Raw genomic sequence first — 50,098 nt, 5'->3', positions numbered from 1 at the left:
GCTTACTCGTTGGGCGTAACTTGCCGCGTTAACATGCAGCACAACTGCCAATAAAAAATGATCGTAAGTTTCACGATGAGACCTATTTTTGATAACATACAGGATCCAGACCTGCATGGAAATGCATGGAAAAATTTATACATTTGGTTAGAGTTAATTTATAACTGATCGTTTCAAGGGTTATCAATAAGTTGCTCAAGCCTAATTGGCTAAAACCGGCGGCGCGTCAACGCTTCCGGTTTTTTTTCAGCAAGTCTTATCAGGAGCTGATAGAACTATGGCATAACGGTTATCCTCCTTCCATCAATTTTAAAATGAACGGTACCGGTTAATTCAAGCGTAGTCAAGAGTTGGGAAATGTCTTTAAACATGGGTACCGTACCCCCGAAATTTTGACGTTTCAGATTGCCTTTGTAGACGATCTCCACATCATACCAGCGCGCTACCTTGCGCATAATGGTTTCGATATTCTCGTCATCAAATTTGAAAAAACCATTTTTCCAGGCGACAACATTCTCCGTATTTACATTGCGTACCTGAAAATTTGATGCTCCAGTGCTTAAAACACCCTGCTGATTCGGGAGCAGCATCTTGCTATGTCCATCTTTAGTCAGCTTCACCGAGCCCTCAAGCAAGGTTGTCTGGACGGTATTTTCGTTTTCATAAGCCATGATGTTGAAATGAGTTCCCAAAACTTCTACTTTCATACCGTTTACAGCTACACTAAAAGGCCTGTCTTTATTCTTGGCGACCTGAAAATACGCCTCCCCCGTTAATTCCACATTTCGCTCCCTGCCACTGAAGGCGGTAGGATATTTTAAAGTTGAACCAGCATTCAGCCATACCACTGTCCCATCGGCCAATGTCAGTTGATATTGGCCACCCCGGGGTGTTTCAATGGAATTATAAATCACTGCATTTTGATCTGGTGCATCCATACTGTTTCCATAGGTCAATTTTCCATCAGCGGTTTTGCGGACTGTTGAGGCCCCCTCCCTGGATATCATTCCTGTTTGGGTGTCGTCAAGATCTAACTTTTTGCCATTGGCGAGCGTCAAGATGGCCCTATTCCGACCTGGAGGAATGCTATTTTGAGTTGATTTAGACTGAGCAATCTGATGCTGACCGGTCTTATTATCTATTACATATAACCAAAACGATGTACTTGCTGCAAGGAATATCAGTATAGATGCCGCTGCAAGCCAATAACGGGATTTACTGCCGCGCTGTATCCGCTCAGCAGATATTTCTGACCTTATTTTTTCAAGGAGCTGCAATCTAACTTCCTCGGTCTCGCCCATTCCCGCCGACCATGGCTTAACAGTCAGTTCGAAATCATCCTGGTAATTTTCCAGCTGTGCCAACTCATTAGGACTGCAATGTCCGGACGCACACTTCTCGAATAATGCTATAAATTGCTCTTTGGTCATACTTGGTCTCTTCATTACAAGCTAAGCTATTTCACATTCAATCAATCTGCTATTCAAGCTTAGTTAATACTATAGAGACCTTTTTTAGAACCAAACTCACACACTATTCATTTTTTTTTTAATGTGTGAAAGATATTCCGCCAGATGGCTTTATTGTGCCATAGCGTTAAATATTCAACAATATCCCAACTTTGATTAAGCAAGTCGCCGCTGAAATATTAACCGTTGTATTTATTATCAATTATAATAAGCTTATCCAGTCAATAGTGACTTTGTTGCACCCAGGCTATCTGGAAACGTCATCTTGGTGAAAGCATGCAAATTTTATTTAGTAAGCTTACAAAGATTTAATCTTCCGTTGTTTAGCATTAAAAAAGGGTATAAACTTTAATGGAATTTTTTATTAAATTAGCAATACCAAATATGCCTGACAGAAATACCCCCGATGATGAACTATGGGAAGCCATAAGATTTGGAAGTGTCCCTGCTTTCGAATTGCTTTTCAATCGTTACTGGCAAGCAGTTTATACAACGGCTTTTTCATTTTTAAACGATGCGGAATCGGCCGCTGAAATTGCCAACGATACCTTTTTGAATATCTGGAGAAAGAAAGACACGCTGGATATCGTCTCTTTTAGAAATTACCTGACGACCAGCGCTCGCTATCATACCTATAAGGTTCTAAATTTGAAGAAAAAGATACGCCTGACTTATGTGGAAAGTTATGATCAACTCCCTGTCTCCGAAATATTAGTGCAAAATGAAGGCGAGGAAAAACTCCGATATATTAGCTTACAGGAGGAGATGGAGGATGCTTTGATTGACCTACCGAAGCGTTGCCGCGAAATTTTCCTTTTAAGCAGGATAACGAATCTTACTAATGGTGAGATTGCTGAAAGGCTCTCCATATCGAAGCGAACGGTAGAAAACCAAATCTGCATCGCTCAAAAATATCTGGAACATAACATTAAAAACATTGCATTGGTATTGCTTCTTGCTAGTGTTTTGAGATAGGTTCAAGCCATGACATAATCTACCTGACTTGTTTGATCTAATCGCATCACATGATATGACTCCTTCGATCTACATGGATTCATTGTTAGTCGGCAGGAAAATGAAAGAAGTTGGGTGGAATGGGTTAATCCTGTACACGAAGTTCCCGTTTTGATAGCCTTGTATGGTCGACAGTGTTGATAAATTTTATACCGGCTATCCTTTTATCAAATTCTTCCCCTTTGACCAGAGCTTTGGCTTTCACACGGATCTTGTAAGTGTATATTGTACTTACAGAATAGTCCAATATGACAGCAATAGTTTCATCATCTTTTATTCCAAGTCTGATCAAAGCAAATATACGCAGTACTGTAGTCAGAGATTGGTCTTTTTGCGGCCAGATCTGATCTTCTGGTTTTAGCAACTCATTAAACGCAGGTACGAAGTTCGGAAATAACTTCAGAAATATTTGATCCAGGGTATGATATAGATATTCCCGTTCCTTACTAATTTGTATGGACGTCACGGTATCAAGTGCTTCATCAATCCTTTTCGTTTTGATACTATGTGCAATCTTTCTTTTTAGCTTTTCAAGCGAACTGATATTCGCAAAAGATCGTTTGAAAAAGAAGCCGATGTATTCTTCATTTATTCGTGTATGCTCCATAAGCTTCATGTTAATTGAAGCCAGTTGATTGTTTTTCTGGTTGATCAACTGCTCACTGACTCTGATTTTTTTTAGTTGTATATAAACAATGAACAATGCACACAGTACGACTAAAACTACAACAGCTGAGATCAGGGCATACATAATGGATTTGTCCCGTTGCAGTTCAGCTTCCGAAATCGTCTTTCCGGCAATCAGTGGTAATATATTCTGGATGTCGATCTTATGACCTCTGGCGCTATAAAATTCTGCATCAGAAATGGCCTTGTTGATGCAAGTGTAAGCCATATTCACATCGCCAGCCTTATACAGTACTTCTCCCAACTTAAGGATCGCCTGCGTATCTTTGGTTGATGACCGGATGTCACTGATGGCCGATAGCGCCAGAAACATGATCTGGTCAGCACCGGAAAAACAGTAGCTTAATCTCATGGCAACCATCGCAATTTTATGGTCCGACAATCCACTATGTGTGATGAAATGCAGATAAAATTCAGCCGGTCGCCGACGGGATGATGAGCTGCTACTATCCGCAGCAAGGCCTATTACTGCTTCAAATTTATTCGGAGGCAAAACCGAATTCATCTTACTGAACTGAGCCGCGGCCAAAGCCCGATATTGTGCCGCATAAAACGGATCGTTATTATATTTTGCCAAAGACTCGTAAAATCGTGCTTTCAGATTGTGATAATTTCCCATGAGCTCCATGGGCATCGTTTCATGATCCAACTCTGATACAAGTTCGCTGGCCTCTTTAAACATTCCCGAAGGAGTTAAAATCTGAAGCAGCTGCAGTTTGGCTTCCTTCACCCTGAACAGGTCTCCATGTTTTTCACTGAGATCAATAATTTTCCTAACATAGGTATGGGCAGAATCAAATTGATAAAATTTATATTCTTCCAATATCGTGTTATATAAAAGATGTAATCGTTCGTAGCCTGACTTTGAAGTCTCACTTACAGAGCGCTTTAAGCTATTGATCCTTTTTTCTTTCTGACGATCGTAAGAAGGATTGTTAAGTTCAGTTTTGAGAATGTTAAGTAAACTATCTTTACTGGAGCTACCAAATGCCAGAGTTCCATTAACAAAAAACAGCATTAAAATAAATGCCGCCAAGAGGTTAGTTTTATTTAACATTTAAGTAGTATTTGGCTGATAGATAACTTACACAAATTAACCTTTTAACGGGTGTTTTCAAATTAAATATTGAGATATATCCAGTCTAAGGAATATAATTTTAAAACATATTGATCTTGTACCCTGCAATCGAGTTGGTCATTTTAATTAAACATCAAATTTTTCATTAATTTGAGACCATGGAAAAGACTCTTGTCATTCGTTTTTTAAGGGGGCTGAAAAATTGTAATTTTTTAGCTCAGGAAAAAAACTTTCCTGAGCTAAACTAAGATTACCACTGAATCGCTTGATCTTCATCCGGAGTCAACGTATTTTTCTTTCGTTCCATGGTCATTGCGCCTTCAGCCCTGTACCTGATCGGCAGATTCGGAATGGAGGTGATGTCATCATATTTATACCTGATGTTTACCGTACAATACTCACTCACCAGGTAAGGCAATACCGCATCAGGAACCTTTTTAATCTGATAAGTCGGCTGATTCAATACCTCAAAGTTAATTGCAGGATTGTCGGCTTTTAAGATCAGTGTGCCTGTTTTTGTTCCGTCCCCATTGTCAACAGGCGCTCCGAACTGCATTGTGATTTTGTAATCACCGCGCTCCTCCGACCTTTCCTCCACCATCCCTGCATAAAAGAATACCGTATTTTCATCTACCACCCAGGCCGTCTTTGTGCTCATCACCATCGGTGCCGAGTTCTCATTATCAAAATAAATGTTCATTGATGTTGAAGAATAACTTCCTGAGTAGTCATTAAATGGTTTCACATACAGCAATGCTTTTCTCCATCCTTTACGGTAGTTGGCTACGTAGGAAGGATCATCCTTGATGGTAAGTGGCAACACCCAACGCTCCACAAGATCAAGATTTGAAAACTTGAATTTGATCTTATAGTTCGAGGTATGCGTCCCTTTTGAAATTAAACTTGTGGGCGAGGTCAGATCATAGAATTGAGCCGGCAGCTGCTTGTAATACAGGTCCGTCCGATATTGGAACTTCTGCTGGTTAAATATGCTGAGCGTGTCGCCGTCGACGCCAATCTGGACGTTCAGGTCCTTGTCGTTTTCCTGTGAACCACTGACAATTACAGGGAGGTTGTACTCCACCTCACCATCCTTTTTATAACGGAGATACACTTCCGTTACACCCTCATTTCCAACCGGCGCTTTAAACGATACCATCTTGGTATACAGTTCATCTGTCCACTCATCATTACATGCTCCTAAGGAAAACATCAAAGCAAGGGCAACGATACATTTATAAAAATTTCTCATGTTATGTCGGTTATTAAATTAATCAAAAGACGGCCAGCCTGGTGCCTGCGTCATACGTTTGTTCTCACGCAGTTCTTCCCAGTCAATAGGCCAGAAATACATCTTTTTCGAAAACGCCGTCTGCAATAAAGGAACGCGTACAGGCGAGTAGAACAGCGCCGCATTCTGTTTGGTAATCAATGTATTATATCCATAAATTTGCTCAGCATCTTTTACAGGTGCATCTTTCCACCGTCTCAGGTCATAGTAACGCTGGTTTTCACCCAGCAGTTCTATTTGCCGCTCATGTTTGATGCTGTTGCGCAACCTCGTCGGATCCATGTAAACCGACATGTCGTAATCCGGAACCCCTGCACGTATACGAACCGGTGCAATCGCTTTGCTGATCGCGTTGATATCCCTTGCGATGACGTGCTGACTTAAGCCATCCCATGATGGAATCGTATATGATCCGGACAGTTCATTCAGCGACTCCCCATACATTAGCAGGATATCTGCATACCGGATGGTAATCTCTACCTTGGGATAGATCTGGCCACCGTTATTCGCGTTGTCCTTCGGATTGACGTATTTCATCATACCTATGCCTGTTGGCAGCCAACGATCGCCATTGACCCTACCTTCAGACTCACCGCGATAATAAAACACCTGTTTATTAGTGTTGTTGTTTGGGTCATTGCTAGCACTCGACATCGTCCACAATGCACCATTGAAAGCAACAGATGCATAAAACCTCGGTTCACGGTTTGCAAACTCCTTCCAGACATTCGCCTTTAAAGGCTTAAATTGTTCCAGTTCATTGTTTTGCACAAACATATTGCCGCTGTATTTTTCCAAAATCGCTGCTCTGTTGAAGGAGGTGCCATCAGCCATATCGTAAGCATCACTTTGTTTCAAGGTAAGGCCGTGACAATTCCATCCTCCTGCCATCTGAGGCATCTGGTGTCTGGTTAACGAGATCACGCCATGTTCCTGATCCGTTTGGTTTTCCCCACGTGTAAAAATCATTTCAGGATTCTCCGCAGCATATAGATCACCATTGAACAATGCCCGGTAAGACTCAAATGGATCTATGTTGGCCCAGCCATCCGGAAAGTTTCTCTCCGAATATACCGGGTGATGTGGTGGGATGATCGTCACCGGGTAAGATTCCGTACCCTTAATCTTCCTTTCAGCAGTATAGAGCTTATATACATTTAAATCCATCACATCTTTTGCCGCTGCCGCTGCTCTCGCCCACTTCTCTTCACTATATTGTGCCGATATCAAGGCCCTTCCTTTGTCATCCACGAAGTCTGACATCTCCGCATTGCCATTCGCCAACGGACTTGCCAGGAACAACAAAGCTTTTGCCCGGGTCGCCAAGGCCGCGCCACGGGTGGGGCGTGCAATGTTACGGTTGTCTCTTCTCAAGGGCAGATCTTTCGCCGCCAGCACCATTTCCGAAGAAATGAAATCCACCACCTCATCGTAGGTGTTGCGCGGGTAAGACAAGTTGCTGTAGCTCTGGTCATAGTCGACCCCTTTGTCGGGCATCACCGGGACAGGCCCATATTTCCGGAGCAATAACCAATACAAGTAGGCTCTGATGAAACGTGCCTCAGCCTTATACTGTGCTACCTGCTCTGCAGAAAAGGCACCACCTTCAGACAGGGCATTGACCATTACAGAAGCCTGTCTGATCCCTGCGTAAGATTGCGACCAGGACTGCTTGTACCAGTTATAATCGTACTCGCCAAATTTAAATCTCCTGTAATCCGCACCATTCCCCCCTTCGTTATAATACATGTCGTCTGCATAATTGGAGACGGTAAAATTCTTATGCCCGATTTCGAGGTTGTAGTCCAACAGCTGGTTATAACAATTGGCCAGCCACTGCTCCGTATAATCCCTACTATTGAATATCCGGTCTTCACTCTGCCTGTCGGCAAAGTAGTGATCTACACTCAGGTAATCTTTACAGGAGGTAGCAAATATCCCTGTGCAAGTTAACAGGGTGATTAGGATATATTTTGTCTTCATGCGCTTTAAAATTTATAAGGTTGCTGTTAAACCAAGGGTGAAGGTCTTTGCCAGCGGATAAGCCTGACCGTTGGAGCTGTTCATTTCAGGATCCCACAATTTAAACTTCGAGAATGTGAGTAGGTTCGTACCCATAAAAAACAGCCTGAAGTTGTTGATGTGAAACTTATTAATCAGGCTCTTTGGCAGCGTATATCCAGCTTCAATTGTCTTTAGGCGCAGATAGGTGCTTTCCCTTAACCAATACGAGGAAGGTCTGTAGTTGTTGGTGTTGCCACCATAGCTCAGTCTTGGATAAGCCGCATTGACATCTTCATTCTGGCCCAGAACCCAACGGTTGGACTGATCAAAGTCGGTCAGGATGTTACCCCAGTCGCCCTGACTAAAGGGATACACTGTATAACCATCGATAAAAAATGACGATTTGCCAGCGCCCTGAAAATGCACATTGAAGTCAAAACCCTTCCATTGGGTAACCAGTGCAAAACCATAAACAAGATTTGGATAAGCCGTTGCTCCGATCGGCAAGATGTCATTGTCATCTATTTTGCCATCACCATTGATATCCTTGTATTTAATGTCGCCTGGCATCACCGCTCCGTAGGTTTGTATTGGGCTATCCCTGATGTCTTCATAATCCCTAAAAAGTCCAAGAGCAATGAGGCCACGGTTCTGGTTGACCCTAAACCCGGCTTGCGTATTATACTGGTAGTTGCTAAACTGTTCATCCGCTTCCAGGATCTCATTTTTGCTGTAGGTCAATGTACCGCGCATGGTAAAGTTCACATTGCCCACTTTCTGGGCGAGCTTGATCTGTCCGTCAAAACCTTTGGACAATACAGAGCCCACATTCGCTCTTGGATTTGCAGCCTGTAAGCCCACACTTGCAGGCACGAAGTTCCTGGTCATATAAATGCCATCCCTTTGTTCATGGAAGTAATCCAGGGCACCTCCTATTTTATCATTGAAGAAGGAAATATCGAGGCCGAGGTTGTGTTTTGTCGCCACTTCCCAGGTGACTGTGTTTGACGCGATATTTTCATAGGTCAAACCTGGAAATCCGAAGTTACTCTCTATATCCCCCCAATTGTAGCCCTTGTTGGGATCACCTGTGGCATTGTAAGTTTTGAATGAGGCGAGGTAAGGAAAACGGGTCGGCATATAATCATTTCCCACCTTTCCGTAAGAGTAGCGGAGCTTGAACATGTTCATCCAGCTCAGATTTTCCTTGATGAAGGATTCCTCTCCAATGTTCCAGGCTCCGGAAACGGCTGGAAAAAAGTCGAACTGGTGACCACGGGCAAAGTTTTCCGATCCGTTATAGCCAAAACTGAAATCCACAAAATAGCGGGATTTGTAGCCATAGGTGGCTCTACCGGCGAAACGTTGGTTTCTTCGGTCGATGCCCTGGATCAGGTCTCCGCCAAAGTTAGTGGTGTTCACCCTCTTTTCCTGAGTATACTGCAGCACGCCTCCTAAATTATGATTGCCAATATTTGTTGCGTAGTGCATTTCCCCCTGCAGGAATTCCAGGCGCTCGCCATCCGCAGAAGAAGTCTGGGTCAGTAGCTGCTCGGTAATCCGACGTTGGAAGATCAGGTTCCCATTGGAATCCCTTAAACGTTCCGCTTCCCAGCCTTCCGGCCATTTCATCCTTCTGATGTTGTTTCTGTTATTCGTATCGTAACCATATCTCCCGAGAAAACGCAGGCCTTTGGCTACAAAGTCCAGGTTCTGCTCCAGAGTCACATTGGTCTGGATCTTGTTTTCCCAATTTTCAATATATCCCTGCTGGGTGATCAGGGTCCATGGGTTATTCCGACCTGCACCACCGCGGGATGCGACCTTGCCATCCGAATATTTGATGGGGATAGAAATTGGATTCTGACCCATCAGCGAATACCAGATCTCATCATAGGTACCTCCGGGAAGATTCTGCTTACCCAGCGAGCCAGCTACACCAACCCTAACCACGGTAGATTTGGTCAGGTTCATATCTACATTTGTCCTATAGTTCCAGCGTTTGTAATTTGCATTGCTATTGTAACCATTCAACGCATCGTCCACATTGTACATCCCACCCTCGTCAATGTAACTACCCGAAACAAAATAACGTGCCGTAGCACCACCACCGTCAAAGTTCAAGGAACCTCTTTTGGTTGTAGCGCCGTCTTTAAGAAACATTTTCATCCAGTTGATGTCTGGAAAGAGGTCCGGATCCAGACCATCACGTATCAATGCCAGGTCGTCATCGCTGTAAAACGAGGTCTGGTTACGTGTGCTCCGCGCTTCATTCATCAGCTGAGCGTACTTAGGACCGCCGACGAACTCAGGAGTAAATGTTCTGGTATTGTAAGAGGTCTCCACTTTTCCATTGATGGCCACCCGACCATCTTTGCCTCGTTTGGTGTTGATCAGGATCACTCCGTTTGCTCCTCTGGAACCATATATGGCAGTCGCAGAAGCGTCTTTAAGTACTGAGAACGACTGGATATCTTCAATATTGATTTCATTCAGGCTGCGTTCAAAGCCATCTACCAATACCAGGGCGGCTGTACCCGCACCGAAAGTAGAAATACCACGAACCCAAAATTCAGAGGAGTTGCTTCCCGGTTGTCCCGAACGCTGCAACGCCAGCACCCCCGCAACATTTCCTGCCAGTGCATTGGTAATACTGGAACTTGGTGTTTTCAGGGTGCTGACATCTATTGTACTCACAGCACCGGTTACGGTTACCTTTTTCTGAGGCCCCGTTGCGGTCACCACGATTTCATTCAGGGCGCTGGACTTAGATTCTTTCATTACCACATTGATTACCAGGTCGTCTTTGATCAAGACCTCCCTGGTTTCAAACCCAACGAAGGAAAACACCAGCCACCTGTATTTATTCGTTTTGATGGTATACTTGCCCTCCGTATCGGTCGGTACCCCCAGGCCTGGCTGATCTTTGACAACCACCGAAACCCCGGGTATAGGCTCATTATTTTTATCGACTACCCTGCCTCTTACGGTCACAGGCACAGCGTCATTCTGCCCAAATACCTGACAAAAGCATCCACATACCCACAAAAGGATAATAATATATTTTTTCATCTGTTCTTGTTTGTATCCCCCGCCTTGATTCCATGGAAGCGTTCATCCATGGGCAGCAGCGGGAGTTTTTCTGAAAAATCTGTTAAATGACGATGGTATTATTCCACACTTATGGTGCGAATCCGTCTGTTTACCTTTTCTGAGATATAGAGAATTTGCCGCCCTGCATCGTAAGCAATACCACTAGGCTGGTTAAATCGGGCTTCCTTTCTTAAATCGCCATCAATGTAACCTTCCTTTTTACCATCAGACGAAGGACTCCCCTTGCCAGCATAGGTCGATACTTCGCCAGTTGGCGATATGACGCGGACACTGTGGTTATTGACGTCGCATAGATAGAAATCATACTCATCCTCTTGTCCGGCATAGGCTGGATTTTTTACGAATACACCTTGATAGAGGAAAGAAAACCTGGCCGAAGTGCCAATAGCGTCTATATCACCATACACACCCGGCTGCCCGGCAAAAACGATGGGTGAGGTCAATTCTTTGGCCGTCCAGTTGTAAGTGCTCTTGTACACACATCCACCCTCCAGAAAGTAAGCATATTTTCCCGTGGGATGGAAATGAATCGTGGTCTTCATATCGTTATTTCCGCCAACCCTGAACAATTCCCTGGAATTCAAACCACCAAGAACAGGATCGTAAAAAGCTTTCATGACACCACCGCCCCACCAGGTATTGAAGAACATGACATGATCTATCGGGTGATGTGCACAGGCATAGCTGGTGCGGTCGTAGAGGTATGGATGTACTCTTCTGAAATTCTCTGTGCGCAACGTATATGCTATAGCCACAAAGTTCTTGTTGTTCTGCCCATTGTCGTCCACAATAAACAGGGTATCATTATCAAAGCTCATCGTTGCTGTCTGCAGACTTTTAAATGAAGCCTGTCCATTGGTAATTAAAGTGGACACCTGCTTTTCGTTGATGTCGACTTTTCGAACCAGCTGGCCTCTTTCCACCACAAAAAGCGAATTTGTATTAGGTTCAAAAAGCATCCAGGTGGGATCATTGAAACCTGCTTCATCAAAAGTACCGTTAACCACCGCAGAGTTCCCGTATACATCAACCTTTCCTACCAGCGTGCCCACCGTTGTCCTGGTTTCGTAATTAAACTGTTCAGTAAATATATGCTCAGCTACAGGTCTTCCATCATCACCATTGACCACTACTTTTACCTCACCTGAGCTGGTCTGTCGTGGGATCACACAGTAGATTTTGTCGCCAGAGGCTCCTATAACGCTCAATTCACGACCTCCAATGGAGACTTTTATTTTAGAAATGTCATTACCCAAATTTTTGCCGTAGATATAAAACCTTGTACGGACGGCTCCTTCTTTTGGAGAAAAGTCATTGATGACAACCGGCTGACTGGGGTCCCGACCGTTGTTCTTAACTTCATCCTCTTTACATCCGGATAGGAATAACAAGCAGATGAGTAAATGAAATAAATGCTTAGTAAAATGGTTCATACTTGGTTTGTAAGGTTAGTATGCAAACATCTAGAAATTAGTTTTACATTATTGCTGAATGTCCATGCGTCTACATAAAAATCTAAACAATAAAATACACAAAAAACTAACTACCAGATGATTACATTTTAAAAACCTCATCAAAATCTAACCTTTGTCTCAGCAAAATACCCCCAGGTATGATGCTTTTTACGAGTATGATCTGGTGCGAAGACGGTGAACTCCCCCCTGTCGCTCAAAACATTACAGTTTTGCCAGCTGTTCAATATCCTCTACTTCCAGGATCTGCTTTGAATAACCTTTGGTTACGGCATTGATCATTGCCCGACCAACCTGCTTAAGTGACAGCGTTTTCTGAGGAAAAAAGGGCGCTATCAAAGGCGCTAATATTTTATAAACCATTTTAACATTCAGCTGTCCATCCGTTCCTTTCATTAAGGCTGGTCGAAAATTGTACTGACTTTTAAAGGGGAGTTTCATCAATGCATTTTCTGTTCTGCCTTTCACTCTTGCCCACATCACTTTTCCTTTTTCGGTGCTGTCAGTTCTATTGCCAGAAACAAAATTGAAAACCATATTTAGATTCAGATGCAATAATTGCTTTGCAAATGTCAGTGTCATGTCGTAGGTGATGCGGTTATATTCCTCTTCTTTTACGCCAACAGAACTGATGCCAGCGCAGTAAAAGCAAGCGTCATAACCTTTCAGGTCTTTCGAAAAATCGTCAAGATCTGAAAAATCAGACACCAGCAATTCTTTTAATTTGGGATGGCTCATCTCATAATGTTTGCGACTTACGATCAATACTTCCTTTACGTTTGTGTTTTTTAAACACTCAAATAAAACGCCCTCGCCTACCATTCCCGTTGCTCCTGTAATGATTACCTTCATTGTTCTCTATTTTTTGACTAACACTACCTTCAAATATACTTTTATTGATTGCAATTACCGCCCCTCAAACTGGATCCCGCAACTCTGCTCTGGACTTCTTCAACACATAGAAATTCATATTCGTACGAATAGAAAATCCCATTCTTTCGTATAATTCCACCGCCCTTGTATTATCGGCTCTGACATGTAAATAAGCAACATTACCTTCGGAAGTGATTTCCCGTACCACAGTATTGAGGACCCTTCGTGCATAACCCTTTCCATTATGATCGGGATGGGTGCAAACCGCACTGATCTCGGTAAACCCATTAGCCTTTAAGCGATGTCCCCCCATCGCAACTAGGCGTCCTTCCTCAAAAGCACCCCGGTAACCACCAAACTTAATTGTCCGTTCCGCGAATGGTCCGGGCTTGGCAAGCTGAGTCAGATCCAGCATCGCCGGAACTTCTTCGTCGGTCAATGGCAACAGATCACTTCCCATTAAGGCCTCAGGAAGCTCAGCCTCAAAAACCATCTGGTATCCGGGAATCGCATCCATAATATCAAAAGGCAAAGGATCAAGATCCGGCGTAGGGGAAAAAAGTACCACAACACGTTCGTCTTCTACCAAATCGAATAAGGTTTGGAAATTTTCAGGTGTATATGACTCCATACCAGCAAAAGGAGCAATGTCGAAATGAAAAAATCTTACCTGATCCGTTCCGCTCCCAAAAGCAGCATTGTCTGATATTAATGCAGACCATATCGGGTTATCCAAAATTGTATCGCTCATATGTGCAAAGATAACCAGATTTCAACGGTTATCGGAAGCGTTAAATGAGCGCTATCGTCGCGGGCGACTCCCAATATCGCAAAAACCCCCTGGCACTACTGACTTTCTTGACCTAACTAAACAGCTAATTAGGATTGACCTTAAACTCTTCAACCTTTCGAGATAAATATCTTTCTAAGAGAATACTAAAAATTATCACTATCACTAAAGTTGTAAAACCAAAACCAAATATCTTGGGAAAGGAATTAGCCCTGGTAATATTTATAATCAACATCTGAGAAATGTATATTGGATAGGAAAGATTACCAAAATACCGGTCGATCTTGCTATTTCTAGTGAGCATAAAAGTCCCGGGAATGAGCAAGGTAATTAAAGCAAAAAAGATAGCTTGTTTGATATATGTATTCGCAAACAGGTAAGAATATAGTACCAAAGCAATCAACATGAGACCAAAACTACATTTTAATAACAGATCATTTGCCGGGTACTTTTTCATTCGGACATAAAGGTGGTATGATATAAATCCTGCCATAAAAAACATGATCTGTGTTGGAAAGAACATATAGTCCCATGGGTGGCCAGGCATACCATTAGCTGATAAATATATCCTTAAGATGAGACTGCCCGCCAATAAAGCTACAGGAATTATCAGTCTCTTTCTTAATATAAACGGTGCAATTAAGTAAAACAGCATTTCTACACCAACAGTCCATGCAATACTGTTAAACGCGAACTGATACACATTAGGGTCCGAACGAAGAAAATTACCCGTAAAAAATAATTTTCCATTTGTTATACCCAGTAAAAATGTCAGGTCTAATCCTATAATAAAAATATTAGCAAAGATTAAATAAAACCAGGTACCAAAGCCCAGCGGTGATGCATATTCATAAAAATGTATTGTTCCGGGGTGTCCCATAAGATAAACGAAGATGCCCCAGACCACTAACAGGATCAGTATTAGCCAATATACAGGATATATTTTTAAGGCCCTGTTTTTATAAAAGCTAACATTTGATCCTTTGTGGTACTTCTCATTTAATACCAGTGTCATGTAAAAGCCTGATAATACGTAGAAGAATTGAACTGCTAAGTCAGCTGGTATTGGTTGATATCCGAATAATGGAGATGTGTGGCATAAAACTACAATGCATGCGAGCAAAAATCTAATTAGTCCCATTACGACATTAATGAAGCGCCTAAAGTAGAAAAATTCCCTTATGTTTTAGATTTTTATTTTTTTGAAATCTTATCACCGAGCTTGATGGCGCTTATTTAGATCTCAAATCAGGCCTCATCTGCTTAAAATGAAATGATACTCCTCATTTATTCCGCTTGCACTCCGCATTTCTGCCCTTTTCGTCCAGTTTTCATTCTGTATTCGTGCTGTTTTGACTGCTGCATCAGCACTGTTTGGCAGCAGGTTGATGGGACCATTGGTACATGGAAGGTCCCATCAACCTACGCACAAGGTTAGCTGAACCTACCGCCAATAGGGAACAAGATCAGAATGAACATACAGTTGAATCATGCCATCACAGACAATAAAAACAAACTAAAAAATGGGAATGCAGGGATGCTGCCCTTTATTTATGTGTTTTGTTTAAGGATTTCCGAACGGAAAATTCTGTCTCAAAGATATACAAAATGGTTTACTTATAAATACGGGATGTTTAGAACACCCTCGATCAACCAAAGGTTCATTTGTAACTATTGCACTTGAAACAAATAAAGCTGTCTGCCTCGATCAGGTTTGTCAGGATGTAGATTCATTCTCCTACTGAGGCTTTCAAAAGCAATGAGTAAGCAGACCTAAACAAAGACAGAATTAAAGGTTTACTGCTTTTTATCTAAAATCAATTGATATTCTGAATCGAAATCCTCCAGTAGGGCTGTCATCTTATCCAAATCGCTGTTGCTCTCATTCAGGGGATCGGAAAGAGAAGCTGTAAGTAGTTTCTTTTCGTGTGGAACCGGTTTACCTTTAATGATGGTAGCTCTGCGGATGGTGTATTCCAGTTCATCGTCAAGTTCCGGGTGTGGTTTGCTATAATATCTTTTGCCCGAGCCCTTTGGTGAGGCGGCTATCCAGCTGTCGAGTTTGCTGTCTAATATTTCTTTTGTCATCTATGGATTTTTTGTGATTTATTGGTGTTAGATGTGTATGCTCGTTAAGCTGGAATTTACATCACAAAATCTGCACCAAAGGATAGGTGCACAACAGCTATTACCTCTTAAAAGCTATAACTACTTAAATAAGTACACCGCCCGCAGTGATAATTATCAAGTTGCTGAAGTACCGGCAAAAATATTTGGTTGATGGTGATGACGAATACGGATTACCGTAAAGATAGGTCTCTCCGAAGAATTAAACTTGTAGGAAGGAAATGCACATAGGGTGCATAGTTCAATCAAATCTTTATATCAATATGTCGAAAGCAAAGTTCGAAATATTTGTGAGTTCAAGGAATTCGCAGTACTATTTTAGATTAAAATCAGGCAACAGCGAGATTATTCTCGGCAGTGAAGGTTACGTCTCCAAGCAAGGTTGTCTAAATGGGATCGATTCCGTTAAAGCCAATGCACCGCATGACAGTCGGTATGAGAAGAAAGATAGTTATCAAAATTATACTTTTAATCTTAAAGCAGCTAATGGTGAAATTATCGGGCGAAGTGAAAGTTATACTTCTTCTGCAGGGAGAGATGGTGGGATATTCGCGGTTAAGCATGATGCTTCATCTGCGGAAATAGTGGATTTGACCTAGAAAAACAGTAATTCATTTCCTTACTAACATAGGGAAATGAACTACTAAAATCTAAACACCCGATGTGCCACGTGTGGTATCGGAGATTTTGAGTATGTAATCAAATGGAGAAATATGAACTCATGTTGCGAACTAGACACCTAAACGCAAATTTCGCATCTCATATAACTGTCTTTTTGAGTATACTTGGTATCAGACGCCATCGCCTCGGGGCTGATTAAGGATTTTGATGTTGATAGCAAGTCGAAAAAATATGCGAAATATGTTCCATACTGAGTATAACCTTATGTGACGGTTAGGTGATGTTCGAGGAAAAAAAAACACACAACACACTATTAAAAAGCACATTAAACTATAACCTTGTGTGACTTCGCGAGATAGCAGCGAAAAGTTAGTTTGGACATTGCTTAGATGATTTGCCTGTCGGTGCCAAGTTGCATCATCAAACAGCTGAATTACCAACAATCAAAGGATAAAGTCGTAGAACTGAAACACCGGGCACCCACATTTTCATCAATGAAAAGTACATACACCCTATACGTAAATAAAAAAGGCACCGGAATTCCGGTGCCCAGATCAATTATTAACAAGAACTAGTTAAGATCAAACCTATCCAGGTTCATCACTTTGTTCCATGCCGCAACAAAATCATGGATAAACTTATCCTGCGAATCCGCACTGGCATAAACTTCCGCAATGGCCCTCAGTTCTGAGTTGGAACCAAATACAAGGTCTGCACGGGTACCTGTCCATTTAAGGGCACCCGTATTCCGGTCGCTGCCCTCATAAACTTCCTTATCCGGCGATGCAGCCTTCCAGACAGTTGCCATATCCAGCAGGTTAACAAAAAAGTCGTTACTTAGTATTCCCGGCCGAGCAGTAAATGCACCATGTCGCGAGCCATCGAAGTTGATATTTAGCACACGCAGACCACCAACCAGCACCGTCAGTTCAGGAGCAGTGAGTGTCAGCAAGTGTGCCTTATCAATCAGCAGTTCCTCAGTAGATACGGGAACCTTAGACCTGCGGTAGTTACGGAAACCATCCGCAGCAGGTTCCAGATAACCAAAGGACTCCACATCAGTTTGCTCCTGCGAAGCATCCATGCGACCCGCGCTAAAAGGCACGGTAACATCATGTCCGGCATCTTTAGCTGCTTTTTCCACAGCCGCAGTACCGGCAAGCACGATCAGGTCGGCCAGGGAGATTTTCCTGCCATCTTCCGGAGCAGCATTAAAGGCTGCCTGGATGCCTTCCAGCACATCCAGCACCCTTTGCAGTTGCGAAGGATTGTTGACCTGCCAGTATTTTTGCGGGGCCAGACGAATGCGGGCACCGTTGGCCCCGCCACGTTTATCGGAACCGCGGAAGGTAGATGCCGAAGCCCAGGCCGTAGAAACCAGTTCAGACACACTCAAACCTGATTCCAGCACCTTTGCTTTCAAAGCAGCAACATCGGCATCGCTGACCAATGTATGGTCAACTGCAGGAATAGGATCCTGCCACATCAATATTTCTTCCGGAACATCCGGACCCAGGTAACGTGCCCGTGGCCCCATATCGCGGTGTGTCAGTTTGAACCATGCACGTGCAAAAGCATCGGCAAAGGCATCCGGGTTTTCCAGAAAACGTCTGGATATTTTTTCATAAGATGGATCGAACCTTAAGGCAAGGTCGGTGGTCAGCATCGTAGGCCAGTGTTTTTTGGTGCTGTCGTACGCATCAGGAATGATAGGTTCCGCATTTTTAGCTACCCACTGATGCGCGCCGGCAGGGCTTTTAGACAACTGCCATTCAAAGCCGAAAAGGTTTTCAAAAAAGTTATTGCTCCATTGTGTAGGTGTGGTGGTCCAGGTGACTTCCAAACCGCTGGTAATGGTATCAGGGCCTTTGCCGCTGCCATAACTGTTGTTCCAGCCGAGCCCCTGCATATCGAGATCTACCGCTTCCGGTTCTTTGCCCACATTGTCTGAAGGCGCAGCACCATGGGTTTTACCAAAACTGTGGCCACCTGCAATCAGGGCTACCGTTTCTTCGTCGTTCATCGCCATCCTGCCAAATGTATCACGGATATCTTTTGCCGCAGCGACCGGATCAGGATTGCCATCAGGACCTTCAGGGTTTACATAGATCAATCCCATCTGTACTGCTGCAAGTGGCTTTTCAAGGTCACGGGTGTGCACATCACCATCGGCATCATCATCAGACACCAAAACCCCGCCCCCGTCTACACCAGGAGAACCATGCGCATAACGCAGGTCGCCCCCCAGCCAGGTGGTTTCCGAACCCCAGTATACAGACTCATCGGCTTCCCAGACATCTGCCCGTCCGCCGGCAAAGCCAAAAGTTTTGAATCCCATGGATTCCAGAGCGATATTGCCTGTAAGAATCATTAAGTCGGCCCATGAAATGTTGCGGCCATATTTTTGTTTTATTGGCCAGAGCAGGCGGCGTGCCTTATCCAGGCTGACGTTGTCCGGCCAGCTGTTCAGAGGTGCAAAACGCTGCAGTCCCGCCCCCGCTCCACCACGGCCATCCCCAACACGATAAGTTCCGGCGCTGTGCCAGGCCATGCGGATGAACAGACCACCATAATGACCAAAATCTGCCGGCCACCAGTCCTGCGAGTCGGTCATGAGCGCATGAAGGTCTTGTTTTACAGCTTCAAGATCAAGCTTTTCAAAAGCTTCGGCGTAGTCAAAATCTTCGCCCATTGGATCTGATAAAGAGGAGTGCTGACGCAGGATAGCCAGCTTCAATTGGTTAGGCCACCAGTCGTGGTTCCGCGTACCACCACCGCCGACATTGTGTTTCATGCTGCCATTATGAAATGGGCACTTACTGATGTCATTTGATTCTTTTTCCATACTTTACGAGTTTATATTTAAGTAACATGCCTGTATCTGGTGTAATAGCTAAGCATTATAAATTTAGGATATTGGATCTAATAATCACAATCAATTAATTCTATATTAAATAGTTAAAACCTATTAAGATGCATTAATCCAGAATTTCGCCTAGGTGTTTATAACTGGATTTTACGGTATCCAGCACTTCCTGGAACTTGCCACCCAGCATCAGTCTGGTCATCGACTGGGCCATCCCCTTGATCATGTCGAACTCAACCTTTGGCGGCATAGCCAGCGCATTCGGATCTGTGAAAACGTTGACCAGCACAGGACCGTCAAACCGGAAGGCTTCCTCTAAACCGGTCTGGAGCAGTTCAGGATCGTTGATGGTCATGCCTTTGATGCCCATTGCCTGTGCTACCATTGCGAAATCCGGATTTTCCATATCGGTTTCGGCATCCGGCAGGCCGGCAACCTGCATCTCCAGTTTCACCATGCCCAGGGTTCTGTTGTTGAATACGATGATCTTAATGGGAAGCTGGTATTGTTTGATGGTAGCCAGATCGCCGAGCATCATGGAAATACCCCCGTCACCGCAGAGGGCTACGACCTGTCTGTCAGGACAAGCTAATGCTGCCCCTATCGCATGAGGCATGGCATTGGCCATGGATCCGTGCGAAAAGGAACCGAGCATATCTCTTTTTCCGGTAGCCTGGATGTATCTGGCACCCCATACGCAACACATACCTGTGTCAACAGTGAAGATGGCATCGTCTGTTGCTAGATTACTCAATGTTGCTGCTACTGCTTCCGGATGAATGGCATCTTTGGTGCCTTTGTCCTCTACATACACATTCAGGTGGGCTTTTACCTTTTCATATACGTTCAACTGCGCTTTCAGGAAGCTATCATCTTGTTGCTCATTGAGGAAAGGCAACAGGGCTTTTAATGTGTCTTTTACATCCCCATGCAACCCAATGTCCAGTTTGGCTCTTCTACCCAATCGCTCCGGCTGAAGGTCAATCTGTACGATCTTTTTATCAGTAGGCATGAAGGGCACATAAGGAAAGTCAGTCCCTAACAGAATCACCAGATCACTTTCATGCATGCTGTGGTAAGCCGAAGGTAAGCCCAGAAGCCCGGTCATCCCCACTTCGTAAGGGTTGTCATACTGTATACCCATTTTACCACGGAAAGAGTAACCCACGGGTGCCTTCAGACGCGCTGCCAGTGCGACCACCTCGTCATGTGCTTCTGCGGCACCGATACCGCAATAGATGCACACTTTCTGATGTTTATTGATCAGTGTCGCCAGACCGGCAATATCTGCATCTGCCGGCCTGATCATTGCTTTTGAGAAATAGTTTTTGTTGGCAGAGATGTTCTCTACAGCGTCCATGGCGCTTACATCACCCGGCAAGCCGAGAATCGCCACCCCTTTTCGCTGAACTGCGTGCTGGATAGCCGCCTGCGTCATGCGGGGTAACTGTGCCGGTGTAGTGGCAATCTGATTGTAATGACTACAATCGTCGAAAAGTTTGATGGTATTGGTTTCCTGAAAATAGCCACTGCCAAATTCTACTGTAGCGCAGGTCGAGGCAATGGCCAGCACAGGAACATTTGCGCGATGCGCATCATATAAACCATTGATGAGGTGAACATGCCCGGGGCCACTGCTGCCCGCGCAACAAGCCAGCCCTTTGAGTTCAGCTTCAGCTGCCGCAGCATACGCCCCGGCCTCTTCATGACGGACATGGATCCATCGGATATTCTTATTGCGCCTGACCGCGTCGTTCAATTCATTTAGACTGTCGCCAGTGACGGCGTAGATGCGTTCAACGCCCGCCTCGACGAGCATATCGACGAGTTGTTCAGCTACTTTCTTTGACATGGTTTTCTCTGTTTTATGGTGAAGCCCAAAATTGAACAAAAGGCATTCCACAACATCAATTAACTGAAATTTAAAAAGTTAGCCAAATAAAAAACAGCACATCAACTACGCTATTTCGTTAAATTATGATACTGTGCCATCAAAATGCATTTTATTGCCATCTACTTATCCGGATTTTATGAAAAAATACTGCAGAAGTGCTCAAATCTTTCCATAATTTCAAATGAAATCATTCTTTATATTGCAGACGTTTTCATTACGAAATTCCCGAGCCACCATGAGTCTTGCGCCAATCGTCCTGTTTGTTTATAATCGTCTGGATCACACCGCGCGTGTAGTCCATGCACTGCTAGACAATCCACTTGCTGAAGCGTCTGAACTTTACATCTATTCCGATGCGCCAAAAGATACAGACGCCCTACAAAAAGTGAGTACAATAAGAAACTATATCAAGTCCATTAAAGGATTTAAAAACGTTCACATCCATTTAAGGGAACACAATCTCGGAGTAGATGAGAACGTGATACTTGGCGTAACCGAAGTGATCAACAATCATGGTAAAGCCATTGTAATGGAAGATGACCTGGTCACTTCTCCTCATTTCCTGCAATACATGAATGATGCACTGGATTTATATGAGAAAGAGGAGGATGTCATTTCCATCCATGGTTATGTATATCCCGTAGAACAGCAATTAAAAGAAGTATTCTTTTTGAAGGGAGCCGATTGCTGGGGTTGGGCAACCTGGAAAAGAGGATGGGACTTATTTGAGCGCAATGGCGGAGAGTTATTGGCAAAAATTGAGGAACAAGGCTCGCAGTCAGAGTTTGATATCAACAATACCTATCCTTACGTGCAAGCCTTGAGGGAGCAGGCCACGGGAAAAACAACTTGCTGGGACATCCGATGGTATGCCTCTGCCTTTATAAAGGGCAAATTAACCTTGTACCCTGGACAATCGCTCGTGAGCAATATTGGTCATGATGGTAGTGGTACTCACTGCGAAGCAAACAACAGTCACGACGTCGTTCTAGCCTCATCCCCCCTGAATGTACGTACACCCATTCAGCCTGACCCCGAAGCCTATTTTGCTTTTGCAGACTTTTTACGAAAACTTTATTCCGGTACTCCGGCACGTAAAAAAAACTGGCTTTCAAAATTATTTAAACAAACAAAAAATAGAATCAGGCAGACTTTTCATAAACAAGATTAATCTGCCTTTATTAGATACGACTTGGAATTTAGTTACCTATTTTCCAGGCGCTGCGACTTCGGTGATCCTGAAATTCTTCAGACCTGCAGGAACTTTCCACTGCACAGCATCACCTTGCCTGAACCCAATCAGTGCTGCAGCAATAGGTGTCAGTACCGATATCTTTTTCTCTTTAATATTGGCATGCTGGGGCAGTACAATAATGAGTTCCATGATCTCCCCTGTACTCTCATCCTGGATCCGAACGGTCGAGTTCAGCCTGATTGCATCGGAAGGAAACTCTTCATTACTAAGAATAACGGCCCTGCTCAGCTCCGCAGAAAGAGACATCTCTCCGGCATGTGGGTTTGTTTTGGTAAAATAGGGTTTTAAAAGCTGATAGTCATCCGCTGTGATGACCACCTGATTGTTTTGACTTAAATTCATATGCTATTTATTATAATTTGAAAAAAGACGCATGATGTCCGGCAAATGAAAATCACCGCCAGAAAAGGATTTCTAAAAGAAAACCCAAAAGCAAAAATTGCCCGGCAATTGACGGACATCAGTACTTATCTGGATTTAAAAATGAAATTAGGAAACGAATTGGTTATAAAAACCCCAGGCCAGCACGCTATTTAAAGGCTTGGGGCAATAGAATCAAAATCCTTAAAGGAGGATATGTAGAATACTTTACTAATATGTTCGGTATAACCTGTCATTCCCGTAAAGATAACAGATCTATTTAAAAGTTCCAAGCCCACAGCCTGCTGGTTGCACGATCGGCATCGAAACCGACTTGTCCGAGCCGATATCGGGTCGAGATGATAAACTAATCCATTTTGAATTCCTGATCAACCACAGACAACAGATGAATAATACCGCTAAAAAGCACAATTAGCAGAAGGATTCAAGCCCTGGGTGCTTTTAGAAAAAGTAGTTTTGCCGTTACGGATGGTTACTACCCATAAACCATCATAATCAGATCCAGGCCATTTCAATCCACCTTTCACCCCCAGCTTTTTGATGATGTCAGAAATGGCATCGTGTTCCCATACCACGAGCACCGTCCCCTTTTTTGTTTTAACGTTCTTTACTAGGTCTTCGGCATCCTTAACTTCGTAACTGGTATTGATGGTCAGGTTATACTTGGTCGCCAGCGGCCATACGGTCTGTATCATCCTTCCAGATTTGGTTTCCTTTCCTGTGGCGGGTGCAGGTACATACACATAATTTGGTACGCCAAACTTCTTTCTCAATACTGCCGGCAACTGCAGCGAACGATTGAAACCTTTACAAGACAGGTTGTCGCCGCTAGCCGGCTTTTCCGCATGCCTCATGATCACAATGGTCAGGTCGTTTGCAAGAATGTCCTTAACTGGACGGTCTGGAAGGCGGCTGTCTGCAGTCGGGCTGGCACCTGACATCAATGTCCACGAAATCAGCAGAAAGGTAATGAGTTGTATTCTTTTCATCAGATAAGATTTATTCCGTAAAATCCGGACACTTGAGCAAAAATTGAACCTTTAAGAAAAAACGGCAAGAAGGCTGAAAAAATTGCTCAGTGCAGGAATAAGGTAGCCTTTTTCAGCTAGAATTCAAATCAGGAGCCCGTAAAACTCAGCTCGTTTACAGACGGTGTAGTCAGAAAAAAGCGGAAAGAGCAAATAGCTCCCTCCGCTTTTTCCTTAATACAGCCCCATCCGCAGCAAAATCAGCTGATGAAAAAGCTTATTTTCCTTTAAAAACTTTTGCCAGTTTCCTTTGTAGGTCTTCACCACGCAGATTGGTTGCAATTACTTTCCCCTCCGGATCCAGAAGGTAATTTTGTGGCACATACTGAACGCTGTATAACTTTACCACATCGCCTTTCCAGTATCTAAAATCCGTAACCTGCGTCCAGGGCAGGCCATCTTCTTTAATGGCATTTATCCAGGCTCCACGTGCGCCTTCACGTTCCAGCGCCACACCCAACACTTCAAAACCTTTTTGCTGATACCGCGCATAAGCTTTTACCACTTCCGGATTCTCCATGCGGCAAGGTTTACACCAGCTCGCCCAGAAGTCTATCAATACATACTTTCCTTTAAAGGAGGACAACGATATTTCCTTTCCTGCGGTGTCGGGCAACGTAAAATCCGGGGCCATCGTGCCTATGGCATATTTAGGGGCAGGCAACTGCGCAAACAGTGCCACCGGCAATAAGGTCAGCAGGATTAATGTGATCTTTTTCATTTCTTTTTTCTTTTGTTAGTTGAAAATTTTCAATAGTTGTGCATCCAGCTCTGATCCCCCATCACCGGTAAAACGACCGATGATCTTACCATCAGGGTCAATGAGTATTTTAGTGGGTAACGCCCCTACTCCATAGCTATCGGTGATGCTTTGTTGTTCTGCGGCATCACCAGACGTCTTCTCTCTTTCAAGCAGATGGTGCCAGATGCCAATACCGTCTTTTGCAATAGCCTCTTTCCATATAGCCTCACGCCCCATGTCGCTGGCAATACCGACGACATCAAAATTACGGACTTTATATTTGTGGTACAAGCTGATCAGATGAGGATGACTCTTCCTGCATGGCACACACCAGCTTGCCCAGAAGTCCAACAGCAGGTATTTCCCTTTAAAATCGGATAACCTAAGCGGATTTCCTTCAGCGTCTGCACCGCTAAAACCAACCGCCATCTTCCCCGGCGCACTGGCAGTTCTTGTGGCCACAATGTCTTTTAACTTTTGACCCACAGGAGTTTCCTTGACGCTACTACTCAAAGCCTCATACACCTCTATGGTAGAATCCAGGGGTAACATCGCTGAATACATGGCCAGCAAATAAGCAGAAATATAGGATTCCGGATGACCGGCCATAAAGTCATAGGTCAGCCCGATCTGCTTGTTGAAATCTTTTTCCTTACCCGTCATCTGCTGATACAGACGCCAGTCGTCCTGCAATGCGGCGCCTGTAAAACGCAACGAGGAAACATCAGCAAGGTCGCCGGAAACCTGAACCTGATCGCCCCCCTCCACAAAAAAAGACTGCTGTACTGGCTTCCCGCCTTTCTTGTCGACAAACTTCAGCGCAACTATCGTTGGTTCATTCAGCTGGCCTGAGAAATGAAAGCTACCCTTTTTCAGTACCTGTTGCTGCCGGATAGCTTCCCCACCGGAACGGTATTGAAGATATGCCGTATCGGGAAATCTACCGGTCAGCTTCCCTTCGATTTTAAATTCTTTCGCGCCATTTTGCGCAAAAAGCTGGACAACGACAACCAGCAGGGTTACCGTTGTAGTGATGAGATTTTTCTTCATTAGTTGGCCGTTTTGTTGTAACCCGGGTTTTGTTCCCCAAATAGCGGATTGTAAATGAATTCTGATGAAGGCACAGGCAGGATAAACTGTGTCTGGTTGTCAATGGTTGGCTTCAGTTGCTGCACCCTGCTGAAAGGCTGACGAAGCAGCGACAGCCATTCCATGCCATCTTCTGCCATCAGGCTTTTGACATTTTCCTTATGGATCTCAAAAAGCAAAGCATCAGCAGTCGCGGCATCTTCCACCGCCAGGTATGCGGCATTATTTTGTATTTCCGTGATGCCTGCCTTACTTTGAATGAGATGGACGAGCGACCTTGCTGTGGCCAGGCTACCACCGGAACGCACGACAGCCTCGGCCTGTAAAAGATAAACTTCTGTCAGGCGCAGGGCGTAGTCGGCCTCAGAAACCCGTGTAGGTGTGGTATTCTGGATCATATGTTTTGTAAAGAAAAATGTATTCGGAGCGGAAGTAGATGGATTGGCTGTACCAATCATCCAGGATTGACGCGGATCTCCGGTCAGCAATGTATTTAACTCGGCAGTAGCGACATACAGGCTTGATGCACCTGGCCAATACTGTGAACTTTTGCTATAATAGTCTTTCTCCTGGTTGGCCTGAGGTACTACGCCAAGGATTACCTCCTTGCTTGCCAACCCATTTTTATGAAAGATGTCCGCGGCATTTGCCTCCAGCAGGTATGGACTATTCTGAATCAGGTTGGTTGCCAGGTTAATGATCTCAGAGTAGTCGCTGCTGCCGCCTCTGCACATCAGCACACGTAACTTCAAAGCCATGCCTGCCCATTTGGTGACATAGTGATTCGGGTTGCCTACCGGCCCATTGGCAATCACATCGTCCAGATCTGCCAGAATAAAATCATAACTATCCTTTACCGTGCTGCGTGCTTTAGAAATGTTGGAGAGCGTAGAAAGCTCATCGCGCAGCAAGACCCCAAATGCACTTTCCATTTTATACCACTCGGCATAGTAGGTGAGCAGCTTGAAATGTGCATAAGCACGCAGAAATTTACTTTCCGCAACGATCTCCTTTTTCCTGTTGCCGCTGAACTTGCCGTCGTCCAGCAGGCTGATGCCCTTCAGCACCCCGTTTGCCGCGTTAAGCAGCTTATAGGACTCAGACCAGTAATAGCTGGTCATCCTGGCATTGTTGTTCTCATCTTCACTCCCCAGCCCATAGCCATAGATGAGGTAACCGGTCATGCGTGTAGGCAATACCTGATGTTGCTGCCAGCCTGTTTTCATTGCCGTAGCATTGGCAAAATTATAATAGGCACCATTAAGGGCAATCTGCGCGGTGCTTTGATCCAGAATGGTATTGGCATCTACCTTTGAATTTTTTGGCAAAGCACCAAGTTCTTTTTTGCAGGCATGGAGTGTAATGACAAGGATACTACATGCGATATACTGATATATTTTTTTCATGATCAACCTAAATTAAAAACCTAAACGTACACCGAAACTAAGCTGCCTTACCGTAGGATACCCAGCGGAATCACTGTAGCCCCCAATCAGGCTATAAGGGTTATTGCTCGTCTCCGGATCGGCACCGGGATAGTTGGTTACCGTAAACAGATTGGTAGCCGACACATACAATGAAGCCTGGTTCATCTTCAGCCTGTTCAGCAGATCTTTGGACAGCTGGTAGTTCAGGGTGACCGACTTCAGCCTGATGAAGGAGGCGTCGTAGATGTTCTGACTGGATGCCGTCCCATAACTAAAACCTTGTCCGAGGACCAGTCTTGGCCTGCTTGCATCCATATTGTCCGGTGTCCATCGGTCTAAGATCCGGACGCCTTTATTTGTGCGCTGCGATAGGTCGGCATTTTGGATGTCTGCAACATAGGAAATCTGACCGCCATAAGAGAAGGTGGCAAGGGTCGTCAGCGTAAAGTTTTTATAACTGATGTTGTTGGTATAACCGCCATAGTATTTAGGCTCCGCATGGCCGATGACCTCACTTTTCATGAACCTCAGTTGTGGGTCAATTACATATTTACTGTCGCCAATACCCAGGTAAGGATAATACGAAGCCCAGGTTGGGAAGCTCGCTTTGTATTCATCCAGCTCCTGCTGCGTCCTGATCAGGCCATCATTGGTAAAGCCATAAAACAGACCTACAGGCTCCCCCACTTTCAAAACGGTGCTTCCGTAATTATAGACCTTCGGATTGGTAGGATCAGCAAAATCATTTGACAGTTCCTTTACTTTGGAACGGTTTCCGGAAACATTGAGTGTTCCGGACCATTGCCAGTTTTTGTGACGGATAAAATCGCCACCAATCTGTAACTCCAGTCCCCTGTTATTGATGTCGGCAAGGTTAGCCGTCACGCCTGTAAACCCGGAGCTGCTGGCCACGGTTGCAGGGAACAAAATGCCGGAGGTAGACTTCTCATAGTAGCCGAATTCCCCATGAAGCCTTGAGTTGAGGAGCTGAAATTCGATCCCTGCGTCTTTCTGAAGGGTAGATTCCCATTTGATCTGATCGTTACCAAGCTGGTTTGGCGACAAGCCATTTAAGCCCGCGTAGGATACCGGCGAATACAACGTATAAAAGAGGTTATCGCCAATGTTCTGCGTTCCGGTGCGGCCAGTACTGGCCCGCAACTTGATCTCGTTGATCCACTTGACATCCTTCAGGAAATTCTCCTGGGAAATGCGCCATGCCACACCTCCTGAAGGGAAGTACCCTACCCTGTTTTTGGCGGGGAATTTAGAAGAAGCATCAGAGCGGCCTGTGAACGTAAAGATGTACTTATCAAAAAGAGAATAGTTGGCCCTGGCATAAAAGCTCAGCAACGAGTTCTGTGCAGAGAGGCCCGTTGCGGGTAATGTGGTCGCTGCTGAAGAAAGGTTGTTCAGGTAGACGTCGTCAGGAAAACCCTGTCCGCTGGCAGAAAAGGAGCTGCTCCTGCTGATCTGCCATGATGTTCCCCCCAACACATTGATGCGGTGGTTTTCATTGAACTCCTTAGTCCAGGTGAGTGTATTTTCATAGAAGATGTTGGACTCCTGGGATTGTGCCTGCGTGGCAATGCCGTTTAACAGCTGGGTTCCAAAGGAGGCCGAAATCAGTGCCGTGCTTGGCTGATAATTGGTCTGGCGGTAATTGTTATAATTCACCGCCACAGAGCTCCTGAATTTGAGTTCTTTAAGGATATCATACTCACCCGCCAGGGAGCCAATCAGAGTAAAGCTGTTTGCGCGGTTGATGGCGGTTAAGAGGGCCAGGGGATTCTGAAAGCCTTCAAAACCATAACTGCCATTTTCTGCGGAGGAGATGGTCCTCACACTGCCATCAGCATTATAGGGTTCGATGGTTGGCGGGGCAAATAAAGCCTGGGTGTAAATACCGTTGGTAATGTTATTGGTTGTATAACCATAATCCAGGTTGGTATTGAACCTCAGTTTACTGTTGATGTCGTTGTCCAGGCTCAGTTTACCTGCAAGACGGGTGTAGTCGGTTCCCTTCACCACCCCATTGTTTTTGTTATAGGTAACGGAGGTATAATAGCGTGAGCCCGCCCCTCCGCCACGCAGGGAAAGATCGGCGTTCTGGGTGATGCCATTGCGTAGCACCAGGTCCAGCCAGTCGGTATTTGCCGTTCCAAAGTAATTTGGGTCGTTCAGGATACTGTTTGCCAAAGCGGTAGGTGCACGTGGCGGTGTATACGCAGCGCGCACATCATTCAGGTTCTGCGCAGCTTCTTTCAGGATCATGATGTACTGGTCCCTGTTCAACAGTTTTTCTTTTACCGGGCTGCTCTGTCCGATATAATAGTTGGCGTCCAGTGAAGCCTTTTGATTGAAGCGCCCTTTTTTTGTGGTGATGATGACGACACCATTTGCAGCCCGCGAGCCATAGATGGCTGTAGCGGAGGCATCTTTCAGTATGTCAATACTTTCAATGTCGTTGATGTTCAGTCCGCCGAGGCTGTTCAATCCTCGTGCAAAGGAACCGGAGATGGTATTATCACCGCCATCAAGGCCGAAAGACTCCACAGGGCTTACCACTTCAGCGGCACTCTGAATGTAGCGGTTCTGGATCTGCATCTGCACACCATCAATGATGTATAAGGGGTCATTGCCACCCAGAAGTGAGGTACCACCCCTGATGCGGATCTTGGCCACCCCACCTGGTGATCCATCAGCCTGCACAACCTGCACACCCGCAGCTTTGCCGCTGAGTGCCTGGTCGATTGTTGCAAATGGTACGTTGCGGATCTCATTGACATCAACAGAAGCTACGGAACCGGTGAGGTCCTTCCGTTTGGCGCTCCCATAACCCACTACCACCATTTCTTCGAGTTTATTCTGGTTCAGATCGAGCACAATCACAAGGCTGGATGTTACCGGAACTTCTTTGGTGATGTAGCCAACATAAGAAACCACAAGTATGGCATTATCGTCCGGCACATTGATCGTAAACCTGCCGAAGTCGTCGGTGACGACTACTTTTCCTGTCGACTTGACCTTGACGCTCGCCCGGTTTACCGGCCGGCCATTTTCGTCCAATACCTGGCCCTTGATGTCTGTCGCGGAAAAAAGGTTCAGCACACGGTCGACCACCGAAGTCTCCCTAACGGAAACGACGACCGACTTCTTGATGATGGTATATTCCAAAGGTTGCCCCTGAAACACCTGGTCTAGCACCTGTTTCAGCTCAGTGTTCCTGACCGATATGGATACAGGTCTGGCATTCTTCAGCGCAGCCCTTGAAAAGAGAAAATCGTAGCCGCTCTGCGCCCTGATTTTATCAAATACCTTTTGAATGGAAGTGTTACTTTCAGATAAACTAATCTTCTGTGCATAAGAGCCTGCGCTCACCTGCATGACGATGGCAATCAGCAGTACCGTGGTCAACTTCATAATCCGCAGAATTGTCATGGCACAGCCCGATGGCGGAGCCACATTTATTGAGTAAAAATAGTACATTTGTTTAGGTTGGTTATTGCGGCCTGCCCTTACAATTCGACCTGTCGGGCATGCACGCATGGTTATTGGTTTGTTGATCTTTAACGATATCCAGCGATAGGTTATCCCGGTTCCGACACCGGGGTAATCTTTTTTATGGATGTGGCAGGTGTAAACATTACTTCATTACCGTCACCCTCCTTCCCTCAACTTTAAAGTGTACGACTTTTGTTTTCTCCAGCATCCGCAGCACATCACTGATGTCTGTGAACCTGGATATGGTACCACTGAGCCCCTCATTTGTGGGTGCCCCAGCATAATCTACCTCGATGTCATACCACCGGGCAATCTTTTTCATGACGCTTTCAATGGGCTCATCATTAAAGCGGAAATATCCATTTTTCCAGGCTACGGCTTCCTCCACGTTGGCATTGACCAGCTGGGCGGCACTGCTTGTTACCACAGACTGCTGTCCGGGTTTCAGCAGCAATCCTTTCCTGCCCTGCCCAAATCCAGCCTTACCCTGGGCATCCCCTATCGGAAATACCTCCACAGAACCTTCCAGAAGCGTTGTTTTTACGGCACCATCTTCCGGATAAGCGCTCAGGTTAAAATGCGTTCCAAGTACCTGCAGCTCCTGCCCTTTACTGCTGACCATGAAAGGATGGGCAGGGTCTTTCGCCACCTCAAAGTAAGCCTCGCCCATAAGCTCTACCCGGCGTTTACCCTTTGCGGCGAAGGTGGGAGGAAACTTTAACGAAGAGGAGGCATTGAGGTAGACCTTTGAGCCATCCTGCAATACCAGCACCTGTCCACCGCCTTTATGGGTCTCCACAGTATGATATGTGGAAGCAGCGCCTGCACCGGCAGCTTTATAAACCAGGGTCCCTTCAGCGTTCTTGGTTACCGTGATTCCGGCTTCCTTTGCCAGGCCGCCTGTCGACGCTTCCTCCAGCAAAATTTGCCTGCCATCACCAAGGGTCAGCACCGTCTCAGCATCTGCTGGAGCGATGTGTACCTCCGCAAGTGGATCCTGGATAAGTTCCCTGTAGAAATATAAGCCACTGAAAAATGTAAAAAACAGACTCGCCGCGACGACCGCCCAACGTGCATAACTTTTGCGCGGCTGCATCTGTATTGTTTTTTGTGGGATAGGAATAGACATGATGTCGGCCAGCGACCTTGACTTCATCGCCAGGAAGCGGTCGGCCAGCAGACGGTCCGTCTCTTCGCCCTCGGCAGAAAACAAAGGTTGCTCACCACCAGCTGCCCTCTCAGCGTACCACGATTCAAGCAAGGCTATTTCTTCGGCACTGGCAGTATGGTCTGTATACCGCTGTATTAGATGCATGACTTCATCTGCATTCATGGAGTATGATTTTTGTCTTTTATAATGATGAGACAACGCAATGCCTGCTATAGAGTACAAGGCACGTTATTTTTTTAAAAAAAATGCTGAAGGTCATTTGAACTGGTTTTCGCGGCCTGAATTATTTAAGCAAATGGGCCAGGAAAAACAAGGTTGGTACGGGAAGGTCTATTTTTTGACGCAGCAGACGCAATGCGCGTTGTACCTGTGTTCTGACAGTATGTTCAGAAATGTTCATCAGCGCGGCAATCTGTTTATGACTAAGGTATTGATGACGACTGAGCTCAAAAATCTCCCGCATCTTTTCCGGCATCTTCGAGATCTCCAGTTCAATCGCAGATTTCAACTGCTGGTAACGGAGCGCTTCATCCGCCTCGTATTGTCCGCGACTGAAAAATGCTGCAATGTCCTGCAGGTGTACGGACTTTACTTTCTGTTGTTTAATTTCATTGAAAACCCGGTTTCTCACGGCAGTGTACAGATAAGAGGATAATGAAGTACTGATGCTGAAGTCTGGCGAACGCTCCCAGATGTTCGTAAAAACCTCCTGCACAATATCCTTGGCCAGCTCATCGTCGCCAAGCATCCTACGCACATGAAGAAACAACTGGCTCCAGTATCTGTTGTAGACCTCATTGAAAACCGGCCCGGTATTTTCACTCAATAAACCAATCAATTCCTGATCAGGCAAATTCTTGTATTCCGACATCTCCCCTTTTAAAGCATCCTAATTTAAAGATTATCAAACAAGTATTTAGAGAAAAATCCATATTATTAACGTACCTTACGAACTTTCACCTAAACTTCAGGAATGATTGACATGATGCAGAGCGACAGCAGCGATAAAAAGAAAATAGAGTTTGAAGAGAAGCTTGATCACATTTCCAGCAAATACGAGAGATGGTTCAGCAACAAAACCAATAAAAATACAGGTGAACATCCCGATAAACTAAAAAATTACTTCCGTTATTTTTACAATCCCGAAGGTGAGATACAGCTGTATGTAAAAGATGACCTGCCTTTAGAAATCAATAAGGATTGCAGGGACGCTTTCAAGTCTGTATTCGGATAAGAATTCTGCAATCCCCTGTACATTTACTGAACTATTACCGGCAATAAGCCCCTCTCAGCATGCAATGAGGCTTATAAATAATAAATCATTGATTATCCGATAATTATGATCACCTTTGATTATTATTTAAATAAAGTATAATGCAAGAAGGAACAGTAAAATTTTTCAATGAAACAAAAGGTTTTGGATTTATCGTACCAGCAAATGGTGATAGCGAAATCTTTGTACACAGTTCAGGTTTATTAGATAGCATTCGTGAGAATGACTCAGTTACCTATGACGTTGAGCAAGGTAAAAAAGGCTTGAACGCAATCAATGTTAAGATCAGCTAATCAACTTATTTTATAATTGTGTAAGCACCCCTAATGGGGTGCTTTTTTTTATTTACGGCTTTTTTTCTTTTTGGAGAAGAAACAAACTGTCTAAGCCTCGTCTTTTGTATTTTTGATCAGCCCCATCCCAGACAGAAAAAAAATCAGTCCAATAATTGCGGCAACAATCAGTTCACGGCTTTGCAGACTATGTTTGATAAATCCATAACCAGCATAAATAAGTCCAATGATACCCAGAATGGTGAGTATGGTTCCAAATGTGCGTTTGACGTTCATAGGTATTTAATTATTTCTGCTTTTGACTATACAATATCTGTGCCCACAATGCGTACACAGGCCCGGCAGATCAATTTGGAGTTTATTTAGGTACGTTGGGATATGACCTTAGTCTAAAGCAAGCAGCCGGTCTGCACTGAGTTTAGCGAAAGTTAAGGTGCCGAAATCTTTGGCAGTCCAGGCACGGTCGGGTATCAGCCGGTCGGGGTTGCTTCGATCGGTATAGGTCTCGCTGTATTTATGGAGGATAACGTCTCCCCTCCGATCATCAATTCTAAAAGTAATGTAAGCATGCACAAAGAGGAAATCTGCACAGAAGACCTGTTCTATCGTAAAAAAAGCGCCCCTCACTACAATCCGCCCATAGCCATCCGCAGGACAATTGTCACCTCCGTTAAAGATCAGTTCAGTATTTTCACTGACTTTAACATATTGACCTTTCTTCTTTTCCAGCAAAACCAGTGGAAGGTCGAAATGCCAGCCCGCCTTATTGTCCTTTTCCGAATTCTTTTCCAGAATCAGCAATTTGTATTGTCTTGTTTTCAAATCAATATTGGCACTATCAAGGGCATAAAATCCTTCTGGTAATCTATATTCCTCGAGCCCTTCCGGTAACGTATCATCAAAACCATCGGCCAACGCCGGAGTACAGGCCAAAAGACAAAACAACGAGCTCAGGAAGATGAAAGTTTTCGACATACAAATGGATAATGTTTCTATTCGATAAACATACAAAAATAGGAATGCAAGAATGGGTATCAATTGGTTTTCGTATGCAGGATCAGGGTATTGGTATGATGTCTATTATTATTCGCAGCAGTACAAATGATGATCGCCGATTCATTTGACAAACAACTGACCACCATCAGACAGGTGCTTTATGATGTTTCTTTATATTTAGCGCGATTGCGGCACATTTTGCTGCAGCAAGTTAAGCATTAACCATTATTTATGAAGAGCCGATGAATCAGGAATCAATACGTTTATCAAAAGAAGGATGGAAAAAATGGGGACCTTACGTTTCTAATCGTCAGTGGGGTACCGTCAGAGAAGATTACAGTGCGAATGGAGATGCCTGGAATGCGAACAGTCACGATGCCGCACGCAGCAAGGCCTGGCGCTGGGGCGAAGAGGGAATTGGTGGCATCTCAGATGACAAGCAATTTCTCTGTTTCGCTCCTGCTTTCTGGAATGGTAAAGATCCGATACTCAAAGAGGTGTTTTATGGATTAACGAATACGGAGGGCAATCATGGAGAAGATGTGAAGGAACTTTTCTATTACCTTGATTCTTCGCCAACGCATTCCTACATGAAGATGCTCTACAAATATCCTCAGCAGGCTTTTCCTTATGAAGAACTTGTTCGCGAAAACGGCAGCCGCTCCAGGCAGGATACGGAATATGAACTCGTGAATACTGGTGTGTTTGACAACAATGAATATTTTGATATTTTCATTGAGTACGCAAAGTCGGCAGAAGAAGACATCCTCATCAACATCACGGCACACAACAGAAACAATATCAAAGCCCAGCTGACCATGCTTCCCACTTTGTGGTTCAGAAACCGTTGGTCATGGGGAGACCACCTCAAACAGCTCTCTATCTCGAAGAAAGATAAAATGTCATTGGCCATCACCCATAAAGACCTCGGAGAATACTTTTTATATGCTGAAAGCCCTGCCGACTGGCTATTTACCGAAAATGACACCAACACACGCCGTCTTTATCAATATGATGATGGTGGAAAATACTATAAAGATGCCTTTCACAACTACCTCATCCATCAGGATACCGCAGCGGTAAATCCTGCAAAAACAGGGTCAAAAGCGGCCGCTGTGTATACTTTTGACATCGAAGGCGGACAATCTGCAACCGTAAAACTACGCCTTTGCAAAGGCAGCAACAACAAGCCTTTCGCTGATTTTGACCAGATTTTTAAGGAAAGAAAAAAAGAAACAGATGAATTTTACGAAACACTGCAGGGCACATTAAGCGCTGCCGACGAACAGCTGATTTACAGACAGGCCATGGCCGGCCTCCTCTGGAACAAGCAATTTTACAATTATAATGTCGGGAAATGGTTAAAGGGAGATGCCAAACAACCTCTTCCCCCTGCCGGTCACAATACCTCGAGAAACCTCAACTGGAAACACCTCAACAACGCGGACATCATTTCCATGCCCGACAAATGGGAGTTTCCCTGGTATGCGTCCTGGGACCTTGCTTTTCATTGCGTCAGCCTGGCGCTGGTAGATGCAGCATTTGCCAAAGAGCAACTGCTGCTGCTCACCAAGGAATGGTTCATGCACCCCAACGGTCAATTACCAGCATACGAATGGAACTTTGACGACACCAACCCTCCTGTACATGCCTGGGCCACCTGGGAGGTTTACAAGATGGATCAGAAGAAAAATAATGGTCAGGGTGACCTTCCTTTTCTCGAAGCTGTTTTTCAAAAGTTACTCATTAATTTCACCTGGTGGGTAAACCGCAAAGACCATACTGGCAGCAACATCTTTTCAGGTGGTTTCCTCGGGCTCGACAATATTGGCATCTTCGACCGGAGCATGGTGTTGCCTCCGGGAATGCACATCGAACAGGCCGATGGCACCAGCTGGATGGCCATGTATGCATTAAACATGATGCACATCTCCCTGGAACTGGCACTCCACAACCCTGTATATGAAAACATGGCCACCAAGTTTTTTGAGCATTTCCTTTACATCGCCGGTGCGATCATGAACATCATGGGCCCTGATGATAGCGGCTTATGGGACAATGAGGATGAGTTTTTCTATGATGAGCTCTCCATTAAAGGCAGGGATGCCATTAAACTGAAACTGCGCAGCATGGTCGGCCTGATCCCACTGTTCGCTGTGGAGATCATCACTGATGATACCCTGAAAAAACTGCCAAACTTCGCCAGGCGTATGGAATGGTTTCTGAAACATAAACCTGAACTTGCTTCACTGGTTTCCCGATGGACGGAAAAAGGTGAGGGCGATAAGCATCTGCTCAGCTTGCTGCGCGGACACCGCGTCAAGCGCATTCTCTATAGAATGCTCAATGAAACGGAATTCCTCAGCGACTACGGCATACGCAGCCTGTCAAAAAGTTATCAGCAAAACCCTTTCGTCTTTCCTACGGGGAGGGAGAACATCACTGTCACCTACATCCCCGGAGAAAGCGACAGCGGTATGTTTGGTGGAAATAGCAATTGGAGAGGCCCGATATGGATGCCGGTAAATTACCTGATCATCCAAAGCCTGCTTCGCTTCCATGAATATTATAATGACGACTTTAAGGTCGAATACCCGTCAGGAACCGGAAATTACCTGTCCTTACGGAATATTGCCATAAAACTCAGCGAGCGGTTAATCAGCATATTCAAATCGAATGACCTTGGATTGCGTCCATGTTTCGGTGAGCATCATAAGCTACAGCATGATGTTCACTTCAAAGATTACCTGTTATTTAATGAGTATTTCCATGGCGACAATGGTAAAGGGTTAGGCGCATCACATCAAACGGGATGGACGGCCCTGATTGCCAATCTGCTGCTCAACTCCACCAAAAAAAGTAACGAAGTGCATTAAGCTGACGCCCTGCCTTGACATTCCTGGGTGCTGCTGTCTAACATCAGCGCCCAGGATGATACACATCATGTCCTACGCTTTAAAAAAAGTGCTATTTGCCTGAAATTTATCAATAACAAGCAATGCGCATTTTTTACTTACTTTTTATCACAGGAGCACTTTTCAGCAACGCCACTCAGTCACAGGAAGTTTATCACACCACAACATCAGCGTCCACAGCGACAATACCATCAGCCATAGCTCTGCAGGAATCCGAACATGAATCTGAAAAAGACATGTTCCGTCTGACACTAAGCATGGGCCATGCACACATCAGAAAAACCATCCAGCATCATCATGGCAGCGACATTTCTTCAGCAGCATGGGCCCTTGACGCAGATTACTGGATTTCAAATCACCTTGCATTGGGCATCCACAACGACATCATCCTGGAAAATTTCATCATCGAAGAACATCTTGGAAACAACGAGTATGCATTGCTGGAGCGTGAATATCCCATCGCCGTTGTCGCCGTTATATTGTACAAACCATGGCACCACCTCAGCATCCTGGCAGGCGCGGGCACTGAATTCAGTCGCGAGAAAAATCTTATGGTCTTTCGCTCCGGACTGGAATACGGCTGGAAGCTCCCCCATACATGGGAGCTTGGGATGTCTACCAACTACGACATCAAAAGATCACATGATACCTGGATGCTGGGATTTGGCGTCAGCAAGTTTATCGGTGGCCATCAATAGGGATGCAAAGATCCACAATAAAATGATGTTGAGGATGTGTTGAAGGATCATTACCATAAATCTCAAAACAGTTTCTCTCTGTTGTTTTATAACCGTTACGATTGAGCCAGACGAACAGTTCAGTCCACGCCTTTCCAAATTCATCCATGGCCAGCTCCATCCGGGCAACGACACATTTACCGGAAGGCATGGTCATGGTTCCTACAAGACCATCTGTTGAAACAGGCTCTTTCAGCACAATGCAAGCGCTCATCCTGACCTGCTCGGATGCCGTGATCCTGAAACTGTCGTGGTAAATCTTGAGTAGTGTAAAGTCCGGCGTTCGCAACAAACCTGCTTGTCCGGCCCATTCCATCAGTTTTTGAAAAGTGTGTGCCTGCCCCTGGTCGCCAATGTGCGAGATATAGGCGAGTTCCAACTGTGGCAAGGTCTTGATTTCTACAAGCGCACGTGCCTCCATCCATGTGATATGATTGTCCATGTCCCAAAAGTAGGGTTCAAAAAAAGTTTTCCCTTTACCATTCTTGCGCTCTTCTATACAGATCTTGCTATGCCTTCCGGGTGCCTGTGCCCGAAAATCCGAGGGGCTCATCCCATAGTATTTTTTAAAGGCCCTGCTGAAGGAAGTATTGCCATTGAAGCCGTACATTACCGACAGCTCAGTGATGCTTATGCCGGGTTTCCTTATCAGGATGGAAGCGGCCTTTTCAATTCTCTTTCTGACGATATACACATTCAATGATTCATTGACGACTGATCTAAATATCCGGTGAAAATGAAAAGGAGAGTAACACGCAATGGCAGCAATCTTCTCCAAGGATAACTCCTCCTCTAAATGGTCCTCTACAAACTGAAGCACCTTATTCAATCTCTTAATGTGGTCTTTTTCTCCTATTTTGAAAGCTCTCATGTAAGCAATTCCTCAGTTTTTCAATAACAAAGGTATAAACTCCATCTCAATTGAAGTTTTCGAAAATCAATACGCATCTGATGATGGGGGAAAAATGAAAAAGAAATATATTTGCTTGTGCAACATTCTTGTTAACCTAACGTCTTATTAATACTAACACAGAAAATGATATGAAAAAAGTATTTCCATTAATAATCGTCCTTGCCCTTGGTATAGGGTCGGTAAATGTATCCGCAGCTCGTCAGAGCACCATCAGCACTTCTACTCATTCATCCGATGAGATAGATGTCAAAAACTTCGATGGGGTGATTGCCGGAGGCCCTATATCCGTAATCATAACTTTGGGTACTAAGGAAGGACTCCGTTTTGAAGGTGATGAGGAAGCCATTTCGACACTCGTTGGAGAAGTCAAGGGCAACAAACTGACCATCCGCCCAAAAGCCAGCTGGACCAGCTGGGCAAAAAAATATGAGAACAAGAAGATTACGGCTTACGTCAATGCAAAAACGCTAACCAGCATTACGATGAGTGGCGATGGCAGCGTGACTGTTTCAGGAACCATAACTGCTGCTGAATTTACCACCACCCTAAGTGGATCAGGATCTATCAAGGCAACAGTAGAGGCGGATAAAATTACAGGTGTGATGAGTGGGTCCGGAAATGTGAACCTCTCTGGTAAAGCAGATAAAGCCAGTGTCACCCTGAGTGGCTCAGGAAACTACGGTGGAAAATCTTTTACGGCTGATGAGGTTTCTGTACGCATCAGCGGTTCGGGATCTGTAAACGTAAAAACTGATGGCAGCATTAAGGCAACTATATTGGGTTCCGGCCACGTGTACTACACTGGAAACCCGGATATCGAGAAATCTGGAATCGGCTCCGGCTCGGTTAGCAAAATGAAATAAACATACTTAAGGAGCTGATCTCATGATCAGCATTTTTCAGGCATCCGCTAATGTCTATGCCCAGCATTGATGTTAGCGGATTCTTTTTACCCTTTATTTGTCGCAATCACCATCTTACCGGAAATTAAAAAATCCTGTTATTTGTGGTACCAATTCTTTTAATGATGCAAAAATCAGAATCAGGCACAGCCACTACCATCGACGGATATATCGCAATGCAGCCCGCAGCTTTTCGGGACACGCTCAGCTCATTACGTGAGCTCATTATCAGCACGGTTCCTGAAGCTGAAGAAAAGATCAGCTATCAGGTCCCTGTATTTAAGTACCACTATTCCCTGGTTGGTATGGGTGTGAGTAAAAAGTACTGCAGTTTCTACGTCATGAGCCCCTCCATCATCAAGGACTTAAAAGAAGAGCTGAAAGGCATCCAAGTCTCAGGTTCTACCATTCACTTCCGTCCGCAGCAAGCTTTGCCGGAAGCGCTGATCCGGAAGATAGTAATGCTCAGAAAAGCAGAAAACGAACTGCGTTTTCATTTGAAAAAATCTTAAAAATATATCTGCAATACCCTGGCTGAGTGCTCAGGGATTACCGGGGCGATTTTTGTTCCGAAAAGCTCAATGGAACGCATTAGGCAGATACAATTCCTTCTACCAGATCTTTGATCCGCTGTTCTGCGGAGCCATATTTCCCTGTTGCCGGATCTGCCGTAATGTCGCCAAATGTATAGATCCCTAATTCCATTTTGCTGTGAAAAGGATAAGATAATATGTTGATTATTTGGCAGTGGACTCCAGCCAGTTGATCTGATACCGCTTTTCCAGTCCAGGTTTCAGCTGGTCTTTAGCGGTAGCAGGGGCGGAAATCTTCTTCGGGTCGCCATCGCTGATGAAGCGGTTGCCGTGTTTATCCTGCTGTTTCATGAATGCCTCCGGCCCTGTGGGGGTATCCCCTGCCTGCACGCGCTGGATGGCCAATGGGTTAAAGTCTTTGGAATATGGTGATACAGAGGCGACGGAGCCCACCAGGAAAACAGCTTTATGGTTATAGCTGGTGCCTTCAAAACTGCCTTTGGATTCCAGCGCTCTGTTTTTGGCGTGCATGCCCAGCGGCAGGGCGAAACTTTCGGCCTCATAACCAGGAATGAAGTTCCTGATTTCCTTCACAAACATGGCGAGGTGTTTCTGCACACCCGCATCATCCAGCTTATTCAACGGCACATGGAACCAACCATGGCTCCCCACCTCATATCCATTTTTGATCAGCCATTCCAGCTTTTGCTTTTGATAGTCGGGTTGCGCAAACAGACGCAAGGTAGGCTTGATGGCCGGCAGTACATAAAACGATGCCGTGATGGGAAAATCAGGGTGTCTCTTTTTGAAATCCTCCATGATCCCCAGGGCGCAGTCTGGATCGATTTCCAGCTTGCCATTTTTATCCAGGTACCTGAATTGCCCGGCACTGGAATCATCAAAGGTCATCACAAATGGGGTCATCCCTGCTGGCACATTCAGCTTTCCGGTGGCAAGGTCCTTAACGGATACCGGATAAAAGTTATGGTCATACAACATGTTCAAATCTCTCCTGAAATTCTCAGGAGTTCTCCTCCATTCATTTTCAGGTGCTCCAATCAGGTGATATTCGAGCACCATAACTTTCCCAAGTTCATTAGGAATGAATTCTTTTGGTTTTCGCAATTGTGCAGGTAGTGCCGCCGTAATACTGTCGCCGGACAGTGAGTCGGCAGCTGTTGTGGCGTTGTTTTTATCCGTTGCTGAACAGGCGCTGACAGCTGTGATCGTAAAAGCCAGGATGGCCTGATATAGGGTATTTCTCGTGTAATTCATGATGGTGATGTCTGGACACAAAGATATTAAAGTATCCCTCCCGCACAAATCTGAACACAATATCCGCCCGTATTTGTTAGCCAACTACCAAATCTATTATTATGGACAGCATCAATCAGCAACAACCCGAAGAAAACAGAAGAGACCTGAATGATCAGGCTGCAATTGAAAAGATAAAAGAGCTTGCAAAAAAAGCGGAATCCTGCTTTTTTTGCACCAGGATCCAGTCTGGGTCACCTTTTGAAACTAGGCCTATGTCTCCTCAGAAAATTGACGACAGTGGAATCTTTTGGTTCCTGAGTGCCAGCGACAGTCATAAAAATGCAGAAATTCAAAACGATGAAAAGGTACAGCTGCTCTTTCAGGGTGGCCCGCATTCAGACTTCCTTAACCTTTATGGCAAAGCGAGCATCTCTACCGACAAAGCACTGATCAAAGAGCTATGGGACCCTATTTTAAAGGTCTGGTTTACGGCAGGCATCGACGACCCACGCATCACGGTCATCAGGTTCGAGCCCGAAGAAGGCTATTACTGGGACACGAAACATGGAACTGCAGTGGCATTTATCAAACAGCTTGCCGGTGCAGCCATAGGGAAAACGATTGACGATTCTATTGAAGGAGAAATCAAAGTCTAATTAGCTAAAATCAGTTAAAAAAAATCCAATAGAAAACAGCCGTTTAAAACAAATACCAGTTCTCCTGCCGTTATCAACAACAGCAGGAGCACTATCATCTTAAACAAAAGCGGCAGTTCTCCTGTTTTAACAATAAATGAAACAATTATGGAACAGTTTAGAATAGAAGTTGCGAACGAGGGCAAAGGGTATTTTTTCAATATAACTGCCACTGGAGATCAGCAGTTTGAGATTTCCAATGAAGCTTCAGAAAGAATAGGCACCATCAAAATAGACGATCAGGACCATGAACATTGCGAAACCCTGGATTGCCAGATTGACCTTCCATTGCTCAATTCCATCAGGGAGGGCATACTCCTTCATTACAAACTGATTAAACAATAATTGTAAATTCCCTGCACAGAAATCGTCAACTCGCCAACCAATAATCACAAACTCGTTAAACCCCTACGCTTCGCAGTTGTGGGTCCCAACCTTTACAATTGTATGTCTTTCTGTTGCAGGAAAAGTATTTCTGAAAACTTAACTTTGCCGCTTGAATAACTTCCCGGCAACATTGGACACCATAAAAACATTAAAACCACAACATCAGGGCATCTCCACCATTCTTGCATTTGCGTTAATTCCATTATCAGGATTTGCTACAGATATCTATATTCCTTCATTGCCTACGATGGCAGCGACCATGCAGGTCAGTAGCCTGCAGGTGCAGCTTACGCTGAGCCTGTTTTTGATCAGCTATGGCATTTCTCAACTGTTCATCGGCAGTATTGTGGACAGCTTCGGCCGGTACAAGCTGAGCCTGATCTGCCTGCTTATTTTTGCAGCAGCAAGCATCGTCATCGCCAATACGCATAACATCTATCTGATTTATTTCATGCGTATCATTCATGGATTTACGGTGGCGACCGTCATCGTTGCCAAACGGGCGTATTTTGTTGATGTTTTTAGCGGCGACCAGCTGAAGCATTACCTCAGCCTCTTCTCTATTATATGGTCGACAGGCCCGATCGTAGCTCCTTTTGTTGGCGGGTACCTGCAGGCTTCTTTTGGCTGGGAATCCAACTTTTACCTCCTTGCAGGTCTTGCCTTAGTCATGGCAGCATTGGAATACATCTATAGTGGAGAGACCTTAAAACACTTCTCTGAGTTTTCATTGAGAAAAATTCTCAGTGTATATACAGAAATGATCGGCACACTGAACTTTTCGCTGGGTATTGTCATGCTTGGACTGGCCTACTCAATGGTTATGATCTACAACATGACCGGCCCCTTTATCATTGAGCATCACCTGGAACTCTCGCCCATCATTGCCGGGTACAGCTCATTGATCCTGGGTTTTGCCTGGATGGTAGGCGGTTTTATCGGTAAGGCCACCATTAACCATCCCTTCTTCAGAAAGATGGCTGCAAACCTCGTTTTCCAAATGGTATTCATCATTTCGATGATGATCAGTATAAACTTTATCTCTAATCTTTATTCACTCATTTTCTTTGCTTTCCTTGTGCACATTACCGCAGGTTATATTTTCAATAACTATTTTACCTATTGCCTGAGCCTGTTCCCAAAAAATGCAGGCATTGCCAGCGGACTGACTGGTGGGATTACTTATGTGATTGTTTCTTTCCTGAGCTACAGCGTCATCTCTATACTTCCGGCCAAAGATGATGTAAACCTGAGTGAGAGTTACCTTATGCTCAGTATTGCCTCAGCGGTAATCATGGCCATTATTTATAAGTTGTCGAAAAAGCAACAATTGACCTCGGTTTAAACTGTCCCTTCTTTCTTCCGTTTCTAAGCCAAAATCAAATTTTTGGCTTAGAAACGGCGCAAAACCTTGTGTTTTTGAGCTAAATGTATTATATTGAGCGTACCGGCTTTCATCTGAGCAATGTGATCCGGCTGAACATTTACGTTCGCAGCCGGCCATGAGCATCAACTCATTGTCTTATTGGAACGCTCTTACACATCAATGATATGGATAAACTTTTAGATAACGCACTGATCTGGTTCTGCCTTGGTTTTGCCTTTTTTTTACTGGAATTTCTCGTACCCGGGTTCATACTTTTCTTTTTTGGTGTCGGCGCATGGATTGTTGCCCTGGTTGCCTTTTTTACCGACGTTTCCCTCAACACACAAATCATCTTATTTATTCTGAGCTCCCTGCTGACGGTAGTTTTTTTCCGCAGCTGGGTGAAACGGAAGCTAGGCATGGGCAATACTGCCGGGCAGCAGCTGGAGGACGAATTTATTGGCAAGGTTGCACTAGCCGAGACTGTTATTGGGCCAGGTAATAACGGAAAAGTAGAATTCAAAGGAGCCAGCTGGGAAGCCAGTTCAGAGCAGGACATCGCTGCAGGGGAGCGCGTGATCATCACCGGAAACCGCAGTATTTTATTAATCGTAAAATCAACCAAATAGATATGACAGCATCAACTTACATTTTAATTTTTCTCGCCGTTTTCCTGCTTATTGCCTTTATGTCGACGTTTAAGGTCGTACCTCAGCGTTCAGTATTCATCGTGGAGCGCCTGGGTAAGTACAGTCGCGCCCTAGACGCGGGTTTTCACATCCTGATTCCTTTTATCGACAAAATTGCCTACAAGCAGAACCTGAAAGAACAGGCGATAGACGTGGCTTCTCAAATTTGTATCACCAAAGACAACATTGCCGTAGAAGTAGATGGTATCCTCTACCTGCAGGTGATGGATCCACAGAAAGCTTCTTATGGAATTGACAATTATCGTTTCGCCGTAATCCAGATTTCTCAAACGACCATGCGTAGCGTTATTGGACGGATGGAGTTGGACAAGACCTTCGAGGAGCGTGAAACTGTGAATGGGACGATTGTCGCTGCCGTAGATAAAGCCAGCGAGCCCTGGGGTATTAAAGTTTCCCGTTATGAGGTAAAAAACATCTCGCCACCTCAGAGTATCCGCGATGCAATGGAGAAGCAGATGCGTGCAGAACGTGAGAAAAGAGCCATGATTGCAGAATCCGAAGGTGATAAACAGGCGAAGATCAATCGTGCGGAGGGTGACAAGCAGGAAATGATTGCCAGGTCTGAAGGTGAGAAACAACGTAAGATCAATGAAGCAGCAGGTACAGCCTCAGAAATTGAGATGGTGGCCATCGCTACTGCTAAGGGGATCAACGAAATTGCCAGATCCATCAACCAGGACGGCGGTATGAATGCCGTCAATCTGCGCATTGCAGAACAATACCTGACAGAATTTGGAAAGCTGGCGAAAGTCAACAACTCCATGATTGTGCCTGCCGACCTCTCGAACATTGCAGGCATGGTATCCAGCGTCACTTCAGTACTCAACACCACCAATGCCGCTCTTCCAAAAGCGAAATAACTATAAACTTCTTACAACAAACACCCTATTGATCCAGGTCCATGGGGTGTTTATTTGATCCGGGATTGGTGCCATCCAGATCCACGCCAAGACTTTTCGGCTCATCTTCCAGGCGTTTCTTGAGTTCCTCTGGCGTTTTCTTTCCATTGATGGTATCCAAAACATGGTCGTGATGGTTCGCGGGGTTTTGATTTGCATCCTTTTCTTCAGGAGTGTGTTGGGGTTGCGTTGTCATTTTTAATCAGGTCAATTTGATGATCTCTTTTAAAAACAAACAACTTACCGCGAGGTTTGCAACTTATCTCAGATTTCTGCGTCTAACCCATACCGTTATTTATCTAAACATGATCATCATTATTAAAACATACAGCTTATGAAACAGTCCATCTACAACATTTTCAAAATAAATTCTGGTCTTTTCATTTGCCTTTTGATCTGCGGCTCATCTTTATATGGGCAAAGCACCGTAGAGGAGCGCATCAGGGAGGTCGAATCCAACCTTTCAGACCGTATCCTGATCAAGGGGACAACGCCGATGAACATTGAGGAACGAATGGCACATTACCATGTAAAGGGTTTGAGTATTGCCGTCATCAGAGATTACAAACTGGAATGGGCTAAGGCTTATGGTTTTGCTGATGAAGCGCAAAAAGTTCCTGTTACACCATACACACGGTTTCAGGCGGCTTCGATCAGCAAATCATTGAATGGAGTCGGAATCCTGAAACTGCATCAGAACCGTAAAGTCGATCTCGATGCCGACATCAATAGCCTGCTCAAAACCTGGAAGTTTCCTTATGATTCCCTATCCAAAGGAAAAAAAATCAACTTAAAAAATCTGCTGAGCCATACTGCCGGACTGAGCGTTCATGGTTTCGGCGGTTATGAACCTGGCACATCAATTCCAACAGTGATCCAAATCCTGGATGGCAGCCCGCCTGCTAACTCTGCGGCTGTACGCTCCGAGTTTGAACCAGGACTCAAAAGCCAGTATTCAGGAGGAGGAACCACCATCACCCAGTTGATTGTCAGCGACATCACCGATCAACCTTATGAGCAATTCATGGCCACACAGGTCTTAAAACCACTGGGCATGACAAACAGTACGTTCAGCTTTCCGGCAGAACATGCAAGTCCCGCCGACTACGCCACGGGCTACGATACGGATGGCAAGGAAATCAAGGGAAAATACCACCTGTATCCTGAACGTGCAGCAGCAGCATTATGGACCACCCCTACCGATCTTGCCAGGTACATTATCGAAACGGAACTTTCCTATCAGGGGAAATCAAAAAAAGTGCTGGATCAACAATCTACCATTCTCCGCCTTACTCCTTATTCCAATGATGAAGCAGCACTGGGCGTTTTTATTGAAGATGCCCAAGGCACGAAATATTTTGGCCATGGCGGCGCCAATGAAGGTTTCAGAAGTGGCTATTATGGAAGTTTTGAGGGAGGAAATGGTCTGGTGATCATGGTCAACTCCGATAACGGGGAAATCATACAGGAACTAATGAATAGTATTTCCCGCGTCTACGGATTTAAAGGACTTAACAAATCAAAAGAAATTACGCTCGCACAGGTGACGGAACTGGATCTACAACCCTACTTAGGCAAATATGAGCTGATGCCCGGATTTGTACTCAGCATCACCAATGAAGGCAACAGGTTATTTGCACAGGCAACGGGACAAACAAAACTGGAAGTTTATCCGGAAACCAGCAGCAAGTTCTTTTACAAGGTGATCAATGCGAACATGGAATTTGTAAAGGATGCATCCGGAAACGTAAATAAAATGATCTTCACGCAGGGAAAAACCATTGAAGCTAAAAAACTAACTAATTAGATTCAGTTCCTGAGGCATATCATTAAAGGCCGCAGCTTATTGATTTCAGCAATTTGTTCAATTCATAAATATTGAAAACAACATCTTCTTTAAAAGGTTATTCCTCTGTAGTTTAACCAATATTTATACTTATGAAAACGAACATTTCAGTAGCGTTACTTTTTGCTGGCGCGATGACCTTACAAGCCTGCGGGTCTAATGAGAATAAAGCCACTGGTGTCGACAGCTCCATTACAGATACCAATGTAGTTGATCATTCGGCCTATGTCACCACAGATACCCTTGCTGCCGATCCTGGAAAAGATCCTGCAAAGTTTGCCGAGCAGGCAGCGATTGGGGGAATGATGGAGGTAGAAGCGGGAAAGATTGCTCATGAAAAGACAAAAAACCAGCAGGTAAAAGACTTTGCCTCCATGATGATCAAAGACCATACAGCTGCTGCTACGGAACTTGATGCCATCGCAAAACGTAAACAGATGTCTTTACCAACTATGTTACCCTCAACGGAACAGGCGCATCTCGATGAAATGAAAAAAATGTCGGGTGATGATTTCGACAAACACTATATGGACATGATGGTGAATGACCATAAAAAGACTGTTGACCTGTTCAAATCAGCGACTGAGAATACAGATGCGGAACTCGGTGCTTTTGCGAAGAAAACACTTAAAGTGATAGAGGGGCATCATAAACTCGCCCAGGACATCAATGGTGTGTTAAAAGCCAAATAAATCGAGATGACACCATCATCCAGCGCTTTGGTTAGGGTGATGGTGTCATGGTTTAACTATCATTTTTATAGTTTTACCTGACGGATGATGTTCTTCACATTCAGTTCAATGATATCCGTCATTGAATCACATTGAAGATAATTGTCATCACCCAGCAACGTGGCCATTCCCTTTTTCAACTTTAGTGTATTCTCTTTTGTTGTCAGATAGTCTGTATTTGAAACATCACGCAGATCAGTAAGCCTGTGGCGCTCACTGCGCACGCGATGCAGGATGGACGACTTTTCTTCCTGCTGATATTGTAAAAAGGTCTTGTCCGTCAGCTGCTCCATGCAGACCTGTACATAGGGAAAGTTCTCTTTGAAAAATTGCGGAAGATAAACTTTAACATTGCCCTCATAAAACTGTTGATCAAAGTCGATTGCCCTGATGCGAAACTGAATGTCATCGAAATCAGGAGTGACCTGCACCACGAAATTATAAGCCCTCATATCGCCCAGCAGCATGACCAGACAACGTTCGTTAAACTTAACAAATTCCTTCGCGATCCGCGTTTGGTTGTACTCCGGGTTATGGAGGTAAGTTTTCACAAATGTATCCCCGGGAATACCTGCAATGTGCTCCTCAATCAGGGTCTCCCGGTCTACTAGATAATTCACCTGGTTAGGAGAAAGGATCTCCTCAAGCTCCAGTCCGTAAATCCTCGAAGCGTCAGCCTTCTTTACATAGAAGTAGTCGTACACATCATTGAGGCGATTGACAATACGTACGCGGAAAGGATGTGTATTGCCAAAAGTGCAATATTCAATCCGGTCAATATATTTATGTTCTACGATGCGCAGGTTCCCGGAAGCCTTCAGGTTTGCGTAAATGATCTTGAGTCCATTCTGGATCTCCTCAATCCTGTCCGAAGGATACACAGGGCCTTCCCACAAGGAATCCTTACCATTTTTATCCATAATCGGATAGGCCTCGTTAAACTCCAGCAGGTCATTATAAGTGATGGGCAACTTTGCTTCCCTTTGGTATTTCTTCAGGTATTTCTGCAACTCAGCAGACACCGGAAAGATGGGTTTTTTATTGATGATTTTTACGTCCGCAGATTCCATTCAGGCTTTTTGATGCTTCAATTTAGCATTAATGATCCTGATTAAAGAATAATTTATACATTCGCTGAACGACCTGAAAAATTGCTATGAAAATATATGCCGACACCGGACGAATCATTTTAAGGGAAATCATGCCTGAGGATCTGGCGGCAATGCATGAGCTCGACAGCGATCCGGCAGTGCACCGATATCTGGGTGGCCGTCCGAATAAATCATTGCAGGAAACCGCGGACAACATTGCCTTCATCAGACAGCAATACATAGACAATGGTATTGGCCGCTGGGCCATTATGGACAAGTATTCCAACGAATTTATGGGTTGGGGCGGATTGAAGTTCATCACTACCCCCATCAATGACCACGTTAACTTTTACGAGGTAGGATACCGCCTGATCCGAAAGTATTGGGGACTAGGTTTTGCTACTGAAGCGGCCAGGGCCTCTTTAAAATATGCCTTCGAGGTGCTGCTGCTGGATACCGTTTATGCAATGGCCCACCAGGAGAATAGTGCTTCCATACGCACCTTACAAAAATCAGGACTGGAAATTACAGGGCAGTTTGAATATCAGGGTCTTCCATGTTACTGGTTTCAGATTGACCGCAACTCCTGGCAGTTAAAAAGCCTCACCGAGGGTTAAGTTCATGCCACTATACCCTTTACTGATGCCGTAATCAATC

Annotated in this window: 45 protein-coding genes (1 of these 45 running past the window's edge); 18 read left to right on the top strand and 27 right to left on the bottom strand. The window is 44.8% G+C overall.

The features are described 5' to 3' along the window. Window positions 1-275: 275 nt before the first annotated feature. Window positions 276-1,445 (bottom strand): FecR family protein, encoded by a 1,170-nt coding sequence (locus PBAL39_RS20590; RefSeq protein ID WP_083801795.1) that lies wholly within the window; start codon window positions 1,443-1,445, stop codon window positions 276-278. A 375-nt stretch (window positions 1,446-1,820) separates the two neighbouring features. Here PBAL39_RS20590 and PBAL39_RS20585 point away from each other — a divergent pair, with 375 nt between their 5' ends. Further along, complete coding sequence (locus PBAL39_RS20585) at window positions 1,821-2,444, top strand: sigma-70 family RNA polymerase sigma factor (RefSeq protein WP_008245182.1); 624 nt, start codon at window positions 1,821-1,823, stop codon at window positions 2,442-2,444. Between the two features lie 124 nt (window positions 2,445-2,568). Here PBAL39_RS20585 and PBAL39_RS20580 read toward each other — a convergent pair whose 3' ends face one another. From PBAL39_RS20580 to PBAL39_RS20540, 9 genes are all read right to left on the bottom strand, one after another. After that, on the bottom strand, window positions 2,569-4,227 hold the full coding sequence (locus PBAL39_RS20580; RefSeq protein WP_008245181.1) for a DUF6377 domain-containing protein: 1,659 nt from the start codon (window positions 4,225-4,227) through the stop codon (window positions 2,569-2,571). 271 nt (window positions 4,228-4,498) lie between these two features. After that, on the bottom strand, window positions 4,499-5,500 hold the full coding sequence (locus PBAL39_RS20575) for a DUF4973 domain-containing protein (RefSeq protein WP_008245180.1): 1,002 nt from the start codon (window positions 5,498-5,500) through the stop codon (window positions 4,499-4,501). An 18-nt stretch (window positions 5,501-5,518) separates the two neighbouring features. After that, window positions 5,519-7,522 (bottom strand): RagB/SusD family nutrient uptake outer membrane protein, encoded by a 2,004-nt coding sequence (locus PBAL39_RS20570; protein ID WP_008245179.1) that lies wholly within the window; start codon window positions 7,520-7,522, stop codon window positions 5,519-5,521. Between the two features lie 12 nt (window positions 7,523-7,534). Continuing rightward, window positions 7,535-10,615 (bottom strand): TonB-dependent receptor, encoded by a 3,081-nt coding sequence (locus PBAL39_RS20565; protein ID WP_008245178.1) that lies wholly within the window; start codon window positions 10,613-10,615, stop codon window positions 7,535-7,537. A 98-nt stretch (window positions 10,616-10,713) separates the two neighbouring features. Continuing rightward, window positions 10,714-12,090, bottom strand: coding sequence for an IPT/TIG domain-containing protein (locus PBAL39_RS20560; RefSeq protein ID WP_008245176.1), 1,377 nt, complete (start codon window positions 12,088-12,090; stop codon window positions 10,714-10,716). A 243-nt stretch (window positions 12,091-12,333) separates the two neighbouring features. Then, on the bottom strand, window positions 12,334-12,981 hold the full coding sequence (locus tag PBAL39_RS20555; RefSeq protein ID WP_008245175.1) for an NAD-dependent epimerase/dehydratase family protein: 648 nt from the start codon (window positions 12,979-12,981) through the stop codon (window positions 12,334-12,336). A gap of 64 nt (window positions 12,982-13,045) precedes the next feature. Beyond that, on the bottom strand, window positions 13,046-13,753 hold the full coding sequence (locus PBAL39_RS20550) for a GNAT family N-acetyltransferase (RefSeq protein WP_008245174.1): 708 nt from the start codon (window positions 13,751-13,753) through the stop codon (window positions 13,046-13,048). 124 nt (window positions 13,754-13,877) lie between these two features. Continuing rightward, entirely contained in the window at window positions 13,878-14,933 is a 1,056-nt protein-coding gene (locus PBAL39_RS20545) for an acyltransferase (RefSeq protein WP_083801794.1), read from the bottom strand. Between the two features lie 656 nt (window positions 14,934-15,589). Further along, complete coding sequence (locus PBAL39_RS20540; protein WP_008245172.1) at window positions 15,590-15,880, bottom strand: hypothetical protein; 291 nt, start codon at window positions 15,878-15,880, stop codon at window positions 15,590-15,592. Between the two features lie 302 nt (window positions 15,881-16,182). On the opposite strand from PBAL39_RS20540, the gene PBAL39_RS20535 reads away from it, so the two are divergent. Then, window positions 16,183-16,518, top strand: a complete 336-nt coding sequence (locus tag PBAL39_RS20535; protein ID WP_008245170.1) for a YegP family protein — start codon at window positions 16,183-16,185, stop codon at window positions 16,516-16,518. A 593-nt stretch (window positions 16,519-17,111) separates the two neighbouring features. Here the strand turns inward: PBAL39_RS20535 and katG are convergent. Continuing rightward, window positions 17,112-19,385 carry a catalase/peroxidase HPI gene (gene katG, locus PBAL39_RS20525; RefSeq protein ID WP_008245168.1) on the bottom strand — a complete coding sequence of 758 codons (2,274 nt, stop codon included), beginning with the start codon at window positions 19,383-19,385 and terminating at the stop codon, window positions 17,112-17,114. 133 nt (window positions 19,386-19,518) lie between these two features. Then, the gene (locus tag PBAL39_RS20520; RefSeq protein ID WP_008245167.1) at window positions 19,519-21,258 is read right to left on the bottom strand and encodes a ubiquinone-dependent pyruvate dehydrogenase; all 1,740 of its coding nucleotides are present in this window, start codon (window positions 21,256-21,258) and stop codon (window positions 19,519-19,521) included. Window positions 21,259-21,535: 277 nt separating this feature from the next. Here PBAL39_RS20520 and PBAL39_RS20515 point away from each other — a divergent pair, with 277 nt between their 5' ends. Continuing rightward, on the top strand, window positions 21,536-22,471 hold the full coding sequence (locus PBAL39_RS20515) for a glycosyltransferase (protein ID WP_008245160.1): 936 nt from the start codon (window positions 21,536-21,538) through the stop codon (window positions 22,469-22,471). 36 nt (window positions 22,472-22,507) lie between these two features. On the opposite strand, the gene PBAL39_RS20510 is transcribed toward PBAL39_RS20515, so the two are convergent. After that, the gene (locus PBAL39_RS20510; RefSeq protein WP_008245158.1) at window positions 22,508-22,897 is read right to left on the bottom strand and encodes a GreA/GreB family elongation factor; all 390 of its coding nucleotides are present in this window, start codon (window positions 22,895-22,897) and stop codon (window positions 22,508-22,510) included. A gap of 45 nt (window positions 22,898-22,942) precedes the next feature. Between PBAL39_RS20510 and PBAL39_RS25460 the strand changes: the two genes are divergently transcribed. Continuing rightward, window positions 22,943-23,092, top strand: coding sequence for a hypothetical protein (locus PBAL39_RS25460; RefSeq protein WP_008245156.1), 150 nt, complete (start codon window positions 22,943-22,945; stop codon window positions 23,090-23,092). 242 nt (window positions 23,093-23,334) lie between these two features. Here PBAL39_RS25460 and PBAL39_RS20505 read toward each other — a convergent pair whose 3' ends face one another. The 7 genes from PBAL39_RS20505 to PBAL39_RS20475 form a co-directional block, all read right to left on the bottom strand. Then, window positions 23,335-23,925, bottom strand: a complete 591-nt coding sequence (locus PBAL39_RS20505; protein ID WP_008245153.1) for a histidine phosphatase family protein — start codon at window positions 23,923-23,925, stop codon at window positions 23,335-23,337. Window positions 23,926-24,181: 256 nt separating this feature from the next. Next, window positions 24,182-24,685: a peroxiredoxin gene (locus tag PBAL39_RS25095; RefSeq protein ID WP_083801793.1), complete on the bottom strand. Its 504-nt coding sequence runs from the start codon at window positions 24,683-24,685 to the stop codon at window positions 24,182-24,184. 15 nt (window positions 24,686-24,700) lie between these two features. Then, window positions 24,701-25,756, bottom strand: coding sequence for a TlpA disulfide reductase family protein (locus PBAL39_RS24860; RefSeq protein ID WP_008245147.1), 1,056 nt, complete (start codon window positions 25,754-25,756; stop codon window positions 24,701-24,703). Further along, window positions 25,756-27,201, bottom strand: a complete 1,446-nt coding sequence (locus tag PBAL39_RS20490; RefSeq protein WP_008245146.1) for a RagB/SusD family nutrient uptake outer membrane protein — start codon at window positions 27,199-27,201, stop codon at window positions 25,756-25,758. Before PBAL39_RS20490 ends, PBAL39_RS24860 begins: the two co-directional genes overlap by 1 nt. Window positions 27,202-27,213: 12 nt before the next feature. Beyond that, entirely contained in the window at window positions 27,214-30,645 is a 3,432-nt protein-coding gene (locus PBAL39_RS20485; RefSeq protein ID WP_008245145.1) for a TonB-dependent receptor, read from the bottom strand. A 223-nt stretch (window positions 30,646-30,868) separates the two neighbouring features. After that, complete coding sequence (locus PBAL39_RS20480) at window positions 30,869-32,059, bottom strand: FecR family protein (RefSeq protein WP_008245144.1); 1,191 nt, start codon at window positions 32,057-32,059, stop codon at window positions 30,869-30,871. A 121-nt stretch (window positions 32,060-32,180) separates the two neighbouring features. Continuing rightward, window positions 32,181-32,768: an RNA polymerase sigma factor gene (locus PBAL39_RS20475; protein ID WP_008245143.1), complete on the bottom strand. Its 588-nt coding sequence runs from the start codon at window positions 32,766-32,768 to the stop codon at window positions 32,181-32,183. A 102-nt stretch (window positions 32,769-32,870) separates the two neighbouring features. Here PBAL39_RS20475 and PBAL39_RS20470 point away from each other — a divergent pair, with 102 nt between their 5' ends. Together PBAL39_RS20470 and PBAL39_RS20465 are read left to right on the top strand one after the other, a co-directional pair. After that, window positions 32,871-33,131, top strand: a complete 261-nt coding sequence (locus PBAL39_RS20470) for a hypothetical protein (RefSeq protein WP_008245142.1) — start codon at window positions 32,871-32,873, stop codon at window positions 33,129-33,131. Window positions 33,132-33,271: 140 nt separating this feature from the next. Continuing rightward, window positions 33,272-33,463, top strand: coding sequence for a cold-shock protein (locus PBAL39_RS20465; protein WP_008245141.1), 192 nt, complete (start codon window positions 33,272-33,274; stop codon window positions 33,461-33,463). Window positions 33,464-33,553: 90 nt separating this feature from the next. Here the strand turns inward: PBAL39_RS20465 and PBAL39_RS20460 are convergent, their stop codons facing one another. Both PBAL39_RS20460 and PBAL39_RS20455 read right to left on the bottom strand, forming a co-directional pair. Continuing rightward, window positions 33,554-33,739: a hypothetical protein gene (locus PBAL39_RS20460; protein ID WP_008245140.1), complete on the bottom strand. Its 186-nt coding sequence runs from the start codon at window positions 33,737-33,739 to the stop codon at window positions 33,554-33,556. 108 nt (window positions 33,740-33,847) lie between these two features. Then, on the bottom strand, window positions 33,848-34,438 hold the full coding sequence (locus PBAL39_RS20455) for a hypothetical protein (RefSeq protein ID WP_008245139.1): 591 nt from the start codon (window positions 34,436-34,438) through the stop codon (window positions 33,848-33,850). A 263-nt stretch (window positions 34,439-34,701) separates the two neighbouring features. On the opposite strand from PBAL39_RS20455, the gene PBAL39_RS20450 reads away from it, so the two are divergent. Beyond that, window positions 34,702-37,335: a glucosidase gene (locus tag PBAL39_RS20450; protein WP_008245138.1), complete on the top strand. Its 2,634-nt coding sequence runs from the start codon at window positions 34,702-34,704 to the stop codon at window positions 37,333-37,335. 122 nt (window positions 37,336-37,457) lie between these two features. Continuing rightward, on the top strand, window positions 37,458-38,072 hold the full coding sequence (locus tag PBAL39_RS20445) for a hypothetical protein (protein WP_008245137.1): 615 nt from the start codon (window positions 37,458-37,460) through the stop codon (window positions 38,070-38,072). On the opposite strand, the gene PBAL39_RS20440 is transcribed toward PBAL39_RS20445, so the two are convergent. Further along, window positions 38,053-38,982, bottom strand: a complete 930-nt coding sequence (locus PBAL39_RS20440; RefSeq protein ID WP_008245135.1) for a GyrI-like domain-containing protein — start codon at window positions 38,980-38,982, stop codon at window positions 38,053-38,055. The genes PBAL39_RS20445 and PBAL39_RS20440 overlap by 20 nt on opposite strands. A 170-nt stretch (window positions 38,983-39,152) precedes the next feature. Here PBAL39_RS20440 and PBAL39_RS20435 point away from each other — a divergent pair, with 170 nt between their 5' ends. Together PBAL39_RS20435 and PBAL39_RS20430 are read left to right on the top strand one after the other, a co-directional pair. Continuing rightward, a complete protein-coding gene (locus PBAL39_RS20435) occupies window positions 39,153-39,887 on the top strand; it encodes a head GIN domain-containing protein (RefSeq protein WP_008245132.1) in 735 nt (244 codons plus the stop codon). 161 nt (window positions 39,888-40,048) lie between these two features. Continuing rightward, window positions 40,049-40,438 carry an iron chaperone gene (locus PBAL39_RS20430; RefSeq protein ID WP_008245130.1) on the top strand — a complete coding sequence of 130 codons (390 nt, stop codon included), beginning with the start codon at window positions 40,049-40,051 and terminating at the stop codon, window positions 40,436-40,438. Between the two features lie 225 nt (window positions 40,439-40,663). Here PBAL39_RS20430 and PBAL39_RS20425 read toward each other — a convergent pair whose 3' ends face one another. Next, complete coding sequence (locus PBAL39_RS20425; protein ID WP_008245122.1) at window positions 40,664-41,734, bottom strand: polysaccharide deacetylase family protein; 1,071 nt, start codon at window positions 41,732-41,734, stop codon at window positions 40,664-40,666. A gap of 101 nt (window positions 41,735-41,835) precedes the next feature. Between PBAL39_RS20425 and PBAL39_RS20420 the strand changes: the two genes are divergently transcribed. The 5 genes from PBAL39_RS20420 to PBAL39_RS20400 all read left to right on the top strand — a co-directional run bounded on the left by PBAL39_RS20420 (window position 41,836) and on the right by PBAL39_RS20400 (window position 45,734). Continuing rightward, a complete protein-coding gene (locus PBAL39_RS20420) occupies window positions 41,836-42,372 on the top strand; it encodes a pyridoxamine 5'-phosphate oxidase family protein (RefSeq protein ID WP_008245121.1) in 537 nt (178 codons plus the stop codon). A gap of 147 nt (window positions 42,373-42,519) precedes the next feature. Beyond that, complete coding sequence (locus PBAL39_RS20415) at window positions 42,520-42,756, top strand: hypothetical protein (RefSeq protein ID WP_008245120.1); 237 nt, start codon at window positions 42,520-42,522, stop codon at window positions 42,754-42,756. A gap of 151 nt (window positions 42,757-42,907) precedes the next feature. Then, on the top strand, window positions 42,908-44,143 hold the full coding sequence (locus PBAL39_RS20410) for an MFS transporter (protein WP_008245119.1): 1,236 nt from the start codon (window positions 42,908-42,910) through the stop codon (window positions 44,141-44,143). 206 nt (window positions 44,144-44,349) lie between these two features. Next, window positions 44,350-44,793, top strand: coding sequence for an NfeD family protein (locus PBAL39_RS20405; protein WP_008245118.1), 444 nt, complete (start codon window positions 44,350-44,352; stop codon window positions 44,791-44,793). A gap of 2 nt (window positions 44,794-44,795) precedes the next feature. Further along, window positions 44,796-45,734: an SPFH domain-containing protein gene (locus PBAL39_RS20400; protein WP_008245117.1), complete on the top strand. Its 939-nt coding sequence runs from the start codon at window positions 44,796-44,798 to the stop codon at window positions 45,732-45,734. Window positions 45,735-45,759: 25 nt separating this feature from the next. Here the strand turns inward: PBAL39_RS20400 and PBAL39_RS20395 are convergent, their stop codons facing one another. Beyond that, window positions 45,760-45,969, bottom strand: coding sequence for a hypothetical protein (locus PBAL39_RS20395; RefSeq protein WP_008245116.1), 210 nt, complete (start codon window positions 45,967-45,969; stop codon window positions 45,760-45,762). 138 nt (window positions 45,970-46,107) lie between these two features. Here PBAL39_RS20395 and PBAL39_RS20390 point away from each other — a divergent pair, with 138 nt between their 5' ends. Both PBAL39_RS20390 and PBAL39_RS20385 read left to right on the top strand, forming a co-directional pair. Next, window positions 46,108-47,580 carry a serine hydrolase gene (locus PBAL39_RS20390; protein ID WP_008245115.1) on the top strand — a complete coding sequence of 491 codons (1,473 nt, stop codon included), beginning with the start codon at window positions 46,108-46,110 and terminating at the stop codon, window positions 47,578-47,580. Window positions 47,581-47,711: 131 nt separating this feature from the next. Continuing rightward, window positions 47,712-48,311, top strand: a complete 600-nt coding sequence (locus PBAL39_RS20385) for a DUF4142 domain-containing protein (protein WP_008245114.1) — start codon at window positions 47,712-47,714, stop codon at window positions 48,309-48,311. Window positions 48,312-48,376: 65 nt separating this feature from the next. Here the strand turns inward: PBAL39_RS20385 and PBAL39_RS20380 are convergent, their stop codons facing one another. Beyond that, window positions 48,377-49,420, bottom strand: a complete 1,044-nt coding sequence (locus PBAL39_RS20380; RefSeq protein WP_008245113.1) for a hypothetical protein — start codon at window positions 49,418-49,420, stop codon at window positions 48,377-48,379. Between the two features lie 86 nt (window positions 49,421-49,506). Here PBAL39_RS20380 and PBAL39_RS20375 point away from each other — a divergent pair, with 86 nt between their 5' ends. Continuing rightward, complete coding sequence (locus tag PBAL39_RS20375) at window positions 49,507-50,058, top strand: GNAT family N-acetyltransferase (RefSeq protein WP_008245112.1); 552 nt, start codon at window positions 49,507-49,509, stop codon at window positions 50,056-50,058. Here PBAL39_RS20375 and PBAL39_RS20370 read toward each other — a convergent pair. After that, window positions 50,035-50,098, bottom strand: the 3' end of a protein-coding gene (locus tag PBAL39_RS20370) for a BamA/TamA family outer membrane protein (RefSeq protein ID WP_008245111.1). Its footprint extends 1,154 nt past the window's final position; only the last 64 of its 1,218 coding nucleotides appear in the window; its start codon lies beyond the right edge, outside the window — the gene reads right to left on this strand; it ends in the stop codon at window positions 50,035-50,037. The genes PBAL39_RS20375 and PBAL39_RS20370 overlap by 24 nt on opposite strands.

This window comes from Pedobacter sp. BAL39 (genome assembly GCF_000170795.1).
Classification (GTDB): Bacteria; Bacteroidota; Bacteroidia; order Sphingobacteriales; family Sphingobacteriaceae; genus Pedobacter.
The sequence above is the reverse complement of the archived record's forward strand: the minus strand, read 5'-3'. Positions and strand labels throughout refer to the sequence as shown.

Bases quoted from the DNA above. Each gene is read 5' to 3' on its own strand.
- PBAL39_RS20590 (WP_083801795.1), bottom strand. From the start codon at position 1,445: ATGAAGAGACCAAGTATGACCAAAGAGCAATTTATAGCATTATTCGAG.
- PBAL39_RS20585 (WP_008245182.1), top strand. From the start codon at position 1,821: ATGGAATTTTTTATTAAATTAGCAATACCAAATATGCCTGACAGAAAT.
- PBAL39_RS20580 (WP_008245181.1), bottom strand. From the start codon at position 4,227: ATGTTAAATAAAACTAACCTCTTGGCGGCATTTATTTTAATGCTGTTT.
- PBAL39_RS20575 (WP_008245180.1), bottom strand. From the start codon at position 5,500: ATGAGAAATTTTTATAAATGTATCGTTGCCCTTGCTTTGATGTTTTCC.
- PBAL39_RS20570 (WP_008245179.1), bottom strand. From the start codon at position 7,522: ATGAAGACAAAATATATCCTAATCACCCTGTTAACTTGCACAGGGATA.
- PBAL39_RS20565 (WP_008245178.1), bottom strand. From the start codon at position 10,615: ATGAAAAAATATATTATTATCCTTTTGTGGGTATGTGGATGCTTTTGT.
- PBAL39_RS20560 (WP_008245176.1), bottom strand. From the start codon at position 12,090: ATGAACCATTTTACTAAGCATTTATTTCATTTACTCATCTGCTTGTTA.
- PBAL39_RS20555 (WP_008245175.1), bottom strand. From the start codon at position 12,981: ATGAAGGTAATCATTACAGGAGCAACGGGAATGGTAGGCGAGGGCGTT.
- PBAL39_RS20550 (WP_008245174.1), bottom strand. From the start codon at position 13,753: ATGAGCGATACAATTTTGGATAACCCGATATGGTCTGCATTAATATCA.
- PBAL39_RS20545 (WP_083801794.1), bottom strand. From the start codon at position 14,933: ATGGGACTAATTAGATTTTTGCTCGCATGCATTGTAGTTTTATGCCAC.
- PBAL39_RS20540 (WP_008245172.1), bottom strand. From the start codon at position 15,880: ATGACAAAAGAAATATTAGACAGCAAACTCGACAGCTGGATAGCCGCC.
- PBAL39_RS20535 (WP_008245170.1), top strand. From the start codon at position 16,183: ATGTCGAAAGCAAAGTTCGAAATATTTGTGAGTTCAAGGAATTCGCAG.
- katG (WP_008245168.1), bottom strand. From the start codon at position 19,385: ATGGAAAAAGAATCAAATGACATCAGTAAGTGCCCATTTCATAATGGC.
- PBAL39_RS20520 (WP_008245167.1), bottom strand. From the start codon at position 21,258: ATGTCAAAGAAAGTAGCTGAACAACTCGTCGATATGCTCGTCGAGGCG.
- PBAL39_RS20515 (WP_008245160.1), top strand. From the start codon at position 21,536: ATGAGTCTTGCGCCAATCGTCCTGTTTGTTTATAATCGTCTGGATCAC.
- PBAL39_RS20510 (WP_008245158.1), bottom strand. From the start codon at position 22,897: ATGAATTTAAGTCAAAACAATCAGGTGGTCATCACAGCGGATGACTAT.
- PBAL39_RS25460 (WP_008245156.1), top strand. From the start codon at position 22,943: ATGAAAATCACCGCCAGAAAAGGATTTCTAAAAGAAAACCCAAAAGCA.
- PBAL39_RS20505 (WP_008245153.1), bottom strand. From the start codon at position 23,925: ATGAAAAGAATACAACTCATTACCTTTCTGCTGATTTCGTGGACATTG.
- PBAL39_RS25095 (WP_083801793.1), bottom strand. From the start codon at position 24,685: ATGAAAAAGATCACATTAATCCTGCTGACCTTATTGCCGGTGGCACTG.
- PBAL39_RS24860 (WP_008245147.1), bottom strand. From the start codon at position 25,756: ATGAAGAAAAATCTCATCACTACAACGGTAACCCTGCTGGTTGTCGTT.
- PBAL39_RS20490 (WP_008245146.1), bottom strand. From the start codon at position 27,201: ATGAAAAAAATATATCAGTATATCGCATGTAGTATCCTTGTCATTACA.
- PBAL39_RS20485 (WP_008245145.1), bottom strand. From the start codon at position 30,645: ATGAAGTTGACCACGGTACTGCTGATTGCCATCGTCATGCAGGTGAGC.
- PBAL39_RS20480 (WP_008245144.1), bottom strand. From the start codon at position 32,059: ATGAATGCAGATGAAGTCATGCATCTAATACAGCGGTATACAGACCAT.
- PBAL39_RS20475 (WP_008245143.1), bottom strand. From the start codon at position 32,768: ATGTCGGAATACAAGAATTTGCCTGATCAGGAATTGATTGGTTTATTG.
- PBAL39_RS20470 (WP_008245142.1), top strand. From the start codon at position 32,871: ATGATTGACATGATGCAGAGCGACAGCAGCGATAAAAAGAAAATAGAG.
- PBAL39_RS20465 (WP_008245141.1), top strand. From the start codon at position 33,272: ATGCAAGAAGGAACAGTAAAATTTTTCAATGAAACAAAAGGTTTTGGA.
- PBAL39_RS20460 (WP_008245140.1), bottom strand. From the start codon at position 33,739: ATGAACGTCAAACGCACATTTGGAACCATACTCACCATTCTGGGTATC.
- PBAL39_RS20455 (WP_008245139.1), bottom strand. From the start codon at position 34,438: ATGTCGAAAACTTTCATCTTCCTGAGCTCGTTGTTTTGTCTTTTGGCC.
- PBAL39_RS20450 (WP_008245138.1), top strand. From the start codon at position 34,702: ATGAATCAGGAATCAATACGTTTATCAAAAGAAGGATGGAAAAAATGG.
- PBAL39_RS20445 (WP_008245137.1), top strand. From the start codon at position 37,458: ATGCGCATTTTTTACTTACTTTTTATCACAGGAGCACTTTTCAGCAAC.
- PBAL39_RS20440 (WP_008245135.1), bottom strand. From the start codon at position 38,982: ATGAGAGCTTTCAAAATAGGAGAAAAAGACCACATTAAGAGATTGAAT.
- PBAL39_RS20435 (WP_008245132.1), top strand. From the start codon at position 39,153: ATGAAAAAAGTATTTCCATTAATAATCGTCCTTGCCCTTGGTATAGGG.
- PBAL39_RS20430 (WP_008245130.1), top strand. From the start codon at position 40,049: ATGATGCAAAAATCAGAATCAGGCACAGCCACTACCATCGACGGATAT.
- PBAL39_RS20425 (WP_008245122.1), bottom strand. From the start codon at position 41,734: ATGAATTACACGAGAAATACCCTATATCAGGCCATCCTGGCTTTTACG.
- PBAL39_RS20420 (WP_008245121.1), top strand. From the start codon at position 41,836: ATGGACAGCATCAATCAGCAACAACCCGAAGAAAACAGAAGAGACCTG.
- PBAL39_RS20415 (WP_008245120.1), top strand. From the start codon at position 42,520: ATGGAACAGTTTAGAATAGAAGTTGCGAACGAGGGCAAAGGGTATTTT.
- PBAL39_RS20405 (WP_008245118.1), top strand. From the start codon at position 44,350: ATGGATAAACTTTTAGATAACGCACTGATCTGGTTCTGCCTTGGTTTT.
- PBAL39_RS20400 (WP_008245117.1), top strand. From the start codon at position 44,796: ATGACAGCATCAACTTACATTTTAATTTTTCTCGCCGTTTTCCTGCTT.
- PBAL39_RS20395 (WP_008245116.1), bottom strand. From the start codon at position 45,969: ATGACAACGCAACCCCAACACACTCCTGAAGAAAAGGATGCAAATCAA.
- PBAL39_RS20390 (WP_008245115.1), top strand. From the start codon at position 46,108: ATGAAACAGTCCATCTACAACATTTTCAAAATAAATTCTGGTCTTTTC.
- PBAL39_RS20385 (WP_008245114.1), top strand. From the start codon at position 47,712: ATGAAAACGAACATTTCAGTAGCGTTACTTTTTGCTGGCGCGATGACC.
- PBAL39_RS20380 (WP_008245113.1), bottom strand. From the start codon at position 49,420: ATGGAATCTGCGGACGTAAAAATCATCAATAAAAAACCCATCTTTCCG.
- PBAL39_RS20375 (WP_008245112.1), top strand. From the start codon at position 49,507: ATGAAAATATATGCCGACACCGGACGAATCATTTTAAGGGAAATCATG.